Annotated in this window: 54 protein-coding genes (1 of these 54 running past the window's edge); 30 read left to right on the top strand and 24 right to left on the bottom strand. The window is 63.0% G+C overall.

Going from position 1 to position 56,294, the window contains the following annotated elements:
* A protein-coding gene (locus CO656_RS20455) for a substrate-binding domain-containing protein (RefSeq protein WP_097526923.1) crosses the window boundary here: on the bottom strand, window positions 1–640 show its 5' portion. 413 nt of this gene lie to the left of the window's left edge; 640 of the gene's 1,053 nt are visible here — the first part of the coding sequence; it begins with the start codon at window positions 638–640; the stop codon falls past the left edge of the window.
* A gap of 188 nt (window positions 641–828) precedes the next feature.
* Between CO656_RS20455 and CO656_RS20450 the strand changes: the two genes are divergently transcribed.
* The 4 genes from CO656_RS20450 (at window position 829) to CO656_RS20435 (ending at window position 4,726) form a co-directional block, all read left to right on the top strand.
* Window positions 829–1,380: a TRAP transporter small permease gene (locus CO656_RS20450; protein WP_037421252.1), complete on the top strand. Its 552-nt coding sequence runs from the start codon at window positions 829–831 to the stop codon at window positions 1,378–1,380.
* A gap of 112 nt (window positions 1,381–1,492) precedes the next feature.
* On the top strand, window positions 1,493–2,773 hold the full coding sequence (locus CO656_RS20445; RefSeq protein WP_037421249.1) for a TRAP transporter large permease subunit: 1,281 nt from the start codon (window positions 1,493–1,495) through the stop codon (window positions 2,771–2,773).
* A gap of 38 nt (window positions 2,774–2,811) precedes the next feature.
* Window positions 2,812–3,825, top strand: coding sequence for a TRAP transporter substrate-binding protein (locus tag CO656_RS20440; protein WP_097526922.1), 1,014 nt, complete (start codon window positions 2,812–2,814; stop codon window positions 3,823–3,825).
* A 73-nt stretch (window positions 3,826–3,898) separates the two neighbouring features.
* A complete protein-coding gene (locus CO656_RS20435; protein ID WP_097526921.1) occupies window positions 3,899–4,726 on the top strand; it encodes an aldolase/citrate lyase family protein in 828 nt (275 codons plus the stop codon).
* Here the strand turns inward: CO656_RS20435 and CO656_RS20430 are convergent.
* Window positions 4,720–5,943 carry a glycosyltransferase family 4 protein gene (locus tag CO656_RS20430; RefSeq protein ID WP_097526920.1) on the bottom strand — a complete coding sequence of 408 codons (1,224 nt, stop codon included), beginning with the start codon at window positions 5,941–5,943 and terminating at the stop codon, window positions 4,720–4,722. The genes CO656_RS20435 and CO656_RS20430 overlap by 7 nt on opposite strands.
* Before the next feature lie 313 nt (window positions 5,944–6,256).
* Between CO656_RS20430 and CO656_RS20425 the strand changes: the two genes are divergently transcribed.
* Window positions 6,257–8,800 carry an NAD-dependent epimerase/dehydratase family protein gene (locus tag CO656_RS20425; protein WP_097526919.1) on the top strand — a complete coding sequence of 848 codons (2,544 nt, stop codon included), beginning with the start codon at window positions 6,257–6,259 and terminating at the stop codon, window positions 8,798–8,800.
* A gap of 320 nt (window positions 8,801–9,120) precedes the next feature.
* Here CO656_RS20425 and CO656_RS20420 read toward each other — a convergent pair whose 3' ends face one another.
* From CO656_RS20420 to CO656_RS20405, 4 genes are all read right to left on the bottom strand, one after another.
* Window positions 9,121–10,011, bottom strand: a complete 891-nt coding sequence (locus CO656_RS20420; protein ID WP_037421234.1) for a hypothetical protein — start codon at window positions 10,009–10,011, stop codon at window positions 9,121–9,123.
* Between the two features lie 100 nt (window positions 10,012–10,111).
* Window positions 10,112–10,312, bottom strand: a complete 201-nt coding sequence (locus tag CO656_RS20415) for a DUF2905 domain-containing protein (RefSeq protein ID WP_097527030.1) — start codon at window positions 10,310–10,312, stop codon at window positions 10,112–10,114.
* A 248-nt stretch (window positions 10,313–10,560) separates the two neighbouring features.
* Window positions 10,561–11,283: a transporter substrate-binding domain-containing protein gene (locus tag CO656_RS20410; RefSeq protein WP_037421232.1), complete on the bottom strand. Its 723-nt coding sequence runs from the start codon at window positions 11,281–11,283 to the stop codon at window positions 10,561–10,563.
* A 2-nt stretch (window positions 11,284–11,285) separates the two neighbouring features.
* Window positions 11,286–13,664, bottom strand: a complete 2,379-nt coding sequence (locus CO656_RS20405; RefSeq protein ID WP_097527029.1) for a bifunctional diguanylate cyclase/phosphodiesterase — start codon at window positions 13,662–13,664, stop codon at window positions 11,286–11,288.
* Between the two features lie 395 nt (window positions 13,665–14,059).
* On the opposite strand from CO656_RS20405, the gene CO656_RS20400 reads away from it, so the two are divergent.
* Window positions 14,060–14,764 carry an SDR family oxidoreductase gene (locus CO656_RS20400; RefSeq protein ID WP_097526918.1) on the top strand — a complete coding sequence of 235 codons (705 nt, stop codon included), beginning with the start codon at window positions 14,060–14,062 and terminating at the stop codon, window positions 14,762–14,764.
* A gap of 71 nt (window positions 14,765–14,835) precedes the next feature.
* Window positions 14,836–15,240 (top strand): GFA family protein, encoded by a 405-nt coding sequence (locus CO656_RS30870; protein WP_141471739.1) that lies wholly within the window; start codon window positions 14,836–14,838, stop codon window positions 15,238–15,240.
* Between the two features lie 111 nt (window positions 15,241–15,351).
* On the opposite strand, the gene CO656_RS20390 is transcribed toward CO656_RS30870, so the two are convergent.
* Entirely contained in the window at window positions 15,352–16,179 is an 828-nt protein-coding gene (locus CO656_RS20390) for an SIR2 family protein (protein ID WP_097526916.1), read from the bottom strand.
* Window positions 16,180–16,447: 268 nt separating this feature from the next.
* On the opposite strand from CO656_RS20390, the gene CO656_RS20385 reads away from it, so the two are divergent.
* From CO656_RS20385 to CO656_RS20365, 5 genes are all read left to right on the top strand, one after another.
* Window positions 16,448–17,200 (top strand): DUF1236 domain-containing protein, encoded by a 753-nt coding sequence (locus tag CO656_RS20385; RefSeq protein WP_097526915.1) that lies wholly within the window; start codon window positions 16,448–16,450, stop codon window positions 17,198–17,200.
* A 72-nt stretch (window positions 17,201–17,272) separates the two neighbouring features.
* Window positions 17,273–17,866, top strand: a complete 594-nt coding sequence (locus CO656_RS20380; protein ID WP_097526914.1) for a BON domain-containing protein — start codon at window positions 17,273–17,275, stop codon at window positions 17,864–17,866.
* A 100-nt stretch (window positions 17,867–17,966) separates the two neighbouring features.
* Window positions 17,967–19,463, top strand: a complete 1,497-nt coding sequence (locus CO656_RS20375; protein ID WP_097526913.1) for a sugar ABC transporter ATP-binding protein — start codon at window positions 17,967–17,969, stop codon at window positions 19,461–19,463.
* Between the two features lie 16 nt (window positions 19,464–19,479).
* Entirely contained in the window at window positions 19,480–20,541 is a 1,062-nt protein-coding gene (locus CO656_RS20370; protein WP_097526912.1) for an ABC transporter permease, read from the top strand.
* A gap of 46 nt (window positions 20,542–20,587) precedes the next feature.
* Window positions 20,588–21,688 (top strand): substrate-binding domain-containing protein, encoded by a 1,101-nt coding sequence (locus CO656_RS20365; protein WP_097526911.1) that lies wholly within the window; start codon window positions 20,588–20,590, stop codon window positions 21,686–21,688.
* A gap of 42 nt (window positions 21,689–21,730) precedes the next feature.
* Here CO656_RS20365 and CO656_RS20360 read toward each other — a convergent pair whose 3' ends face one another.
* Window positions 21,731–22,750, bottom strand: coding sequence for a LacI family DNA-binding transcriptional regulator (locus tag CO656_RS20360; protein ID WP_097527028.1), 1,020 nt, complete (start codon window positions 22,748–22,750; stop codon window positions 21,731–21,733).
* Window positions 22,751–23,028: 278 nt separating this feature from the next.
* Here CO656_RS20360 and CO656_RS20355 point away from each other — a divergent pair, with 278 nt between their 5' ends.
* From CO656_RS20355 to CO656_RS20340, 4 genes are all read left to right on the top strand, one after another.
* Entirely contained in the window at window positions 23,029–23,832 is an 804-nt protein-coding gene (locus CO656_RS20355; RefSeq protein ID WP_097526910.1) for a transporter substrate-binding domain-containing protein, read from the top strand.
* Window positions 23,833–23,896: 64 nt separating this feature from the next.
* On the top strand, window positions 23,897–24,601 hold the full coding sequence (locus CO656_RS20350) for an amino acid ABC transporter permease (RefSeq protein WP_037421206.1): 705 nt from the start codon (window positions 23,897–23,899) through the stop codon (window positions 24,599–24,601).
* Entirely contained in the window at window positions 24,598–25,257 is a 660-nt protein-coding gene (locus tag CO656_RS20345) for an amino acid ABC transporter permease (protein ID WP_097526909.1), read from the top strand. Before CO656_RS20350 ends, CO656_RS20345 begins: the two co-directional genes overlap by 4 nt.
* Window positions 25,238–25,969 carry an amino acid ABC transporter ATP-binding protein gene (locus CO656_RS20340; RefSeq protein WP_037421200.1) on the top strand — a complete coding sequence of 244 codons (732 nt, stop codon included), beginning with the start codon at window positions 25,238–25,240 and terminating at the stop codon, window positions 25,967–25,969. The genes CO656_RS20345 and CO656_RS20340 overlap by 20 nt, the downstream gene beginning before the upstream one ends.
* A 64-nt stretch (window positions 25,970–26,033) precedes the next feature.
* Here CO656_RS20340 and CO656_RS20335 read toward each other — a convergent pair whose 3' ends face one another.
* From CO656_RS20335 to CO656_RS20325, 3 genes are all read right to left on the bottom strand, one after another.
* On the bottom strand, window positions 26,034–26,984 hold the full coding sequence (locus CO656_RS20335) for a DUF2950 domain-containing protein (protein WP_037421198.1): 951 nt from the start codon (window positions 26,982–26,984) through the stop codon (window positions 26,034–26,036).
* A gap of 20 nt (window positions 26,985–27,004) precedes the next feature.
* The gene (locus CO656_RS20330) at window positions 27,005–28,402 is read right to left on the bottom strand and encodes a DUF3300 domain-containing protein (protein WP_097526908.1); all 1,398 of its coding nucleotides are present in this window, start codon (window positions 28,400–28,402) and stop codon (window positions 27,005–27,007) included.
* A gap of 77 nt (window positions 28,403–28,479) precedes the next feature.
* Window positions 28,480–28,740: a hypothetical protein gene (locus CO656_RS20325; RefSeq protein ID WP_037421181.1), complete on the bottom strand. Its 261-nt coding sequence runs from the start codon at window positions 28,738–28,740 to the stop codon at window positions 28,480–28,482.
* A gap of 237 nt (window positions 28,741–28,977) precedes the next feature.
* Between CO656_RS20325 and arcD the strand changes: the two genes are divergently transcribed.
* From arcD to CO656_RS20295, 6 genes are all read left to right on the top strand, one after another.
* On the top strand, window positions 28,978–30,507 hold the full coding sequence (gene arcD / locus CO656_RS20320) for an arginine-ornithine antiporter (RefSeq protein WP_234819532.1): 1,530 nt from the start codon (window positions 28,978–28,980) through the stop codon (window positions 30,505–30,507).
* A gap of 48 nt (window positions 30,508–30,555) precedes the next feature.
* The gene (gene arcA / locus CO656_RS20315; protein ID WP_037421179.1) at window positions 30,556–31,785 is read left to right on the top strand and encodes an arginine deiminase; all 1,230 of its coding nucleotides are present in this window, start codon (window positions 30,556–30,558) and stop codon (window positions 31,783–31,785) included.
* Window positions 31,786–31,822: 37 nt separating this feature from the next.
* Entirely contained in the window at window positions 31,823–32,827 is a 1,005-nt protein-coding gene (locus tag CO656_RS20310) for an ornithine carbamoyltransferase (protein ID WP_097526907.1), read from the top strand.
* A 2-nt stretch (window positions 32,828–32,829) separates the two neighbouring features.
* A complete protein-coding gene (gene arcC / locus CO656_RS20305; RefSeq protein ID WP_097526906.1) occupies window positions 32,830–33,792 on the top strand; it encodes a carbamate kinase in 963 nt (320 codons plus the stop codon).
* Between the two features lie 2 nt (window positions 33,793–33,794).
* A complete protein-coding gene (locus CO656_RS20300; protein ID WP_097526905.1) occupies window positions 33,795–35,270 on the top strand; it encodes a Na+/H+ antiporter NhaC family protein in 1,476 nt (491 codons plus the stop codon).
* A gap of 128 nt (window positions 35,271–35,398) precedes the next feature.
* Entirely contained in the window at window positions 35,399–35,869 is a 471-nt protein-coding gene (locus CO656_RS20295) for a hypothetical protein (RefSeq protein WP_037421167.1), read from the top strand.
* Between the two features lie 96 nt (window positions 35,870–35,965).
* On the opposite strand, the gene ppk2 is transcribed toward CO656_RS20295, so the two are convergent.
* The 4 genes from ppk2 to CO656_RS20275 form a co-directional block, all read right to left on the bottom strand.
* Window positions 35,966–36,820, bottom strand: a complete 855-nt coding sequence (ppk2, locus tag CO656_RS20290; RefSeq protein ID WP_037421164.1) for a polyphosphate kinase 2 — start codon at window positions 36,818–36,820, stop codon at window positions 35,966–35,968.
* 71 nt (window positions 36,821–36,891) lie between these two features.
* Entirely contained in the window at window positions 36,892–38,592 is a 1,701-nt protein-coding gene (locus CO656_RS20285; protein ID WP_097526904.1) for a SulP family inorganic anion transporter, read from the bottom strand.
* A 16-nt stretch (window positions 38,593–38,608) separates the two neighbouring features.
* Entirely contained in the window at window positions 38,609–39,838 is a 1,230-nt protein-coding gene (locus tag CO656_RS20280) for an HlyD family secretion protein (protein WP_037421158.1), read from the bottom strand.
* 3 nt (window positions 39,839–39,841) lie between these two features.
* Window positions 39,842–40,339, bottom strand: a complete 498-nt coding sequence (locus CO656_RS20275; protein WP_037421155.1) for a hypothetical protein — start codon at window positions 40,337–40,339, stop codon at window positions 39,842–39,844.
* A 336-nt stretch (window positions 40,340–40,675) separates the two neighbouring features.
* On the opposite strand from CO656_RS20275, the gene CO656_RS20270 reads away from it, so the two are divergent.
* Window positions 40,676–41,821, top strand: a complete 1,146-nt coding sequence (locus CO656_RS20270) for an AI-2E family transporter (RefSeq protein WP_097526903.1) — start codon at window positions 40,676–40,678, stop codon at window positions 41,819–41,821.
* Here CO656_RS20270 and CO656_RS20265 read toward each other — a convergent pair.
* Window positions 41,804–43,561, bottom strand: coding sequence for a hypothetical protein (locus CO656_RS20265; protein ID WP_097526902.1), 1,758 nt, complete (start codon window positions 43,559–43,561; stop codon window positions 41,804–41,806). The genes CO656_RS20270 and CO656_RS20265 overlap by 18 nt on opposite strands.
* Before the next feature lie 147 nt (window positions 43,562–43,708).
* Between CO656_RS20265 and CO656_RS20260 the strand changes: the two genes are divergently transcribed.
* Together CO656_RS20260 and CO656_RS20255 are read left to right on the top strand one after the other, a co-directional pair.
* A complete protein-coding gene (locus CO656_RS20260) occupies window positions 43,709–43,987 on the top strand; it encodes a hypothetical protein (RefSeq protein ID WP_097526901.1) in 279 nt (92 codons plus the stop codon).
* A gap of 141 nt (window positions 43,988–44,128) precedes the next feature.
* Complete coding sequence (locus CO656_RS20255; protein WP_037421146.1) at window positions 44,129–44,773, top strand: helix-turn-helix domain-containing protein; 645 nt, start codon at window positions 44,129–44,131, stop codon at window positions 44,771–44,773.
* A gap of 119 nt (window positions 44,774–44,892) precedes the next feature.
* On the opposite strand, the gene CO656_RS20250 is transcribed toward CO656_RS20255, so the two are convergent.
* A complete protein-coding gene (locus CO656_RS20250; RefSeq protein ID WP_037421187.1) occupies window positions 44,893–45,909 on the bottom strand; it encodes a LacI family DNA-binding transcriptional regulator in 1,017 nt (338 codons plus the stop codon).
* Window positions 45,910–46,141: 232 nt separating this feature from the next.
* Window positions 46,142–46,573, bottom strand: coding sequence for a helix-turn-helix domain-containing protein (locus CO656_RS20245; protein ID WP_037421143.1), 432 nt, complete (start codon window positions 46,571–46,573; stop codon window positions 46,142–46,144).
* Window positions 46,574–46,662: 89 nt separating this feature from the next.
* On the opposite strand from CO656_RS20245, the gene CO656_RS20240 reads away from it, so the two are divergent.
* Both CO656_RS20240 and CO656_RS20235 read left to right on the top strand, forming a co-directional pair.
* Window positions 46,663–47,475, top strand: coding sequence for an oxidoreductase (locus CO656_RS20240; RefSeq protein ID WP_097526900.1), 813 nt, complete (start codon window positions 46,663–46,665; stop codon window positions 47,473–47,475).
* A gap of 52 nt (window positions 47,476–47,527) precedes the next feature.
* The gene (locus tag CO656_RS20235) at window positions 47,528–48,529 is read left to right on the top strand and encodes an NADP-dependent oxidoreductase (protein WP_037421137.1); all 1,002 of its coding nucleotides are present in this window, start codon (window positions 47,528–47,530) and stop codon (window positions 48,527–48,529) included.
* 152 nt (window positions 48,530–48,681) lie between these two features.
* Here CO656_RS20235 and CO656_RS20230 read toward each other — a convergent pair whose 3' ends face one another.
* The 4 genes from CO656_RS20230 to CO656_RS20215 are packed head-to-tail and all read right to left on the bottom strand — an operon-like array spanning window position 48,682 to window position 51,155.
* On the bottom strand, window positions 48,682–49,014 hold the full coding sequence (locus tag CO656_RS20230; RefSeq protein ID WP_037421134.1) for a hypothetical protein: 333 nt from the start codon (window positions 49,012–49,014) through the stop codon (window positions 48,682–48,684).
* Window positions 49,011–49,898, bottom strand: a complete 888-nt coding sequence (locus tag CO656_RS20225) for an NAD(P)-dependent oxidoreductase (RefSeq protein WP_097526899.1) — start codon at window positions 49,896–49,898, stop codon at window positions 49,011–49,013. The genes CO656_RS20230 and CO656_RS20225 overlap by 4 nt, the downstream gene beginning before the upstream one ends.
* Window positions 49,895–50,431: a gluconokinase gene (locus tag CO656_RS20220; protein ID WP_097526898.1), complete on the bottom strand. Its 537-nt coding sequence runs from the start codon at window positions 50,429–50,431 to the stop codon at window positions 49,895–49,897. The genes CO656_RS20225 and CO656_RS20220 overlap by 4 nt, the downstream gene beginning before the upstream one ends.
* Window positions 50,400–51,155 (bottom strand): SDR family oxidoreductase, encoded by a 756-nt coding sequence (locus CO656_RS20215; protein WP_097526897.1) that lies wholly within the window; start codon window positions 51,153–51,155, stop codon window positions 50,400–50,402. Before CO656_RS20215 ends, CO656_RS20220 begins: the two co-directional genes overlap by 32 nt.
* 87 nt (window positions 51,156–51,242) lie before the next feature.
* Between CO656_RS20215 and CO656_RS20210 the strand changes: the two genes are divergently transcribed.
* From CO656_RS20210 to CO656_RS20200, 3 genes are all read left to right on the top strand, one after another.
* Entirely contained in the window at window positions 51,243–52,190 is a 948-nt protein-coding gene (locus tag CO656_RS20210; RefSeq protein ID WP_179864805.1) for a 2-hydroxyacid dehydrogenase, read from the top strand.
* 10 nt (window positions 52,191–52,200) lie between these two features.
* Window positions 52,201–53,232, top strand: a complete 1,032-nt coding sequence (locus tag CO656_RS20205) for an L-idonate 5-dehydrogenase (protein WP_097526895.1) — start codon at window positions 52,201–52,203, stop codon at window positions 53,230–53,232.
* A 336-nt stretch (window positions 53,233–53,568) separates the two neighbouring features.
* Window positions 53,569–54,465 (top strand): SMP-30/gluconolactonase/LRE family protein, encoded by an 897-nt coding sequence (locus tag CO656_RS20200; protein WP_097526894.1) that lies wholly within the window; start codon window positions 53,569–53,571, stop codon window positions 54,463–54,465.
* A gap of 22 nt (window positions 54,466–54,487) precedes the next feature.
* Here the strand turns inward: CO656_RS20200 and CO656_RS20195 are convergent, their stop codons facing one another.
* Together CO656_RS20195 and CO656_RS20190 are read right to left on the bottom strand one after the other, a co-directional pair.
* Complete coding sequence (locus CO656_RS20195; RefSeq protein WP_097526893.1) at window positions 54,488–55,540, bottom strand: GH25 family lysozyme; 1,053 nt, start codon at window positions 55,538–55,540, stop codon at window positions 54,488–54,490.
* A 328-nt stretch (window positions 55,541–55,868) separates the two neighbouring features.
* Window positions 55,869–56,294 (bottom strand): helix-turn-helix transcriptional regulator (locus CO656_RS20190; protein WP_272938870.1); only part of this gene is annotated, 426 nt, incomplete at its 5' end.

Below are 56,294 nucleotides of genomic sequence, written 5' to 3'. Positions count from 1 at the left end.
CCGCGCGCAGGCCTTCGACGCGCGCCACGACCCGGTCGTTGTCGATCGACGGCTGATGGATCAGCGCGAAATCGCGATGGCCGAGCTCGAGCAGGTGGCGGGCGATCCGCCGGAAGGCGGCGGCGTTGTCGAAGCCGACGCTCGGGTGAGGGGAGCCGGGCCGATGTGAATAGGTGACCACATAGGGGACGCCGCGCGCCGCGATCGTTTCGAACAGGCCGGGGCGGTGTGACTCGCCGACGACGGCCAGCGCCTCCACGCCGCGCGCCAGCATGGTGCGGACCTGGTTGGCGGCCTGGTCGGCGTTGTAGTTCGAACAGCCGATCAGCACCGTAACGCCGTCTGCGGACAGGCGCGTCTGCAGGGCGCCGACCTGCGAAGCAAAGACGTCGTTGTCGAGGGTCGGAATGAGCACCCCGGCGAGCCAGGTGCGGCGGCTGGCGAGCGCCGCGCCGGCCGGATGCGGCATCCAGCCAAGCTCGGCCGCGGCCTTCAGCACCTTTTCGCGGATGTCCGGCGCGACCTTTTCCGGCGCATTGAAGGCGCGGGACACCGTGGCGGTTGAAACGCCCGCCAGCGCCGCAACGTCGAGAGCCCGGGCGCCCGTGTGTCCGTTCCGCTCTCTTCCTCCACGTCCCATGGGAATCGATCTCTCCTCAATCGATTAGCTATGTATACGGTTACATGCCCTTTTCCAACCCATTTACTTTCCATTTGACAGGCCGTCTGAAAGTGCTATGTAAGCGCTTACATTCTGATCGGCTGTCCGGAGGCGGTGATGTGCGGAGGCGCATGGCCGGGAGAGCCTTCATCGGAGGAGGAGCCATCTTGTTCGCGATCCGCAAATTCCTGCTGAACCCCGTGGAGTTCCTGCTGGCCCTTTGTCTGGCGGCGATGCTGGTTCTCGTCTTCGGCAATGTCGTGCTGCGCTATGCCTTCAACACCGGTATTTCCGTGTCGGAAGAGCTGTCGCGCCTGCTGTTTGTCTGGGTGGTCTTTCTCGGCGCCGCGGTGACGCTGTTCGAGCAGGCGCATCTCGGCGTCGATACGCTCATCCGCCGGCTCTCCCGCAAGGGCCGGCTCCTCTGCTTCGTCCTCTCCAACCTGCTGATGCTCTATACGACCTGGCTGGTCTTCTCCGGCACCTGGCAGCAGTTCGGCATCAATCTCGGCATGACGACGCCCGTCATGGGCATCTCGCAAGCCTGGTTCTTCGTGCCGGTGCTGATCTTCACGGGTTTCGCGGCCGCCTGGTTCTGCCTCTCGCTGCTGCGTTCGCTCACCGGCCGGATCAGCGACGAGGAACTGATCGGCGTCAAGGAATCGGAAGAGGATTTCGACATCGCGCAATTGCCGCCCGGCAGCGTGCCGCCGCGCTGAGGGTTCGCCCGTAGCCGTTTCAACACGCGCCGGCGCTGGCGCTTCCGAAGGTCTGTAGCCGCAATCGGAGGGACGTGATCCCCGAGCAATAGGCGGTAAAGGTTGGTCCGCGATGACAATTCTGGTCTTCATCACCGCCCTTCTCGCCGCCATGGCGATCGGGATGCCGATTGCCTATGCGCTACTGATCTGCGGCGTGGCGCTGATGGTGCAGCTCGCCATGTTTGATCCGCAGATCCTCGCGCAGAACCTCGTCGGCGGCACGGACAGCTTCACGCTGCTCGCCGTGCCCTTCTTCATGCTGGCGGGAGAGGTGATGAATGCCGGCGGGCTGTCGAAGCGAATCGTGGCGCTGGCGCTGGCGCTGGTCGGGCATGTGCGCGGCGGGCTCGGCTATGTGGCGATCATCGCCGCTTGCGTGCTCTCGGCGCTCTCCGGCTCGGCGGTCGCCGATGCGGCTGCGCTCGGCGCGCTGCTCGTGCCGATGATGGTCAAGGCCGGTCACGACAAGGCGCGCTCCGCCGGCCTTGTCGCCTCGGCCTCGGTCATCGGACCGATCATCCCGCCGTCGATCGCCTTCATCCTGTTCGGCGTCACCGCCAACCTGTCGATCTCGAAGCTCTTCATGGCCGGCATCGCGCCGGGCCTGATGATCGGCGTCGGGCTTGCGGTCGCCTGGTGGCTTATGGTGCGCAAGGAGGAGATCGAACTCCGGCCGCGCGCCAGCGGTGCGGAGCGGCTGAAGGCGCTGCGCGAAAGCCTCTGGGCGCTGGGCCTGCCGGTGATCATCATCTTCGGCCTGAAATTCGGCCTCTTCACCCCGACCGAGGCCGCCGTCGTCGCTGCCGTCTATTCGATCCTGGTCGCCACCTGCATCTACCGCGAGCTCAGCCTCTCCCAGCTCTATGCCGTCTTCGTCTCCTCCGCCAAGGTCACGAGCGTCGTCATCTTCCTCGTAGCGGCCGCCCTCGTCTCGGCCTGGCTCATCACCATCGCCGACCTGCCGGGGCAGGTAATCGAGCTCCTGTCGCCCTTGATGGACAGCCCGAAGCTGCTGATGCTGGCGATCATGATCCTCGTCGTCATCGTCGGCACGGCGATGGACATGGCTCCGACCATCCTGATCCTCGCGCCGGTGCTGGTGCCGGTGGTGCAGGCAGCCGGCATCGACCCGATCTATTTCGGCGTGCTGTTCATCATCAACAATTCCATCGGCCTCGTCACCCCGCCGGTCGGCACGGTGCTGAACGTCGTCGCCGGCGTCTCCCGTCTCAACATGGAAACGGTGATCCGCGGCGTCACGCCCTTCATGGTCGCCCAGCTCGTCGTGCTGGGGCTGATGATCGCCTTCCCCGAACTCGTCACTTGGCCCGCCGCCTGGCTGGGACGCTGAATTCCAGAAAATCGCATTTTATTCAAGGAGGAAACGACATGCGTAAGACTTTGATGGCCTTGATGACCGGCCTGATGCTGGCATCCGTCGCGCCGCTCTCGGCAAGCGCCGAGATCAACGAGCAGACCATCCGCTTCGCCAGCGCCGGCGCCGAAGGCTCGCCGCTCGTCATCGGCCAGCGCAAGTTCGCCGAGATCGTCAAGGAAAAGAGCGGCGGCAAGATCGACGTCAAGGTCTTCCCGGCCGGCATGCTCGGCGGGGACCTCCAGTCGGTGACGGCGCTGCAAGGCGGGCTCCTGCAGATGTCCGTGATGAATGCCGGCCTGATGGCAAGCCTTGCGCCCGACTTCGCCATCCTCGACCTGCCCTTCCTGTTCGAATCGACCAAGGAAGCCGACGCGGTGATGGACGGCGAGGTTGGCAAGACCTTCGCCAAGGAACTCGACGACAAGAACCTCGTCGTGCTCGCCTATTGGGAGCTCGGCTTCCGCAACCTCACCAACAGCCGCCGCCCCGTCGAGAAGGTCGACGACATCGAGGGACTGAAGATCCGCGTCGTGCAGTCGCCGATCTACCTGGAAATGTTCCAGGCGCTCGGCGCCAATGCGGTGCCGATGCCGTTCCCGGAAGTCTATACGGCGCTCGAGACCGGCACGGTGGACGGCCAGGAAAACCCGGCGCCGAGCATTCTGACGGCCAAGCTTAACGAGGTGCAGAAGTACATCACGCTGACGCGCCACACCTATAATCCGATGGTGCTGCTGTTCTCGAAGCCGCTCTGGGAAAAGCTCGACCAGGAGGAGAAGGATCTGTTGCAGGCCGCCGCCACCGAGGCTGCCGCCTTCCAGCGCCAGCTCTCCCGCAATGCCGACCAGAAGGCGGTCGACGCGCTTGCCGCCTCGGGCATGACGGTCACCAAGCTGCCGCCACAGGAAATCGCCCGCTTCCGCGAGAAGACCAAGCCGGTCGCGGAGAAATTCGCCGCCTCCGCCAATCCGGACCTCGTCAAGGCGCTCAACGAGACGATCGAGCGGGTGCGCTCCGCCAATTGAACTCCTGCCATCGCATGGGGCGTGAAGGCGCGCCCCATGCTGTCCCTTCCGAATAATTCGAGGCTCTCTGTCCATGTACACACCAAACCGCCTGAAGGCCCACCTTTCCGCCGGTCACGTCGCGTTCGGATGCTGGGTCGGCGGCGGCTCGCCGACCAATGCGGAAATCCTCGGCCATGCCGGCTTCGACTTCCTTCTCGTCGATCATGAGCATGGCGTCGGCGAGACCAGCGAGATCATCGACACGCTCCGCGCCATCGAAACGACGCCCTCACCGGCGCTGGTGCGGGTCCCCTGGAACGATCATGTCTTTTTGAAGCGGGTGCTCGACGCCGGCGTGCAGTCGGTGATGATCCCCTCGGTCGACACGGCGGAAGCCGCACTTGCGGCGGTCCGCGCTTGCCGCTATCCGCCGCAAGGGATCCGCGGCTATGCGGCCGGTGTGGTGCGCGCCTCAACCTTCGGGCTGGAGCCCGGCTATATCCACAAGGCCAACGACAACATGCTGATCGCCGTGCAGATCGAGTCCTTCACGGCGGTCGACAACGCCGAGGCGATCGCGGCGACTGAGGGCGCCGACATCATCTTCATCGGCGTCAACGATCTCGCTGGCTCGATCGGCCGCCTCGAGCAGACCGGCCATCCGGAGGTGCGCGAACTGGTTGCCCGAGCCGAGATGGCGATCCTCGCCTCAGGCAAGATCATGGGCACGGTGCCGAACGCCGGTGCCTCCGTCGGCGAACTGATCGACCGCGGCTATCGCATCATCGCCGGGCCCCACGACGTGGCGCTGCTGCGCGATGCCGGTCTGGCGGCGGTTGCCGAGTACCAAGCGTTGCGGCAGGCGGAGAAGGGCGGCCAACAGGCGGCCGCATCCTCGCACCTCAAGAAATCTTACTGACCGGGCCGCCCGCCGCGGGGCTCTTCCGTTCCAAGGGTCTTGGGGCCATCGAGGACCACCGGGATCGCCCCTCGGCTCGTGCCGGCCTCGGCGAGCGGCGAAGCGCTTTCGACCGCGCTTCGCCAGGGTTGGTGGGCGACCTCGAGGCCGATCCGATCGCCCGCCGCCGCGCGCGGCGCGTCGCTCCGGACGCCGGGAAGATTGCGGTAGATTTCCAGATAGTCGCGCGTCATCCGCTCCGCCGTGAAGCGGCGCTCGAACGCTCCCCGCACCCTCCGCCGGTCGAGGCTCAGGACCTCGTCCATCCTCGCGACGGCGTCCTCCACCCAGTCGACGAGAATTCCCGACAGGCCGTCTTCGATGACTTCCGGGGCGGAGCCGTAGCGGAAGCCGAGCACCGGCGTGCCGCAGGCCATGGCCTCAATCATCACCAAGCCGAAGGGCTCCGGCCAGTTGATCGGGAAGAGAAGGGCCGCGGCATTGCCCAGGAACTCCGGCTTCCGGCGTTCGTCGATCTCGCCGATGAACTCGACATTGGCATGGCTTGCCACCATCGGCTCGACCACACGTTCCCAGTAGGCGCGATCCGCCTTGTCGACCTTTGCCGCGATCTTCAGCGGCATGCCGGCCCGGGTGGCGATCTCGATGGCCCTCTCCGGGCCCTTCTCGGGTGAGATCCTGCCCAAAAAGGCCAGGTAGTTGCCGGCCGGCTTCTCGGTGAACGGCAGCACCGCGGCGTCGAGGCCATGATAGACGGTGCCCCTCCAGTTCACCGGCGGGATGGGCCGGCGTTGGTCGTCGGATATGGAGACGAGGGGTATATCGGTGAACAGCCGATAGAAGGGCTGGAGATCGGATAAATCGAGGCGCGTGTGCAGCGTCGTCACGGTGCGGTCGGCGAAATCCCTGACAAGGGGAAAATGCAGCAAATCGATATGGAAGTGCAGGACGTCGAACTCCTGCGCGCGGCGGCGCACCTCCTCGAGCATGACGACGTGATGGGGAAGGAAATCGGTCACGTCGGGGTTGAGCCTGAGGGCGACCTCCGAGCAGGGCACCAACTCGGCGGAGGTGAGCGAGTCGCCGCTCGCAAAGAGCGTGACGTCGTGGCCAAGCCTGACGAGTTCTTCGGTAAGGCAATGAACAATCCGCTCCGTTCCGCCGTAAAGCTTCGGCGGAACACGTTCTGCAAGCGGGGCGATCTGGGCAATTCTCATTGCTGAACTCCTGTAACGGAGCGAAGGCGGGGGTGGGGGCGTTCGCTCGAAAAGGGCAAGGTCAATCTCCTGCAACAATTGCCGAAAGCGGCTCTTGTTCCCGAAGGGCAGCCGCCGGCTGCCTGCGGCTGCAGACGCCGCCTTCGCCTCGCAGGTGAGTTGTGCCGAGCGCCCAGAGGACTGCGCGCCGCCCGCGGGCGATCGGCGATCGGCTTCAGGCATGTGAGGTACGTCGAGCGGCCCGGACCGCCGCAATCGGAACCTTCCCCATCGAAGGGACGTTTGCAACGAAACTCCCGCGAAGGTTTCAAGAATGCCGAACGAGACAGATCGACCGACCGTTCTCATCACTGGCTCGAGTGGCTTTCTCGGACAGGCGATCGCTCACGGCCTCAAGGATCGCTACCGCGTCATCGGCCTGGACGTGGCAGCCCCGAAAGGCGCGGCGGACCGTCTCGAGACGATCGAGATAGACCTCACCTCCGACGACAGCATCAGGAAGGCCGTACAGGAAATCGGCAAGCGGAGCGGCGGCCGCGTCGCCTCGGTGATCCACCTCGCCGCCTATTACGATACGACCGGCAAGACCGACCCGAAATATGACGCGGTCAACGTCCAGGGGACGCGCCGGCTGCTTGCGGCGCTGAAGGAACTGGAGACCGAGCAGTTCGTCTTTTCCAGCACGCTGCTGGTACACGCGCCGAGCCCGGCGAAGGGCGCAAGGATCAACGAGGATGCGCCTCTCGAGCCTTCCTGGGCCTATCCACAGTCGAAGGCCGAGACGGAAGCTGTGATCGCTGGGGAGCGCGGGCAGATCAAGACGGTGATCCTCAGGCTTGCCGGCGTTTATGACGAGGATTGCAGGGCCACCTTCATCGCCCAGCAGATCGCCCGCATCTTCGAGCGGCTGCCGACCGCCTATCTGTTCACCGGCGATCTTCGGGCGGGGCAGCCCTATCTCCACAAGGACGACTTGGTCGAGGCCGTCGTGCGCACCGTCGACCGGCGCTGCGAATTGCCCGCCGAAAGCGTGATGCTGATCGGCGAGGAGGAAACGCTTTCCTATGGGGAATTGCAGAAGAGCATCGGCCGGCTTCTCCACGGCGAGGACTGGCGCACCTTCGTGCTCCCCAAGGGGCTCGCCAAGACCGGGTCATGGGTGCAGACGGAGGTGCTCGATCAGGAGAGCGACATCAGGCCGTGGATGATCGAGAACTCCGACGACCATTTCGAGATCGACATATCCCGCGCCCGCAACCTCATCGGCTGGGAGCCGAAACACCGCCTCTCCCGCACGCTGCCGGAGATGATCCGGCGGCTCAAGCGTGACCCGACTGACTGGTACAAGAAAAACAAGCTCGAGCCCTCCACCGTCGCCGCGTCGGAGCCAGAGATCGAGCAGGCGAAACGAAGGCTCGATAGGCCGCTGGAGCGCAGTCACGCTGAGGTCGAGGCCGCCGTCGAGCGGCAGCGGCTTTTCACCCTCTGGGCGCCGATGGCGAATGTCGCGCTGGGTCTGTGGCTCGTCGCCTCGCCGATGACGCTCGGCCTTTTCGATCCCGTCACCGTTCCGTCACCGCCCGCCCTCGGGCACGAGATCGCGGCGGCAGCTATCCGCAATGCGCGGCTTGGCATCAGCGAGATAATGTCAGGACTGCTGGTCGTTTTCTTTGCGCTACTCGGGATGTATCGCCGCTGGTCCTGGACACAATGGATCACCGCCGCACTCGGCGTCTGGATCATGCTGGCGCCACTCGTCTTCTGGACCACCAGCGCTGCCGCCTATGGCATCGACACGCTGGTCGGGCTGCTGATCCCGGTCCTCGCCGTGATGATCCCGCCAACGCCCGGCATCAGCAGCCGGGCGCTGGCGGCGGATGACGACCGACCGCTCGGCTGGAGCTATTCGCCTTCCGCCTTCACGCAGCGCATTCCCATCGTCGCGCTTGCCTTCGTCGGCCTGTTCGTCTCACGCTACCTCGCCGCCTATCAGATGGGGCATATCGATGGCCTTTGGGACCCGTTTTTCGGCGCGGGCGGAGCTCCCGTCCGCAACGGCAGCGAAGCGGTGGTGACGTCCTGGGTCTCGAAGGGCTTCCCGATCGCCGACGCCGGCTTCGGCGCCTTTGCCTATGGGCTCGACATCCTCGCCGGCGCGATCGGCGACCGGCGCCGCTGGCGCACGATGCCATGGATGGTGCTGCTCTTCGGCCTGCTGATTATCCCGCTTGGCGTGGTCAGCGTCTCTTTCATCATCATCCAGCCGCCGCTGATCGGCGCGCTCTGCACGCTCTGCATCGTCCAAGCGGCGGTCACCGTGGTGCTGATCCCCTATTCGATCGACGAGGTGCTGGCGGCCGTTCAATATCTCTGGCGGGCGACAAAGGCTGGCGAGCCGTTCTGGCGCACCTTCTGGATGGGCGGCCCCGCCCTGTCAGAAAACCAGTCGCCGGCGCCCGATCTCGACCGACCGGCCTCCGAGCTCATCAAGGAGTTCATTACCGGCGGGGTGAACTTCCCGTGGACGCTGGTAGCAGGCGTGGGTCTCGGCGCGATGCTGATGACGACGCCGCTGATCTTCGGCAGCTCTCCGCCGCTCTATTACAGCGATCATGTGGTCGGCTGCCTCGTCATCCTGGTCGCCGTCACGGCAATGGCCGAGGTGGCGCGTCCGGTACGTTTCCTCAATGTCGCGCTCGGCGCCTGGGTGGCCGCCTCGCCGTTCGTGCTTTCGGGCGGCGGCATGGTTGCAAGCGTCGCGGATTTCTTGCTCGGCCTTGGCCTGATCGCCCTCAGCCTGCCGCGCGGAACGCGCAGCGAGGAACATTACGGAGGCTGGGATCGAGCGATCGTCTGAATGGCCTGTTAAAGCGGAATCTGGTGGGAACGGGAGATCTGGGGGAAGGTGTGACGGGGCATCTCCCCCACAAGGAGGGAGATTGGCTGGAAACGCCGCTAGCCCGCCTATGCCGAACTCAAGGCACCTGCAAGCGCATGCATTGGTTATCGATGGCGGGAGGTTCCCACTTGCTGATCTCCCCACCTTTGGGGGAGATGTCCGGCAGGGCAGAGGGGGGTGCCTGCGACCGCCGCAGCAATGATTAGCGTATCGGGCCTTGCTTCAGCCCGCCCCTCGGATCGATGCCGGGGGGCAAGCTGAGGACCGGCTTACCCCGATCACGAGACGTCCGTCAGCCCGTCCAGGCGACGCGTGCCGTACCAGCCACCGAGCCAGGCGGCGGCGGCGCCGAGCAGCAGCGAGAAGAAGCCGAGAAATGCGCCGCTGGAGACGACGGTCGCGGCCGTGTCCGCCGCATCGGAGGCCTTCCTCCGCGCATCCTCGACGGCCGAACGGTAGGTCTGCTCGTATTCCTGGACGCGGGCGCGGGCCTGATCCGGCGGGATGTTCTGGGCCCGCGCAAGGGCATCGGCAGCACGGTTGCGGGCTTCCTCCGCCTGTGTCTCGTCGCCGGTGACGAGGGCGCGGATCGACGCAACGGCCGCATCGCGCATGGCAGCCGGATCATCGCCGCCGATCGTCTCGCGGATCTGCCCCTCGATGTCGGCGAAGGGATCGTCCGCCCCTGAAAGCGCTGGTGCCGCCGTCGTGGCAACCGTCGCAACGGTGCGCCCGGCGCCGCCGACCACCGAGGAGAGGCCGCTCAGTGCGCCCCCAAGCAGCGCGCCGACCGAGGTCGTCAGCAGATAGACGACGATCAGGGTGGTCACCGCCCAGGTCGTCAGCCCGTGATAGGCCCCGGTCGTCGTGCCGGACCGCCCCGACAGCCGGCTGGCCAGATAGCCGCCGGCAAAGGCCGAAATGATGCCGGAAAGAGCGAACCAGATGCCGCTCGCGATCGAGAAGGTGCCGGGACCGGGATTGTCGCCGCTGCCGGGATCGAAGGCCGCCGCGCCGAGGCCGACGCCGAGCAGGTTGAGGAGAAGCTGGACTGCCAGTGCCAGGGCGACGCCGGCGAATATTGCCGCCCAATCGAGCTTGCTGGGCGCTATGGCAACCAAGGACTCGGCAGGCGCCGTTGCGGGACTCGTGTAGAGTGGGTCGCTCATGAAAAAGCTCCCTTGTGTTTCAGGGTGTTATCACTCCAGCAACTAACCTGTCGAAACCCAATTCGTTCCCTTCCGTTCACAGCCGATTGCCGGCAAGCGTCTAGCGGTTAGCCAGCCAGAGGATAGCGGTGAGCAGGATGCTGACGATGAGGCCGCTCGTGATCGGGATATAGATCGAGAAATTTTCGCGCACGATCAGAATGTCGCCCGGCAACCTGCTGAAGCCGATGCGCGTCAGCCAGGGCCAGAGGATGCCGACGGCCACGATGACGAGGCCGATGATGATCAGGACACGGGACATCTGTCCCTGCCTCTTTCCGAGTGTGTAGCCTTCGCGGATCATACAAGGCTAGCCGCCGGCGGACCACGTTTTTGCCGTCATCCCTGCTTGTCACAGGGATCCAGCAGTGCCGCGTCCGCGACGCGGAAGAGTCTTTCAGCCCAAAGGCATGGGCTGGGATTCCTGTGACGAGCACAGGAATGAGGGGAGAGGAGAGCCCTGCCTTACTGCAACCCACGCGCCTGTGTCAGTGGACGTGCAATAGCGGTCTACTTCTGCTCTTCGCTTGCCAGCCCGTATTTCTCGAACAGGCGCGCCTGGGTGCCGTCGGCGATGACCTTGTCGAGGCCCTTCTGCATGCGGCCGATCAGTTCGTCCGGTACGGAGGGATTGCAGGCGATGGAGTAGATGTCCTCGGCAAGGACGACCGTCGATTCGATCGGCGCTCCGTCGCGCTTCAGCTTATCGAAATATTTCTCCGAGATCGGCATCAGGTCGATGCGGCCGGTGAGCAGCTTCTTGAGCGTGAGTTCCAGGTCGGTGGCGAGATCAATGCGCGGGAAGCCGTTTTCCTCGAGGATCGTCTGGGTGAAGTCGTCGCGTTGGGTGCCGACCTTGAAGGCTTTCGCCTCGTCGAGCGTCTTCGGATCGACGGGCGAGCCGGACTTGCGGATCAGCACCGTGCGGCTTTTCAGGAGAGGCTCGACCCATTTGAAGCGGCCGTGGCGCTCCTTGTTGTGGACGGTGGTGAAGACGCAATGCATCTCCTGGCTCTCGGCCAGGAAGAGCGCCCGGGCCCAGGGCATCATCTCCATCGTGTATTTCAGGCCTGCATCGTCCATGAGAAGACGGACCTGCTCGACCGAAGCGCCCTTGTAGACCTCGCCTTCGCGGAAATTAAAGGGTGGGTAGGATTCGGTGACGAATTTCACGTCCGCCGACTGGGCGGCGAGCGGAAAGAGAAGGGTCATCAGGAAAAAGATCTGTTTCATCGTCAGTTCCCTGGCACGGCGAGCAGCAGCCGGTGCCCTGTTTGGTGTCCGGAAAGAATGTCGGCGACGGGCTGGGGACGCCCGAGGAAATATCCTTGCCCGCAGTTCACGTCCATGGAAAGGAGCGTGTTCAGCTGCTCGTCGGTCTCGATGCCTTCGGCGACGACCTGGCAATTCAGTTCCTTGGCGACCATTTGAATGCCGGCAATGAGCTTTCGCACCCGCCGGCGGACGGTGTCACTGTCATCGGTCAGCGAGCGGGTGAAGGCCTGGTCGATCTTGATGATGCTGACCGGGAAATGGACGAGATAGCTGAGCGAGGAATAGCCGGTACCGAAATCGTCGAGAGCGATTCTCATCCCGGCGCCGCTCAGCGCGCCGAGGACGTCGCGAATGTCGGGGCTGTGATGCATCAGCACCGCTTCGGTGATCTCGACGACGATGCGGGTGGGCGGAATCCCCCATTTCATCAGTATGGAACCTGCGGCGGCCGGCAGTCTCGGGGAGAATTGCAGCGGCGAGAAATTGACCGCCAGATAGCTGGTTTCCAGGCCCGGAATGGAGGAAAGGCGGGCGAGATGGGCCACGGCCTTTTCGAATATGCGCTCGCCGATCCGCAGAATCGCGCCGGTTTCTTCGGCGACCCGAATGATGTCCGCCGGCGGCAGGACGCCGTGTTCCGGATGGTTGAGGCGCATCAGCGCTTCGAAGCCGGCGACCTTCCCGAGTTTGAGGTCGACGATCGGCTGCAGATGGACGTCGAACCAGTCCTGCCTGAGCCCGTCCTCGATATAGGTCTCGATCTTCAGTCTTTCCTGCGCAAGGCTCGCGATCAGCGGATCGAAGAGTTTCGCGCCGTTCTTGCCATTGTGCTTGCGGGCATACATCGCCATGTCCGACTTCTGCAGCAGCTCGGCGGCGCTCTTCGCCTGAGCCGGATAGAGCGCGATGCCGATGCTGGCACTCAGCGATAGCGCGTTGCCGTCGACGACGACCGGCTCAGCGCAGGCGGCGGCGATGCGCTCGGAGATCTGCAGCGCGGCGTTCTCAGCCTTCGGTGCGGAGATCAGCACGACGAATTCGTCGCCGCCGAGGCGCCCGACCTTGTCCTTGCCGCGCAGTTGCGCGCGGATGCGGCAGGCGATCTGGCGCAGCACCTCGTCGCCGGCGGCATGGCCGAGATTGTCGTTGATCGGCTTGAAGCGGTCGAGGTCGATCAGCAGGCAGGCGAGTTCTCCGCCGTCCGCGGCCGCCTGGCGGATCGCCGCGTCGAGCGCCGTCTCGAAGCCGGGGCGGTTGAGGAGGCCGGTCAGATGATCGGTGATCGCCTGCACATGGTTGCGCTGTTCGGCGGTTTTCAATTCCGTGACATCGGTCATGACGGCCAGCGACAGCGTGTCGCCCGCCTCAAGGGCCTGCACCTCCTTGATCAGCACGTCGATCAGCCGTCCGTCGGCGCATCTGAACTTGACGGTGACTGAGGCGCCTTGCACGTCTTCACTCGCCTGGCGTTTGCGGTTTTCGTAGGCGGGCCGCGTCGCCGGGTCGAGAAAATCGGCGAAGGTGTGGCCGATGACACTTTCGCGATCGTAGCCGGTGGCGAGCAGCCAATAGTCGCTGACCGCCGTCAGGCGATCGTCGTCGTCGATGGAATAGAGCTTCGCCGGCGTGAGGTTGTAGAGGCGTGTCGTCTTCTGATGGGCGCGTTTGAGATCGTTTTCCTCCTGGGCGAGGCGCGCCTGCATCTCGTTGAAGTTGGCGGCCAGCATGCCCATTTCGTCCGCCGATACCCAGTCGACCATATGGCGGGACCCGAGCCGGCGCGTCGCCTCGATGGCGTGCGTCAGGCGGAGCAGCGGCCGCGTCACCATCAGACGGTTGCCCAGGATGGCCGCCGCGGTGATGATCACGATCGCAAATAGAAAGATGCCGACATAGACGGCATCGTCGAACTCGAAATCGGAGCGCAGGTCGCGCTGGCGCAGCGCGATTTCCAGGCTGCCGACCGTCTTGGTGCCATCGACCGAGCGGTAATGGACGGCGGTGGACAGGATCTCACCGGGCGGATCCCTGTCGCGGGAGCGCTCCGGCAGCCTGACGTCGAGCCCGCCGGCGACCTCGTGGACCCGGACCGAGACCACGGAACGGTCCGCGAGGATCGTGCCGGCGATCTGCCGGACGCTTTCCTCGTCGAAATCCCAGAGCGGCTTGCCGAGCGCCAGCGAGTTGGCCTTGAGCAGGACCTGGCCATGGTCAATGACGTCGCGATAGGCGCGCTCGTTCGAGAGATAGAAGAAAAGCGCGAATAGCGGGGCGATCAACAGCAGGAGAGCGCTGGAAACGATCAGTATGAAGCGGCTCTCGACCGAATGCGTATTCATCTCAATGCCCAGGACCACACCGTATCGAAGGCCGACGCGAGGTGCACCGCGGCCTTGCCCATTCCCGGTCCGATCTCCGCTCTGCGGCAGGCGCCGAAGCGCTCCGTCGCCGACCCGTCAGCCCTGCAACCGAGAACGAACCGGGCCCATGGTCCATTGAAAACATTAGACTTCCGTAAATAATGCGCCTCGCCGCTAGCCCAATCGCGCTGGAATATCCGAATTGCGCAGATGTCGGGGGCGTATTATCGAAATCGTGCTGGATTCTCGACGCTGGATGGCGGCCGGGGCGGCTTTGTGCGGCGTCCGGCCCAGCATCGACTGGACATGCTCGGCTTTGCGCGCACCGCGCGCCATGTCAAACTCGGCCGAATCGACAGGCGAAAGGACAGCACATGGCACAGGAAAAAGTGGCGCTTGTAACGGCAGGCGGCAGCGGCATGGGGGCGGCGGCGGCGCGGCGACTGGCTGCGGACGGCTATAAGGTTGCAGTTCTGTCCTCCTCCGGCAAGGGTGAGGCGCTCGCCAATGAACTTGGCGGCGTCGGGGTAACCGGCTCGAACCAGTCGAACGAGGACCTGAAGACGCTCGTTGATCTTGCCTTCTCGACCTGGGGGCGGATCGATGTGCTCGTCAACAGCGCCGGTCACGGGCCGCGCGCGCCGATTATCGAAATCAGCGACGAGGATTGGCACAGGGGCCTCGACACGTACCTGATGAACGTCATCCGCGCCGTGCGGCTGGTGACGCCGATCATGCAGGGCCAGGGCTGCGGCTCGATCATCAACATCTCGACGGCTTGGGCCTTTGAGCCCTCGGAGATGTTTCCGACCTCCGCGGTCTTCCGCGCCGGGCTCGCCGCCTATACGAAGATCTATGCGGACAGCTATGCCAAGGACAATATCCGCATGAACAACATTCTGCCGGGGTGGATCGACAGCCTGCCGGCGACCGATGCCCGCCGCGACAGCGTGCCGATGAAGCGCTACGGCACGAGCGAAGAGATCGCCGCCACCGTCGCCTTCCTTGCTTCCGAGGGCGCCAGCTATATCACAGGCCAGAATATCCGGGTGGATGGCGGGCTTACCCGCTCGGTGTAGATCGAGTGATCCTGACGTAAGAGCCAGGATTGGGATTTCGGCTCTCGAGGGAGTCCGGCGTGATTCAGGAGATGGTGATGATAGCAGGTGGCTGTTTGTGCGGTGCGGTGCGCTACGAGTGCGAGGGTGATCCGGATTGTTCATTGGTCTGCTATTGTCGGGATTGCCAAAGGGCTTCCGGTTCGGGCCATGTCCCGGCAATGAGCATGCCACGCGAGAGGGTAACGATTAGCGGCGAGACAAGAGGCTACGCGGCTCCCGGAGGGAGCGGAAAGATGACGGTCCGCCACTTTTGCCCCACCTGTGGTAGTCTTCTCTTCAGCACGCCCGAGGTAATTCCCGACTTCGTAAACATCTACGCGGGCACGCTCGACGATCCCTCGGTGTTCAAGCCGACCTGGTCATTCTTTCCGCACAGCCATGCTCCTTGGGATCGGGTGCCGGACGCCTTGCCAGAGCTACCGGGTCCCACCTGACAGTGCGCTCGCGAGTCTAACGCGCGCCGAGTTTTTGGCCTTTGTCTGCCAACGGCGTCGGCACGCCCGTAATCATGCCCAAACATTGGCTCCATCCACAAGGTCGAGCGCCTAGTCTTCACGACAGCCCGCCTCCGAGCAAAGCGCGCGAATGAAAGCAAGCAGCGCCTCCTGCGGGTTTGACCCTTCTCCGTCGAGCACCGTTACGCCCCAATGGCTCAGGACCGCCTTCTGCACCGGATTGGGCTTATACATGAAGACGTACGATCGCGGCCGATCTCTCTCATAGCCGGATCCCCGCCAGGTGCTCCAGATTCGGTGCAGGAGCAGCCTGATATTGAGATCCGACACGCTGTATCCGATGAAGAGCACCGTCGCCCCGAGGGCATCACTGCGGAAGCGCACATCGAGCGGCGAGTCGAAGGACAGCCGGTCGAAATAGTCGGTCTCGGTCAGGACGAGCGTTTCGACATCGTCGAAGTCGCCGTGATATTTGATGATCTGAGTCACCCCCGCAGGAGCGGTGGCCATGTCTCTCGCGTGGCTGACCTTAGAATGGGGCTTGCCGTGGACCTCGTAGGCCACCTCGAGATTGCTGTCGTAGTTGGTGGTGTAGATGATCGGGAAATCGAGGCTGACAATCAGCCGATGCAAGTCGGATTTCCTGATGCTTTCTGGAGAGACGTGCCAATTCTCACGCATCCATGTGCAGAGTGCATCTATATTCCCATGGTCCAGCCGGTAACACTCGGCAATCGTTTGATAGGTGACGTCCTGATCGTTCATCACGGAGCAGTCGAGATGGAGGTCATCCAGCATATGGTCGATCAGCGTTCTCCAGGATGGCAAGCCGACGCTCATCGACACGCCGGCGCCCACGAACAACACCGCATGCCGCCCGTTCAACGCCGAGGCAATGGCCTCCAGATGCTCCTTCATTTTCACTCCCGCCTTCCGTCCGGCAGCCTTCAACCCGGTCCGCGGCAAGTTGTTCCATCGGGCGAAGCCGCGCTTCTACGCCGCCCGTCGCCTCCACAATCAATGGCTGAAGTAAGTACGAACAGCAGAGCAACGGTTCGGGAACGAAGTATCATGCCTTACTCCTTATGGATTAGGGCAAACGCCGGCCGGGCAAGAACCTCCAGGGAACAAACTTTTCGCCTCGCGGTTGGCCAGCGGAAGGGACTGTGAATCTGGAGAACAGTCGATGAAAGGCATTCTTATCAAGAGCGCTCTTGCCTTGAGCCTGGGCGTCGCCTACGGGCCGGCGCTCGCGCAGACAGAGCAGCCGGCGCAGGGGCAAACGACCGCGTGCCCGGAAGGCACGGAATGTCCGCAGGGCGGCGCCGAACAGGGCCAGCAACCCGATGCTGAGGGTGGAGCGACCCAACAGGGCGGCGAAGCGACCGGCGAGGGCCAGCAGGGCCAGTCGGGCGAGCAGCAGGCGCAGCCCGAGCAGGGCGGCACCGACCAGCAGCAACAACCGGATCAGCAGCAGCAAACGGAAACCGACACGCAGCAGCAACAACAGCAGCAGCAAGGCCAGGACAGCTCCGATCAGCAGCAAGAGACCGAGGGCGGCGCCTCCCAGTCCGGCACCGAGCAGAAGCCGGCCGAGGGCGAGACCGAGCAGCAGCAGCAGTCCGGCGAAGGTGAGCAGCAGAAAACCCAGGAGGGTCAGGCCTCCGGCTCGTCCACGGATGTCAACGTGACGGTGGAGCAGAAGACCGAGATCACCCAGATCATCAAGGAAGAAAAGGTCGAGCCCATCGACCTCGACTTCGACGTATCCGTCGGCGTCGCCGTTCCGGAAACCGTCAAGGTCAAGCTGAAGCCGGTTCCGGCGCGCATCGTCAAGATTGTGCCGAGATACGAGGGCTATCTGTTCTTCGTCCTGGCGGACGGCCGGATCGTCATCGTCGAACCCTCGTCGCTGAAGATCGTCATCATCCTGGCGTAGCAATCGGCACATATCGATGCTCGCCGGATCGACCAGCGGGCATCCCTTCCAGGGAAGGATGGAGGAGGGTGGATGAAAGACAATTGGCAGGACCAGAGGCGAATTCCGGCACGCCCCGAGCCGCGGCGCGACTATGCATGGCATGGCGGATCGTTCCGCGAGAGGGGATCTGACGAGGAGCGGCGGGGTCGCCGCGGCGACCGGCGCTACAACGGCGAATGGTTCGCGGACGCGTTGCGACGCTCGGACCGCGGCGGAGGCGATCCCTATGGCCTCTCGGGTCGAGATCTGGCGCACCGCATCGAGGAACTCGGTTCCTTCGACCCCTATGAGAACGTGCCGCCCTTCCGGGACCGTTCCGGTCAGGAGGGCTGGCCCGGCGGCCGCAGGACCCACTATGAAGTGGGGAGCTTCCGGGGAAAGGGCCCCCGCGGCTACAAGCGACCAGATGCGCGGATCGCGGAAGACGTCAACGACCGGCTGACCGAAGATCCATGGCTCGACGCTTCCGACATCGAAGTCTCGGTTTCGAGCGGCGAGGTGACCCTCGGCGGGTTCGTTTCCAGCCGAAAAGACAAATGGCAGGCGGAGGACTGCGCCGAAGCCGTTTCCGGCGTTTCTTATGTGCAGAACAACATAAGGGTGAGACGCGCCGGCGTGTCATGATCTCCGGCCCGCACCGCATGTCGCGTTCCCTCAATATCCCTCTTGACCATCATGTTATCGATAACATAAGCTCCGCCTCAATTGGCTTTGGGAGGAGCGCATGGATGGTCAAAAGCTGCTGGAGTTCCGCTCCATCACCAAGGAGTTCGGCGGCACCAAGGCGCTCACCCAGGTCTCGCTCGATCTCGAAGCTGGTGAAATCCTCGCGCTTCTCGGAGAGAACGGCGCCGGCAAGTCGACGCTGATCAAGACGCTCGCCGGCATCTACCGGCCGGATGGTGGCGAAATCCGGTTCCGCGGCGAGCCCTATGTCAACCAGCCGCCGAAGCCGAACAAGCGCCAGCCAGTAGCCTTCATCCATCAGGACCTCGGCCTCATCGAATGGATGACGGTCGCCGAGAATGTCGGTCTGGCGCAGGGCTTCTCGATGCGGACGCGGCTGATCGACTGGCGCCGAACGGAGGAGCGGGCACGCGAGGCGCTGCGTCTCGTCGGCTGCGATTTTGAACCCTCGACGCGCATCCAATCCCTGACCCGCACGGAAAAATCGCTGGTGGCGATCGCCCGCGCCTTGGCTGTGGAGGCGGACGTGCTGGTGCTCGACGAACCGACGGCGAGCCTTCCGGCCGACGAAGTCGAGCGGCTCTTCGATGCCATCCGGCCCCTGAAGGAGCGCGGCGTCGCGATGATCTACGTCTCGCATCGGCTCGACGAGATCTTCCGGATCGCCGACCGGGTCGCGGTGCTCCGCGACGGTCGACTCGTCGGCCAGAAGCCGGTTGCCCAGACGACGCCGGACGAGCTCATTGAGATGATCGTCGGACGCAAGGCCGACCAGCTCTTCGTCAAGGCGGAGAGCCGGCCGGGCGAAGCGGTGGTCAGCGTCCGGCAGCTCGCCTGCCAGGGTGTCGGGCCGGTCTCCTTCGATGTGTTGAAGGGCGAACTCATCGGCCTCGTCGGCCTGCGCGGCGCGGGCCAGGAACTGGTCGGCCGCGCGCTGTTCGGCTGCCAGCCCTTTTCGGGAACGGTGACGATCGGCGGCGAGACCCCCGATCTGACGAGCCCGGTGGCGGCTATGCGCTCCGGCGTCGGGCTGATCGCCCGCGACCGCACGGAGGAATCTGTCGCCATGTCGCTGTCGCTGCGCGAAAACACCTTTCTCAATCCTGGGGCCTCGGGCCGGGGGCTGCTTTCGGTTCTCGCCCCCGCCAAGGAGGCCGCCCTGGCGAAAGCGATCGGCGACAGCGTCGGGCTGAGGCCGAACGACCAAAGCTTGCCGATTGAGGCGCTGTCCGGCGGCAATCAGCAGAAGGTCGTGGTCGGGCGCTGGCTCGCGACCGGCCGCAAGCTGCTCGTCGCCGAAGATCCGACGGCGGGCGTAGATGTCGGCGCCAAGGCCGACATCTACCGGCTGATCGCTCGCGCCCTCGAGGCTGGGCTCGCGGTCGTCGTGGTTTCGACCGATTTCGAGGAAATCGCCCATATCTGCCATCGCGCCCTGGTCTTCTCGCGCGGACGCATCGTCCGGGAGCTGAAGGGCGAAGAACTGACGACCTCGGCGGTGATCGCCGCCGCCTCGGCCTCCGAAGCCGCCTGAGTTCAGGGAGAAGAAAATGCAGTCGATTGAATCCACCGCTCTTGAACCGACAAGAGGCGAGCTTGCCGGCATCAGCCTGGCGCAGAAGCTGATCCGCTTCCTGCCGGTCTATGGCCTCGTCATCTTGACGCTGCTGCTGATCGTGCTGTTCTCGCTGCTCCTGCCGCAGACCTTTCCGACGGTGCTCAATGTCCGCTCGATCATCTCCGACAAGGCGATCATCGCGATCCTGTCGCTGGCGGCGATGATCCCGATGGCCTCCGGCCGCATCGACCTGACGGTCGGCTACGGCATCGTCCTCTGGCACATCCTGGCAATCAGCCTGCAGACGATGTTCGGCGTGCCCTGGCCGGTCGCCGTCGTCATCGTGCTGCTGCTCGGCGCGCTGACCGGTTTCCTCAACGGCCTGCTCGTCGAGGTGGCGCGGATCGACTCCTTCATCGCCACGCTCGGCACCGGAACCATCCTCTATGCGCTGGCGCTCTGGCACACCGGCGGCCGACAGGTCGTCGGCGTCCTGCCGGAGGGCTTCTATTCCATGAACGGGACGATGCTGCTCGGCCTGCCGATCACCGGCTTCTATGTGCTCGTCCTGGCGCTGGCGCTGTGGCTGGTGCTCGAATATCTGCCGATCGGCCGCTATGTCTACGCGATCGGTGCGAACCCCAAGGCGGCGGCGCTGAACGGCATTCCGGTGCGCCGCTTCGTCATCGGCGCCTTCGTCTCCTCCGGCACGCTCGCCGCGCTTGCCGGCGTGCTGCTCGCCTCGAAGCTTAGGATCGGCCAAGCGAGCGTCGGCCTCGAATATCTGCTGCCGGCACTGGTCGGGGCCTTCCTCGGCTCGACCACCATCAAGCCCGGCCGTGTCAATGTCTGGGGCACGATGATCGGCGTGATCATCCTCGCCGTCGGCATCTCCGGCATCCAGCAATTCGGCGGCTCGTTCTTCGTCGAACCGCTCTTCAACGGCGTCACCTTGCTCGTCGCGATCGGCATCGCCGGCTACGCGCAGCGCAGGAGGGGAACGGTGACGCGCAAGCCGTCGGCGGCCGTCCCGGAGCCGGCTGGAACGAAGTGAACTCAAAAATCTGCATCGAATAACGAACCCAAGGGAGGACGGGTATATGAAACGCAGGACTTTCATGACAGGCACGGTGGTGGCAATCGCACTGATGGGCGCCAATGTCGCCTTTGCCGATCCGATGGCCGATGCTCAGGCAATCGTCACGAAATATGCCAACCAGGTGACCGTCTGGGACGGGCCGACGGCGGGGCCGAAGGCTCAGGAGGGCAAGACCATCGTCGTGCTCGCCGGCGACCTCAAAAACGGCGGCATCCTCGGCGTCACCACCGGCGTCGAGGAGGCTGCGGCCGCGATCGGCTGGGAGGTAAAGGTGATCGACGGCGCCGGCTCGATCGGCGGCCGCACGGCGGCTTTCGGCCAGGCCATGGCGCTGAAGCCGGCCGGCATCATCATCAACGGCTTCGACGCCGTCGAGCAGGCGCCGGCCCTCGAACAGGCCAAGGCCGCCGGCATTCCGCTCGTCGCCTGGCATGCCGGGCCGGTGATCGGGCCGGACGATAAGACCGGGCTCTTCGCCAATGTCAGCACCGACGCGATGGAAGTGTCGAAGGCTGCCGCCAACTGGGCCTTCGTCGACGCCAAGGGCAAGCCCGGCGTGGTGATCTTCACCGACTCGACCTATGCGATCGCCATTGCCAAGGCCGACAAGATGAAGACCGAAATCGAAGCGCTCGGCGGCAAGGTGCTCGAATATGTCGACACGCCGATCGCGGAGACGTCGCAGCGCATGCCGCAATTGACCACCTCGCTCCTGCAGAAATACGGCGACCAATGGACCCATTCGCTGGCGATCAACGACCTCTATTTCGATTTCATGGGACCGTCGCTTGCCGCCGCCGGCAAGGGCGGCACCGACGCGCCGATCAACGTCGCCGCCGGCGACGGTTCGGAATCCGCCTATCAGCGCATCCGCGCCGGCCAATTTCAGAAGGTCACGGTTGCCGAGCCGCTCAACCTGCAGGGCTGGCAGCTGGTCGACGAACTGAACCGCGCCTTCGCCGGCGAAAAATGGTCGAGCTACCTGTCGCCGCTGCATGTGGTGACCGCCGACAATGTCGAGTTCGACGGCGGCCCGAAGAACACCTTCGATCCCGACAACGGCTATCGCAACCATTACAAGAAGCTCTGGGGCAAGATGTGATCTCCCAGGACTGGGGCACCGCGAATGGTGCCCCTTTTTTTGCTATGCGGCTACGGTGGTATTGCCCTGCACCACCTTGAGCGTCGCCTGCCAGGCCCCCGGCACCTCCTTCGCCGCGATCATCTGCAGCAGCGCCTGTGCCGCCTTCTCGCCGATCTCCGTTCGCGCCATGTCGATCGTCGTGAGCCGTGTTCGGACGGCGTTGGCCAGCGATGTGCCGTTGAAGCCGACAACGGAAATCCGGTCGGGCACCGAAATCCCGGCCTGGTGCAGGTAGGAAAGACCGCCGAGCGCCATGGCGTCGTTGAGAAAGTGGATGGCATCGACGTCGGGGTGCGCCCGCATCAGCTCTTCCGTCAGAAAGCGTCCGGTGACGGCCTGGCGTGGCCGGTCGTCGCAAGTCACGCGCAGGAGATCGATGCCTGCCGCGGCAAGAGCCGACTTGAGAGAAAGATAGCGCCGGCGGGCGCAGAGATCCTTGTCGAGCTCGGCGCCCACATAGGCAATGCGGCGTAGGCCGCGCTCAAGGAAATGCTTTGCCACAAGCAGTCCGGCCTCCTCGTGCGACGGGCCGGCGCTGAAATCCAACGCCCCGGCGTCGCAATCCCAAAGCTGGATCGCCGGGCAGTTTCGCCGGGCTAGCAGCTTTTCCGCCTCCGCGCTCCGCGCCATGCCGCCGTTCAAGAGGAGGCCGGCCGGACGGAACGACAGCATGGCGCGGATGAGCTCGGTTTCGGTCTGCGGGTCGAACAGCGATTCGCCGATGAAGGTCTGAAAGCCCTCTGGCCGAAGCGCCGCATTGATGCCGCTCAGGACCTCCGAAAAGACGATGTCGCTGATCGACGGAATGATCACCGCCACCATTCGGCTCTTGCGGGAACTCAGCGTCCCGGCAAGATGGTTTGGCAGATAGCCGAGCTCGTCGGCGGCTTGCTTCACCCGCCGGCGCGTTTCCGCCGAAATGTTTCCGGCGCCGCGCAGCACCTTTGAGACGGTCATCCGGCTGACGCCGGCCCTGACCGCTACGTCGTGAAGCGTGATCACCTTTCCGCGCAGGTTCACTCGATCCTCCTTTTCGCCAAAATCGCTTCGCCGATTGACGAGCGGCCTTGTTATCGATAACATCAGCTTAAGTTAACGATAACCTTCGGCGCCTTTCAAGGGAAAACAGCCGGAAAGAATGAGTTGTTTGCCTGCGGGCGTCGCATCGGCGCTCGCGGCGAGATGGTGCCGCTGCGCCTGCGAAGGCCCGGCGGCAAGAGGGCGATGTCCGGACTTCGAGAGCCCGCGAGGAGCGGGCAGAGTCCGGCAATGACGATTTACCAAGTGGAGGAGAAACCATGACGATTTCGAATTTTCTGCGCACAATGGTGGCAGCCGTCGGCATAGCCGCGGTCGGTCTCGCTTCGGTCGCCGAGGCGCAAGCAGCCACGCTCAATGACATCATCTCACGCGGCACCGTCCGCATCGGCGTGCTGACGGGCGCGCCGCCGATGGGCATGGTCGACGAGCAGGGCAATCCCACCGGCTACGACGTCGACGTGGCGAATCTGATCGCCGGCTATTTGTCGCTTCCGGTCGAACTCGTCCCGCTGACGCCGCCGGCGCGAATCCCGGCGCTGCAGACCGGCAAGGTCGATTTCCTCGTCGCCACGCTGGCGCCGACCGGCGAGCGCGCCAAGACGGTGATGTTCACCCAGCCCTACAGCGCCTTCAACATGGACATCATCTCCGGTCCCGACCAGAAATTCGCCAAGTTGGCCGATCTCGAAGGCAAGCGCGTCGCCGTCAACCGCGGCTCGTCGCAGGAAACGGCGCTGCGCAAGGCGGCGGTCCCAAGCCTGGGAATCGTTGTCTACGAGGATGATTCCACCAGCGCCCAGGCGCTGATCGCCGGACAGGTCGATGCGGTCGCGCTGCCCTCGACGGTCGGCGAGGCGATCATCAAGCAGCGCCCGGATGCCGGCCTGCAGGTCGGCTTCACCTTCTTCCAGCAGGGCAATTCGATGGCGACCCGGATGGAGGACTATGAGATCCGCCAGTGGCTCAACACCGCCATCTACCTGATGAAGATCTCCGGCGATCTCGACAAGATCGCCACGAAGTGGACCGGCCGGCCGATGCCGGCGCTGCCGACCTTCTGATTGCGTCTCTCAAAGATTCGCCGGCGATACATCCGGCGAATCTTTCAACGTCGACGGAGTCTTCATGTCCTATACGTTTCAGTTCGGCGTGCTGGCCCAATACCACGACCAGCTCCTCAGCGGCATCTGGCTGACGATCAAAATTTCGGTGCTGTCGATCATCCTCGGCTGCGCCGCCGGCATCCTGCTTGCCTCTGTCCGATCCATCTGGGGCGGTGCGGTCCGCTTTCTCGTGGATGCTTATGTCGAGATCATCCGCAACACGCCCTTCCTGGTCCAGTTGTTCATCGTCTATTTCGGCCTGCCGGGGCTCGGCCTGCGCGTCGGGGCCGACACGGCCGCGCTGATCGGCATGACGATCAATCTTGCCGCCTATTCGACCGAGATCATCCGCGCCGGCATCGAGGCGGTGCACAAGTCTCAGATCGAGGCCGGCGAGGCGCTCGGGTTCACCCGCTTCCAGATCTACCGCCACGTCATCATCGTGCCGGCGATCGCCAAGGTCTATCCGGCGCTCTGCAGCCAATTCGTGCTGATGATGCTGGCCTCCAGCATCTGCTCGGCGATCTCGACCCAGGAACTCGCCGCCTCGGCCGCTTTCGTCGAATCGCAGACCTATAGGTCCTTCGAAATTTATATCGCCGTGACGCTGATCTATCTCGTCCTGGCGCTGGCGCTGCGCGCCGCCCTTGCGGCTGGCGGCATGTGGCTCTTCGGCCGCCGCATCGCCCGGCGAACGATGACGGCCCTCCCGGAGGTGCAGGCATGACCTTCAAGACCTTCGGCCTCGACCAGTTCGGCTTTCTGCTGTTTTCGCTGCAATGGACGCTCCTGCTGACGGTGATCGCGCTGATCGGCGGCGGTCTCCTCGGCTTCGCCATGGCGCTCGCCCGCACGTCGCAGCTGAAGCCGCTGCGGCTTGCCGCCGCCACCTATATCCAGGTGATCCAGGGCATCCCGGTGCTGATGATCCTGTTCCTCTCCTACTACGGCCTCAGTCTCGCCGGCTTCGAACTGCCGCCGCTCATTGCCGCAGGCGCCTCGATGACGATCTACGCCTCTGGCTATCTGGCGGAGATCTGGCGGGGCTGCATCCAGGCCGTGCCGAAGCAGCAATGGGAGGCATCGGAATCCCTCGCCATGACCCGGCTGCAGCAATATCGCTATGTGGTCCTGCCGCAGGCGATCCACATCTCTCTGCCGCCGACGGTCGGCTTTGCCGTCCAGGTGGTGAAGAACACCTCGATCACCTCGATCATCGGCTTTGTCGAACTCGCCCGGGCCGGGCAGCTCATCAACAATGCGACGTTCCAGCCGTTCCGCGTCTTCCTGGCGGTGGCCGCCCTCTATTTCGTCGTCTGTTACCCATTGTCCCAGCTCTCGCGCTTGCTGGAAAGGAGGCTTCATGCCGGAAGTAGTCGTTGAAAACGTCCACAAGAGCTTTGGCGCTCTCGAAGTCCTCAAGGGCGTGTCGCTGTCGGTGGGGCGCGGCGAAGTCTTTGCGCTGATCGGACGTTCGGGCTCGGGCAAGAGCACGCTGCTGCGCTGCATGAACGGGCTCGAGAAGATCAATTCGGGCAAGATCGAGATCGCCGGTCACGCGCTCGGGGGCGATGCCAAGGCGCTGCGCAAGCTGCGCACCGATGTCGGCATCGTCTTCCAGAGCTACAATCTCTTCCCGCATCTGACGGTCGGCGAGAACATCATGTTGGCGCCGCGGATCGTCAAGGACGTGGCGAAGGCGAAGGCGTGGGACGTTGCCCGCGAAGTGCTGCAACTCGTCGGGCTGTCGGAAAAGTTCGATTCCTATCCGGACCAGCTTTCCGGCGGTCAGCAGCAACGCGTCGCCATCGCCCGCTCGCTCGCCATGCGGCCGAAGGTGATGCTTTTCGACGAGGTGACCTCGGCGCTCGACCCGGAACTCACCGAAGAGGTGCTGATGGTGATGGAACAGCTCGCCCGCGACGGCATGACCATGATCCTGGTGACGCACGAAATGGGTTTCGCCCGCCGCGTCGCCACTCAGACCATCTTCATGCACAAGGGAAAGATCTGGGAACAGGGGCCGTCAGCGGCTCTCTTCGCCGATCCGCAAACGCCGGAACTGCGCCAGTTCGTCAAATCCGACGTCAAGTGAGGGTTGCCGCTTCGGTCGGGGCCCTCCGGAAGCGCATGTCGGCGCATTTCTCGCCGACATGCATTTAATCCGCCACGACGCTCCAAGTGTCGTCCGGGTTGAAACGGTCGATGAACGGCACGATCGCTTCGGTGCTGGCCCCCAGATCGCGCTCGTAGACAATGCCCTGCTGATTGACGAGGAAGGTCTTAACGCCCGTCTCGGCATAGCGGACCGGCCAGGCGATCAGCGCGAAGCCGGCGATCATGTTGTCGTTGATGACATAGTCGTACCGGCCGCCGGCGATGTTGTCGCCTTGTGACGTAAGGATGCGGTAGCGATAGCCGAAATAGCCTTCGCCGGCCTTGGCCTTTTCCAGCGCCGCCTCGCTGATGGCGTCACCGACCGGGCTCTCGCCATCGCCCTGCTCCGCCGGCCAGTAGAGGCCGTCGGTCTGGCCGGCGGTGCTGATCAGCTTCTGGGCGTATTCGAGGACGCCGTCAGCGTCGCGATCCCGACTGGCATAGTCCTTCTGCGCCTCGACATAGGCGCGCACCGTCTCGATCGCCTCGAGCTCGTTCTCGCCGACGCGTCGGTTGACGATCTCCTCAAGCCCGATATAGGTGTCGAAGGCCCATTTGCCGTCCTCGCCTTTGCTGACCGGGAAGGGCAGCGGCCAGAGCCGGTCGCCGATCTCGATGATCTTGCGGCCCTCGAGATCGCGCACTCGCATGTTGCGGGCCGCGCCCTCGCGAATCTGCGCGAAGGTGTCCATCGCCCCTTCGCCGGTCCTAAGCTTCGCCGCGTCGAGGCCGAGCAGCTTGGCGACCCCGTCGAAGTCATTGGCGGCAAGCGCCGATTTGAGCGCCTCCACCGCCTTGGCCGGATCGTCGAAGGCCGGCGGATCCTCCTGCGCGGCATAGTCTTCGATATTTTCCGGCGGCTTCACCTGCGCGAAGCTCAAATCGATGGATGCCACCGCGAGCGTGACCCCGATCGCCGTTCCGATAAGAAGAGAATGAAAGAGCTTGCTCATGATCGTTCTCCCTCGTCCGCTTAACGTCTGCCGCCGCGTCCGCCACCGCGGCCACCCCCGCCGCGGCCCATCGGCGGCCTGCCGCCTCCGCGGCTCATTTGCGGCCGCCCGCCGCCACGATGGCCGCCACCCATGCTATGGCCGCCGCGCCGCGACGAAGCCATCTCGCGCCGGCCGTGATTGACGTTGCCGAGGCCCGACGGCTTCCTTGGCCGGTTCTGCGCCTTCGAGGCCATCTTCTTCTTGCCGGCCGGCCGGTTGACCGAGGACTTCTTGCCCTTCGGCCGGTTGACGCTCGGCTTGCCGCCGTCGGCTCTCGCCTTCGCCACCGCCTGCCCGCCGACGGGGCGTGTTGAGGGCCGCGCGGACGCTTCCCGTCTCGGCTGCGCCTTAAGTCCCTCGAGCGTGCTCTTGCGCACATCCTTGAGCCCACCGCCGCTGCCGCCCGGTCGCGCCTGCGGCCGGTTTCGGTTGATCTCGGCGGCGCGGTTGCGCAGGTTGTTGTCGCCCCTGGCCTTGATGTTGTTCTTGATGTTCGTCCGGTCGAACTTGTTTAGCTGGTCGCGGTCGAAGCTGAGCTTACTGCGGTCGACATTCTTCCAGTCGATGTCGTTGAAGTTGAGCTTGCCGTCGAAGTCGATGTTGTTGAAGCACTTGTTGCAGTCGACGTCGATGTCGCCGTCCCAGTCGCCGCCCCAGACACCCCAATCGTCCCAATCGACGATGGCGCCGAAGATCGCTCCGGTGACGGCACCGGCGAAGAAGGCGGCGCCCGGATACCAGTAGGCCGGATAGGGCTCGTCATAATAGTCGATCGGCACCGGCGCATAGTCCGGCTCGTAGAGCATCTCCGGCGGGTACTGCGGCACATAAATGGTTTCCGGGCTCGCCGACTGGATGATGATGTTGTCACCCTCCTCGACCACCTTGATCTTGTCGTCGGTCTTGATGATGTCCTTGGCGACGGCCTCGTCGCGCAACTGCTGAACGGCGATCAGCACGTCCTTCTGCTGGTTGGCGATCGCCTCGCCGAAGCTCTGTGTCCATTCGAGATCCTCGCTCATCATCTTGACGATCTCGGGATAGTTGAGCAGCGAGATGACGCTGCCGTCCCAGCTTTCCTTCGGTTTCAGCTCGGGCTTCTTCTTGCGGGCCTCGAGGAACCGCTCGGCTTCGACGATCTGCAGCGGATAGAGCGAGGCGGCCGAGACCAGCGCCACCAGCTCGTCCGGATAGAGGGCGATCGGCGCGACCAGGACTTCGAGTTCGTCGTCGCTGAGCGGCTCGGGCGCCGCCTCGGCCGGCGCAGCCGGTGCAGGGGTTTCCTTCTGCTGGGCCAGAACGAGACCGCCGGGTGTCAGGAGCGCCAGAGCAACTGCCGTGGCGCGGCAAAGCACGAGAATCCGCTGTTTGTCCATTTTCCTACCCCCGGGGCAAGAGCTTTCGAACGGATGCGCGGTGCGACGGGTGGGTGCACCGTCGCGCCGGGCTTTGCTCATGGCTGAGCGTTGGTTGCAGGATTTTTCGGGGGCGGCTTTACTGGTCTGTTGATTGTACCCGTGGCGCCCGGATCCGGCCTTTGTGCCGCGTCTCTTCGTTTGAGGAGATACTTGTTGATGGGCTCTCGCTGACCGTCGATGATGCGCTGGTTTATGTCGATGCCATCGTAGTACTCGTCTGCGGCCGTGGGCGCCGCGGCACCTAGCACCAGCGAAAAGACAATCACCGCCGCTCGATTTGTCGGAGTCTTGTACATTGTCAAATCCCTCCTGCGTGCAGGCAATTCTTCCTTTTATTATGTAACCGGAGGGCCAGTCGTTGATCGCAATCAACAGGGGACAAAATTACCGCTGCGCCTTGGCAAACCGCCGAGGTTTGAAGGAAAACCGACGGGGTCAGCCGTCATTTGTCTCAAATCAATGACATGCCGACGGTCCATTCCTAAAGTTGACGGAGTGGAACGGGCGCGTCTCACCGAACGCCCAATGCCGCTATGCCCGACGAGCTGAATCGCATGGATGCAACGACCGCATGCGACTTGGAGGGAGACATGACGATAGCGCAAGAGGGCACCTTCAAATCCGAGGCGCATTCCGACAAGCTGACGCTCCTGCCGCTTACCGCGCTTGTGGTGGGGTCGATGATAGGGGGCGGCGTTTTCAATTTGCCGTCTGATATGTCGCGCGCCGCGTCCCCCGGGGCGATACTCATCGGGTGGATCATTACTGGTTTCGGCATGCTGATGCTCGCATTTGTCTATCAGACGCTGGCAAACCGCAAACCGGATCTCAACGCCGGCCCCTATGCATACGCCAAGGCTGGGTTTGGCCCGTTCGTGGGCTTCATCAGTGCTTGGGGATATTGGCTCAGCGCTTTCCTTGGAAATGTCGCCTATGCCGTGGCCATCTTTTCCGGACTGTCTTTCTTCATCCCGGTGTTCGAAGATGGCAACAATCTCGTTTCGATTGTCGGCGCCTCGTTCTGCCTCTGGGCCATTCATTGGCTCGTGCTGAAAGGTGTCAAGCAGGCTGCCTTCGTCAACATCGTGACGACCATCGCCAAGCTCGCGCCGCTCTTCCTTTTCGTCCTCATTGCAATCGTCGCGTTCAATTGGGACAGGTTCACGCTCGACTTCTGGGGCCGTGGTGGTGCCCTCGATGCCCCCGACCTCGGCAGCGTCATGGCGCAGGTGAAAAGCACTATGCTGGTCACCTTGTGGGTCTTCATTGGTATAGAAGGGGCGAGCGTCTACTCGGCGCGCGCGGCCCGGCGCTCCGACGTTGGCCGGGCGACGGTAATCGGTTTTATCGGAGCGCTTGGAATCTACGTCCTCGTGTCCTTGCTTTCGACGGGCATATTGAGCCAGCCTGAACTCGCCGGCCTCAAGGTGCCGTCAATGGCCGGGGTGCTGCAGCCGCTCGTCGGACAATGGGGAGCAGCCCTGATCAATGCAGGGTTGATCGTCTCCGTCGGCGGCGCATTCTTGTCATGGACGTTGCTTTGCTCGGAAATTCCGTACACCTGCGGCCGCGATGGAACATTCCCGAGATGGTTCGCCGCTGACAATGAAAACGGCTCGCCGGTAAACTCACTTTGGGCGACCAATATCCTGATTCAGCTTTTCCTCGTTCTGAGCTTCTTTTCCAAGAGCGCCTACCAGTTCTTCTATTTCATCGCGTCGGTCGCCATACTGCCGCCCTATGTATTTTCCGGAGCCTACGCGCTTAAGCTCGCATTGAGCGGAGAGACTTACCAACAGGCGGCGTCCGGCCGAAGCAAGGATATCGCCATAGGTGCCCTGGCAACGCTCTATGGCATCTGGTTGGTCTATGCTGCCGGGCTCAGCTATCTGTTGATGTGCTCGATCCTGTTCGCCCCCGGCCTCCTTGTCTATGCGAGGGCCAGGCAGGAGCGAGGTGAACGGGCCTTCGCCGGCTTCGAAATCTGGCTCGCCGGACTGGTCGTCCTGCTCGCGATCCTTGCTGCCTATCTGCTGTGGATCGGAAAGATAAGCCCGCTCTGAGCATGGTGGGTCAAGTTGCAAAGACTCCGGTTCAAGGAGGAAACGCGAATGCGCAACTTTGGTGTTCATTCGGAAGTCGGTAAGCTCAGAACTGTGATGGTGTGCAGGCCATCCTTGGCGCATCAACGACTGACCCCGGCCAATTGCCACGACCTGTTGTTCGATGATGTCATCTGGGTCCACGAGGCTCAAAAGGATCACTTCGACTTTGTCCTGAAGATGCAGGAAAGAGGGATCGAAGTACTCGAGCTCCATGATCTGCTGGCAGAAACGCTTGCGGATGCGGATGCCCGCACATTCGTCCTCGATCGCCGAATCACGCCGAACGTGTTGGGCTCTCAGATTGCCGAAGCCATGCGCCCTTGGCTCGACGAGATGGATTCGAAACAGCTCGCCGCTTACCTCATCGGTGGAATTGCCATTGAGGACCTCCCCGAGGGCAGGGGCAAGAAGCTGATGGTTGGCGCCTTCGGGGGGCTGGAATTCGTCATCCCCCCCATTCCGAACACGCTTTTTCAGCGTGATCCATCCTGCTGGATCTATAACGGTGTGACATGCAATCCGATGTTCTGGCCGGCGCGCCGTGCCGAAACACTGGTGCAGCGCGCGATCTACAAGTTCCATCCGACCTTCAAGGGAGGCGACTTCCACATCTGGTGGGGCGACTCGGACGAGCAATTTGCCAATGCGACGATGGAGGGCGGCGACGTCATGCCGATCGGCAACGGCACCGTGCTCGTCGGGATGGGGGAGCGGACGACCTATCAGGCCGTCGGGCAAATGGCGAAGACCTTGTTCAGGAACAAGGCAGCGACCCAGGTCATCGGCTGCCTGATGCCGAAGAGCCGGGCCGCGATGCATCTCGATACGGTGTTCAGTTTCTGCGACCGTGACGTCGTGACGCTTTTCGCCGAAGTGGTGGACCAGATCCGCTGCTACAGCATGCACCCCGTCGATGACGACGGCAATTTCGAGGTGCGCGCCGAGGAGCGTCGGATGCTCGAAGTTGTCAGCGAAGCTCTGGGCCTGCGGAAGCTAAGAACCGTCGCCACCGGCGGCAACGCCTATGAGGCGGAGCGAGAGCAATGGGACGATGGCAACAATGTTGTTGCGCTCGAGCCCGGGGTGGTCGTTGCCTACGACCGCAATACGCACACGAATACGCTTCTCAGGAAGGCCGGCATCGAGGTCATCACGATCCGCGGCGCTGAATTGGGTCGGGGCCGAGGCGGCGGCCACTGCATGACATGCCCGATCTGGAGAGAGCCGGCTCACTGAAGAATTCCCCATCCTGATTGGCAAATGGAGCAGCATCATGAGTTTCAATCTCCGCAATCGCTCGCTTCTCACGGTGCAGGACTATACACCTCGCGAGTTTCGTTACCTGCTTGATCTCGCGCGCGATCTGAAACGCGCAAAATACGCGCGCACGGAACAGCAGCATCTGAAGGGCAAGGAAATCTGCCTGATCTTCGAGAAGACTTCGACGCGGACGCGCTGCGCCTTCGAAGTGGCCTGCTCGGATCAGGGGGCGCACGTGACCTATCTCGATCCGGCTGGCTCGCAGATTGGACACAAGGAGTCCTTCAAGGACACGGCCCGCGTACTGGGACGCATGTACGATGCAATTGAATATCGCGGTGCTTCCCAGCACGGCGTTGAGACCTTGGCCAAATATGCCGGTGTGCCCGTCTATAACGGCCTAACCGATGAGTATCATCCCACTCAGATGATCGCCGACGTCATGACGATGCGTGAGCAAAGCGACAAACCAATCAGCGACATCAAATACGCGTATGTCGGTGACACGCGGTCCAACATGGGACATTCGCTGTTGATCGTCGGTTGCCTGCTGGGCATGGACGTGCGGATCTGCGGGCCGAAGTCGCTCTGGCCGTCTGAAGAATTTCAGACCATCGCGAATAGGCTGGAGGATCGCTCGGGAGCGCGCCTGGCGATCACCGACGATCCGCAGGCGGCCGTGGAGGGCGTCGATTTCATCCATACCGATGTCTGGGTATCGATGGGGGAACCGAAGGAGGTCTGGAAGGAGCGAATCCAGCTCCTTACGCCATACCAGGTCAATGCAGGATTGATGCAGGCGAGCGGCAATCCCCAGGTCAAGTTCATGCATTGCCTTCCCGCCTTCCATGACACCGAGACGACCCTCGGAAAGCAGATCGCCAGCGAATACGGAATGGAAAATGGCCTCGAAGTCACCAACGACGTTTTCGAGTCCGAGGCGAACATCGCTTTCGAGCAGGCGGAAAATCGCATGCACACGATCAAGGCGCTGCTGGTCGCAACCTTGGGGGACTGAAGATGCGTGTCGTCATCGCATTGGGGGGCAATGCCCTCCTCAAACGCGGAGAGCCGATGACCGCGGAGGTGCAAAGGCGCAACATCAAGATTGCGGCCGAGGCAATAGCGCCGATCGCTGGCGAGCATCAGCTCGTGATCACGCATGGCAACGGCCCCCAGGTCGGACTGCTTGCACTTCAGGGCGCCGCCTACAAGGCGGACGAAGCCTATCCGCTCGACGTCCTTGGCGCGGAGACGGAGGGTATGATCGGCTATATGCTCGAGCAGGAGCTTGGCAACCTGCTTCCGTTTGAAGTGCCGTTCGCAACTTTGCTCACGATGGTGGAGGTGGACGGCAACGATCCGGCTTTCCAAAACCCCACCAAGTTCGTCGGGCCAGTGTATGAGGCTGACGAGGCGGCGGCGGTTCATCAGGAAAAGGGATGGATCTTCAAGCAGGACGGCAACAAATGGCGTCGCGTCGTCCCGTCTCCCGTTCCCAAGCGGATTTTCGAGATCCGGCCGATCCGCTGGCTTCTCGAAAAGGGGACCATCGTGACCTGCGCCGGCGGCGGCGGCATTCCAACCATGTACGTACCGGACAAGGAGCGGACGCTCGCCGGCGTCGAAGCGGTTATCGACAAGGATCTCTGCTCCGCGCTGCTTGCCCGGGAGCTTTCGGCGGACCTGCTCATCATGGCGACCGACGCCGACGCCGTGTTCACCGATTGGGGAACGGAGAATCAGAAGGCAATCTTCAAGGCCAATCCGGACAAGCTCGGCGCCTATTCGTTTCCGGCCGGTTCGATGGGGCCGAAGGTCGAAGCCGCCTGCGAGTTCGCCAGGCAGACCGGAAAGACCGCCGCGATCGGGGCACTGCAGGACATTGCTGCAATCCTGAATGGCAAACGGGGCACGATCATCAACCCGAATTTTCCGGATATGACCTGGCACGAGCGCGACCCAGCGCCAGTCAGGGGCTGACCATGAACGACATCGTCCGCGACGACACTGCAAGGCCGCCGTCGCTGGTCGACGCACTCATACCCTGTATCGCGCTGGTGATCCTTCTATCGCTTTCCTTCTCCCTTTTTGGCGACGACGCATCCTCCGGTCCGAACCAGATCGCCTTGCTTTTCTGCGGTATCATCGCGGCGTGCGTCGCCTACAAGAACGGCCTGCCCTGGGCAGGCATTCGCCAAGCGGTTGTCGACGGCATCGCAGCCGGTTTGCCGGCGATCCTCATCCTTCTCGCCGTCGGGGCACTGATCGGCACCTGGGCGATGAGCGGCACGATCATCGCGATGATCTATTACGGGCTGAAGCTGCTGAGCCCGACGTACTTCTACGCGACCACCGCGCTTGTATGCGCTGCGGTCGCCTTCAGCATCGGCAGTTCTTGGACGGTGGCAGGGACGATCGGCATCGGGCTTATGGGTGTCGCCGCCAATATGGGCCTGTCGCCCGCGATCACGGCCGGAGCGGTCATATCGGGCGCCTATTTCGGCGACAAGGCCTCGCCACTGTCGGACACGGTGAATCTGGCGACCGCTACGGCGGGATCGGACATCTACAGTCACATCCGCGAGTCGCTCTGGACGTCGGTACCGACGCTGTCGGTTTGTCTGCTCATCTTCGGGCTCCTTGGGCAGCCGGCCGATTTCGATGCGACGCAAGCCTTGGCAAAGATCGACAGCAAGCTCAGCGTCTCGCTCTGGTCGTTCCTTCCCCTGTTGCTGGTCCTGCTGTTTTCCCTATTCCGCCTGCCACCTTTCGTGGCGATTTTCATCGGCGCTCTTGCGGGTGCAGTCCTCGCGGTTTTGCATGATCCCGAGCGCGTCGCAGTATTTGCCTCAGTGCCGGATCTGCCCTTCGGTCTCGCACTGCTCAAGGGTGCTTGGGCAGCGCTAGCCAACGGCTACGTCTCCGCGACGGGGGAGAAATCCATCGACCTCATCCTGACCCGTGGGGGCATGTCTAGCATGATGAACACGGTCTGGCTCATCGTCGCGGCCCTTGCTTTTGGCGCGGTGGTCGAACATGCCGGTTTGCTGAAGCGGCTGATCGAGCCACTGGTGAGGCGGACCAAATCGGCCGCCGGCCTCATCTCGACGGTCGTCGGCACATCGATAATTTCGAACGTTGTCACGTCGGATCAATATATTTCCGTCGCATTGCCGGGCAGGTTGTTCGGGCCGTCATTCGCGAACCGCGGGATGGCACCTGTCATGCTCTCGCGAGTGGTGGGAGATTCGGCGACCGTGACATCGCCCCTTGTGCCGTGGAACAGTTGCGGCGCGTATATGGCAGCAGCTCTCGGAGTTCCGACTGCCGTCTATGCCGGGTTTTGCTTCTTCAACATTCTGAATCCTTTGGTCGCCATCGCATTTGGATTTCTCGGATGGCGAATGGTGCGGATGAGGGTGCCGGAGACGGGGCACACAAGCCCGGCTCCCGTTTGAGTAAGCATCGGGCGGAAATTCCATGGCTGCCAGAGGGCAAGACCGTGGGCCTGGTGCGAAGCATGGGACATTTTGTGCCTCGCGTGAGGCTGGCCTTTCTTCGTCCTGACTTGAAGTGGAGCAAAGCGATGACGGATCAGAAGGATCTCAATGCCGATAGAAGACCTCCAACCGCGGAAGAGCTTCGCAAACAGGTGCTCGAACGGGAAATGGAGGAAATGGACAGGGAAAGGAAGCTCAAGGCGATCGAGGAGCAGAAACACGCTGACTTCGCTGCCGATTTCTTGAAGAAACACGTGACGGAAGAAGAGATCGCCATGGTGCGCCGTCTCGTCGCCAATGCCGTCAAGGCAGGCAAGTTCGAGGCGATGGTCTACAGCTTTCCGTCCGAACTCTGCACCGACAGCGGTCGGGCGATCAACAGCGCCGATCCCGACTGGCCGCAAACTCTGCAGGGCAAGGCGAAGGAATTCTTCGAACGCTATCAGACCTTCGGCAAGCCGCAGGGCTACAAGTTGAAGGCGATGATCATCAACTTTCCTGGCGGCATGCCCGGTGACGTCGGGCTGTTTCTAAACTGGGCTCCGGACAAGGTCTGAGCCTCAACCTCAAAGTCCATTTGGCGCACGGCGGGTGTCAAAGACACCTGCCGTCTCTTGCTGCCAGCTGACGGGACGCGGTGTGCCCGTCTCCCCTCAGAACACGTTCGGCACGGTGCGGCGGATATGGTTGTCCGGGACGTAGTCGTCGGGCCGCTTCTGGCGCTTGCCGAGTTCAGGTTCGGCAAATTTCACCCGATCGTAGGGAATAGAGGACAGGAAATGCGAGATGCAGTTGATGCGCGCGCGCTTCTTGTCGTTGGACGGCACGATCCACCAGGGCGCATAGTCCGTATCGGTCATGCGGATCATTTCGTCATAGGCGCGCGTATAGTCCCACCAACGGCGATAGGATTCGACATCCATCGGACTGAGCTTCCACTGGCGCAGCGGGTCGTCGATGCGCTGCCGGAAGCGGCGTTCCTGCTCCTCCTCGCTGACATCGAGAAAGTACTTGAGCAGGACGATGCCGCTTTCGATCATGGCGGCCTCGAAGCGTGGCGCGAGCTCGAGGAAGCGGCGCGCCTTTTCCTCCGAACAGAACCCCATGACGCGCTCGACGCCGGGCCTGTTGTACCAGGAGCGGTCGAAGATCACGACTTCGCCGGCCGCCGGCAGATGCTGGATATAGCGCTGCATGTAGATCTGCGTCTTCTCCCGGTCGGTCGGCGCCGGAAGTGCGGCGACGCGAAAGACCCGCGGGCTGACACGTTCGGTGATCCGTTTGATCACCCCGCCTTTACCCGCCGCGTCGCGTCCTTCGAAGACGACGACGATACGGGCTCCGGTCTTCTTCACCCAGGCCTGCAAATGGGCGATTTCCTCCTGCAATCTCGCGAGCTCCTTCGCATAGTCGCCGCTCGGCCTCGTCTCGACCGCAGGCGCCTCGGCGAGCCTCCTGTCCTTGTTCTTTTCCTTGCCTTTCTTTCCGTTTTTCCCATTCTTGACCATGTTGCTCCTCCCAGGCTGACCACAGCCTCTTAAATTCACGGTCTGCCCTGCGGGCGCAGTAGAGGACAGCTCTACTGCGCGGCCGTTTCCGCACTGCTTTTCTCGAAGGCGTCAAGCGCGTCATCGAGATCCTCGAAGATCATCCCGGGCCCGATCTTGGCGATCACGCCGGCACGTTCGAGAATCGCGCGCGCTTCGAAATGCAGCTCAGCGATCGCTAGTGCTATGCCGCGCCTGTCGAGATCGTCATAAAGCTCATCGAGCATGGCGGCTGCGGAACTGTCGATCTGGGCGACGGCGCTCGCGTCCATGACGAACCAGCTTGTGTCCGCGGGCAGCGTATCGATCACCGCGCGCAGGCGCGCCTGGACGTAATCGGTGTTGAAGAACAGCAGGCTGCCCTGGACCATGAAGAGCGTTAAACCTGGCACCGGTCGCGCCGCCGGGTTGCGGTGGAGCTTGTAGAAGCCGTCATGGCCGGCAAGCCGGCCGAGCAGGGCGTCGCGCGGGAACATGGTTTTCTGCAAAACGTAGACCAGCGTCGCGGCGATCGCCGTCACCACGCCCTCCAAAACGCCGAAGCTGATCGGTCCGGACAAGGCGATCAGCGCGAAGACGAATTCGATGCGGCTGATGCGCCAGATCTCTTTCAAGGCGGAAATATCGATCAGGCTGAGTGCGGTTGCCACCAGCACTGCACCGAGCGTCGGGATCGGCAGGATGCGCAGGACATCGCCGAAATAGAGGAGCACCGCCAGCAATGCTGCCGCCGCGACGATGCTCGCGATCTGCGACCGGCCGCCGACGCTGAAGTTCACTGCGGTGCGCGAGTCCGAAGCGGTGACGGGAAAGGTCCCGAAAAGCCCGGCGGCGATGTTCGCCGCACCGAAGCCCTCGAGTTCGCGATTGGGATCGACCAGGTAGCCGCCCTTGGCCCCGAAGCTGCGGGCAGCGATGATGCCTGAGCCGAAGCTCACCAGAAAGATGGCCCCGGCGCCGAGCAGGAGCGCTTGGAAGGGGAGGCCGGAAACCGCCGGCAGCGTCAGCGACGGCAGCTCGCGCGGGATGTCTCCGACCACCTTGATGCCCTGCCCCTCGAAATCGAACAGGGCCGATGCCAATACTGCGAGCGCGACAACCAGCACCGGTCCGGGCATGCGCGATCGCATGAGGCGTGCCGCCTGCAGCAGCGCGAAAGACACGGCGGCAAGCAGCAGCGACGGCCAATGGATCGATCCGGCCTTGCCGAGCAGTTCGAGGACCGGAGCGATGAGGCCGTCAGCTTCGATATCGACGCCGGTGACCCGGTCGATCTGGCCGATCAGGATCGAAAGCGAGATGCCGGCAAAAAAGCCGATCAGGATCGGGCGCGACAGGAACGTCGCAAGCACGCCGAGCCGCACGACCCGTGCGATCAGGCACAAGGCGCCAACGGCAAGCGCCAGCAACGCGGCGACAGTCACCCGATCCTCGGTCACGCCGGGCGTGGCGTAGACCGTGGTGAGCACCGCGGCCAGCACTGTCATGGTCGCCGCGTCCGGCCCGACGATCAGGCGCTGCGACGGGCCGAAGAGGGCGTAGGCGACGAGCGGCGTGATGCTTGCGTAAAGGCCGGTCTCCGGCGGCAGGCCGGCGATGGCCGGATAGGCGATGGCGCTCGGCAGGCCGACCGCTGCGATCGCCAATCCGGCCGAGAGGTCGCTGCGCAGCCAGTTCGCCTGATAGCCAGCAAGGTTGGCAATGAGTGGCAGGCGAGGGAGGGTGAGTTGCATCCCCGTCACCTCCGCATCAATGTCCCGTCAGGACCAGCGTCTGGACGGGCAAGAGCAGCGCCTGCAGGCGGAGGATGGCCGCGTGCACAAGCCCCACCGCGTCAACGATATGCAAATACAGCCAGCGCGTCGTGCTGATCCCCGGCGCATGCAATTCGTCGTGATTGCTGGTGTAGGCGTTCGCGATGCAGCTGCTGCCCGGCGGGATTCCGGCAAGCTGGCCCCGATAAAGCGGCTCCAGATAGGTGGTCAGGGTGCCGGGGCGCGCCAGCTGCTGTACGTCGACGAGCTGGTCCGTCGGCCGATACTGTCCGGCGGCGATGACGTCCTGAACCTCGGTGACCACCATCGGAATGATAGTGAACGGCTTGCCGACGCAGGTCGCCTCGGCGATCATCCCGGCTTTCATCACCTGCGCCTCGATCTGACCGAAGCCGGCGATTAGCCCAATGCGCCGGTCCTCCGGCACGAGGATACCGGCCGAGCGGATCATCGGATTGACGATGTCGCCGGGCCTGAGCGTAAATTGCTGCACGGTGCCGGCTACGCCGGCACGTACAGTCGTCTTGTCCAGTTCCACCTGAGCCTGGGCAAGTGCCGCTTCCGCGCTCGCCTTCTGCGCCGGCAGAAGCGAGGCGATCTTCGTCTCCAGCGTCTGCTTGTTCGAGACGGCGGCGGCAAGCCCGCCCTTGCGGCCATCCGCGGCGACCTGCAGCCGCTCGATTTCCCGCCTAGCAACAATATTGGGATTGCGCGTGTTCAGTTCGACCTGCGTCTCGAGTTCGTTTAGCGCCTGGAGATAGGCGCCCTCGGCTTGAGCGATCAGGCCATCGGCCGAGGCAAGTTCGCTCTGCGCCACGGTCATCTCGGCGTCGATTTCCGCAACGCGGCGGCGTGCGGTCTCGAGCGCTGCCTGCTGCTCCTTGTTGTCGAGGCGGAAGAGCGGCGCGCCGGACGCCACCTTCTCGTTGGTGCCGACAAACACCTCCGCCACGCGGCCGTTGGATTCGGGTAGGATCGTAACGGTGCGGAACACCGCGGTGACGTTGGTGGTCGAAGGATGGAAGTAAAAGATCATCGTGATCAGCGAGACGGTCAGGATCACGCAGGCGGTAATGCCGTAACGCAGCTCGAACCACATCGAGTAAAGATTGATCTCCCGGCCGATGCGCTTGCCCTGGACATAGCGGCGAAACAGGAAGTCCGGAAAGATGGTGAGCAGCGAACAGATCAGGAATTCGAGCATGGTTCAGCCCCTCCGCTCCGCCTTTTCGTCGGCCGTGGCTGGCTTGATTTCGAGCGGCACCCATTGCGGCGGCTCCGATGGCGGGTTGTTCGGTCGGGGTTCGATCGGCGCCGCCTCGGAATAGGGTTGGCTTGCCTCCGCCTCTTCCAGTTCCCCGTCGCGACGGGCAATCCTCGCCAGCGAACGGGCCATCGATCTGACCGGGGACGAGAAATCCGGGAACTCGATCATGGCGAGCAGCAGGGCCGCGATCCAGAAGAGATGATTGTGGGTGAAGAGCGCGATCAGGCCCAAGGCGCCGACGATCTGCAACTGCGCTTTGCTGGCACCATGCGCCATGTGCTCCGGAAGCGCGTGCAGGCGGAGGTACAGAATGCCGACAAGGAAGATCATCAGCAGGACGAAGACGGCCATCACGTTGAAGAGGACGTCGGTCTGCCCCGGCGCGGTGATGAAAGGCGGCAAATGGTCAGCCGCGGCCGGATGCAAAGATTCTTCCATCTATGCGCTCCTCCTGAAGAAAGGCCATGTATTCGGTTGCTGCGCGAAAGCGGTACGCTCGAATACGAATAGAGAAAGCTCGGGACGGATGGCCTTGATTATTCAAGCATAATGATACGCGAGATGTGCCCGCTGGGCATTGATCGCAGTCAATATTCCCCCGTGGCCAGCCTTCTCCATCAGCATCGATGCGGAGCCGGCTCTTCTCATTGCTATCTGTAAGAGCAGAGACTCGGATGGGGAACGTCGAATGGCGTATGCTACGGTATGTTACTGCCATGGCGCCCTAGTCGGCGTAGCATCTCCCGGAGTGCGTTGGAGCCGTGAGAAGCGAAAATGGATGTCGATCCATCCCGAGTGAATCCGGTCAGCGACGACATGGTCGGACGATCATCCGTCGAGGCTAAGATCACGGAGATCGCCAGGATCGGCATCATCGGGCTGTTCGCCTATTGGTCCCTAACGTTGATCGCGCCGTTCGCGGTTATTCTCGTCTGGGCGGCGATCCTGTGCGTGGCACTGTATCCGGCCTACTCCACCATTTCGGCCATGCTCGGTGACTGGCCGCGGCTGGCGGCGGGCCTGATCACGATGGTCTGTCTGGTCATCATCGTCGGTCCGCTCGCGGCCATTGCCCTCAGCTTTGCGGAAGGAGTCCAGGCGCTGCTCGCAAGGCTCGACGATGGTGCGTTGCAACTGCCAGTACCACCCGAGAGTGTCCGCAACTGGCCGCTCGTCGGCGAGCGCATCCATGCTGCCTGGAGCATGACGGCCGGCAACCTCGAAACCGTTTTGAGACAGTTCGAGCCGTCGCTGCTGCACGCGGGGAGCAAAGTTCTCGGTAAGATCGCCAGCCTGGGCGTGGACTTGCTCGGCTTCGTGATTTCAGTGCTTGTCGCCGGCCTTCTTTTCCGGTCCGGAGAGCGTCTTGCCGAAATGGCGGAGGGTTTCGCCAGCAGGATGGGTGGCGACAGGGGCATCGGCTTCGTGCGCCTGGCGGCGGCGACGATCCGCAACGTCGCCCGCGGCGTCATCGGCGTTGCGCTGCTACAGGCCTTTCTCTGCGCCTTGGTGCTGAGTCTGTTCGATGTTCCGGCACCCGGCGCAATAGCCTTCGTCGTCCTCATCCTCTGTATCGTTCAAATCGGGCCCGCACTGGTCTTGCTGCCGGTAATGACCTGGGCCTGGCTGGAGATGGATTTCGGCCGGGCCATCCTGCTCACACTCTTGCTGATGCCGCTTCTCATCATCGACAACGTCATGAAGCCGATCCTGGTGGCGCGCGGACTGTCGACCCCAACGCTTGTCATTCTACTCGGGGTGCTCGGTGGCACACTCTCTTACGGGCTGATCGGCCTCTTCCTTGGGCCGATCATTCTCAGTGTGTTCTACGACCTGGTGATGATGTGGATGCATCCGGATTCAGCGGCAGGAAAGCCTCTGCCCGAGTCTTCACGGCTTTCGTCAGTTACTCGGAACTGACACGCCGGCCTCGCGCAAGCCTTCGATGAAGTGCTGCTGGTCCTCCGGGCGACGAATCCGCAAGGCGACCTCCTTTCGGATATTGTCGAGGAAGCCCGGAACGTTTGCTTCGAGCCATTTTCGTTCTTCGTGTGCCTGGTCCGTCTTGCCGAGTTTCCCAAGAATTGCAAGCAAGATGACCCGATAAATCGGATTGGCACGAAGGTCGGCCAAGCGTGCCCAGCGCTCCGCGTCCGCGTAATCGCCCTCGATATAGGAGCAGACTGCCAGGGCTGCCTCGAAATATCCGACCGGGCCGGGATTTCTCGTGACTGTTTGCGACAGGTACGCGCAGCCGACCCGCCATTGGCCCGACAGGGCGAGCCGAAAACCGTACTCGCCGGCAAGCTCGGTGTCGTTGGGATTGATGGCAAAGGCGCGAGCTCCGACGGCCAGGGCAGCATCGAATTCGCCCCGGAAGTAGAGGGTGAGCATCTGCGCCTGCAGGGCGCGCACGTCCTGCGGATCGAGTTCCACGGCGCGCACCGCTGCCTCGATCGCCCGCTCCAGCGAGACCGGCGACGTCCGATCGAGACGATAGCGGAACCGGAGCTCGTCGATGTAGGTCATCGACAAAAGCGCCCAGGCCGTAGCGTAGTTGGGGAATTCCCGGGTCGCCAGCTCCAGGCATTCTTGAACCGAGGCATGCGTTTGCGGGTTCAGATCGCTGCGATAGCCGTAATAGGCGAGCGTGCATGCATAGGCTTTCCAGTCGTCCGGAACGAACTGGGTGAACTGCGTGGCGTTTGCCTGGAAGACGACGCCATATGGTTGTGCCACTGCGGTCGCCACAGCAGCGGCGGCTTTCTCCTGCAGGTCGATGATCTTATGCGTCTCGAGGCTTTCGTCGTAATTGTTGGCCCACACCACCGACGCGTCGGAACGCTTCATGAGTCTGATCCCCAGCCGCAGCCTGTCGCCATCGAGCCGGACCCGCCCCTCCAGCGCATAAGCTGGACCACCGGTCGCTTGTCGCAGGTGATCCGGATTATCACGAGTGACGACGACGATCTCCTTGAACCGGGCGATCTTGTCGACGACCTCGTCGGCGAGACCCCGCGTGATCATTGCCGATTGCGGCGTCGCGGAGAGATCCTCAAATGGCAGAACGACCAATGTCGGGATGTTCGGCCTGACACGGGCCGTATTCGAGCCATTTCCTGTAGTAGTGCCGGGTTGAAGCAGGGGATATGCCGCAAGACCGCCGAGGGCAAAGGCGATGGCTGCTATCCCGACCCGGATCCATGGCTGCCGGGAGGGCTCTATTGAAGAAATCGGTCCGGCAAACGCAGAAGAGCGAAGAGAGGTTTCGGTATGCGCGTCGACGTGCCTTTCGAATGTCGGCACATAGGCGCCCTTCGGTATCTTGATAACGATGGAATCGTCGCGGCCTGCGACCAGATAATAGCGTTCGAGCGCGCGCCGTATACGGCCAGCTTCGATGCGGACGGCCGGGTCCGTCTGAGCGTCGAAGGAGGAGTCTCGGCCAAAGACTTCGGTTGCTATCGAATAGGCCTTAATGCGGTCGGAACGGCCTGCAACCGTTTCCTCGACGACATAGGCAAGGAATTTTCGAGCGCGATCCGGTGCATCGAACTCGGCGCTGAGCCGAATTCGATCGAGCTGTGCACGAATTTCCGCGTCAGTGGGTAGAGCAGTACTCGGTTCGACCCGGACGCGACCGTGGCCCGCGATTACCATGTCCGCCCCCCAAGTCGCTCACAACGTATGATTGTGTCGGCGGCGCTGTAAGCTCCTGTATTCTACGTCCTTACCCGGGCAAAGCGCAATATACTGAGAGGATAAATTAAAGTTGTATTTCATTTCGGACTCGAGGGGTGGAGCGAAATGATCAGGCGATCGGCGGAAGGCGACGACCAACACGGCCTGGCAGCGGCACTGCGCCGATTTCCGGCGCGCTCGCTGCAGATCAGGGAGTTGTCGATCCGTGACGAGAGCTTCAGAGGAATGTGCGAGGACTTCGCAGCTGCTGAAAGCGCGCTTGCTCACACCGATCAGCTTCCTTTCCATGTTCGTGAGGAACGCCGTGCGGAGTTCAAGAGCCTGGTAGAGAGCCTGGCGGCAGAGATCGAGCAAGCGCTCGGGCTGGCGAAGGGTCTCATCTAAGTTCCGGGTCGGCCCTTGGCCTCGATGTCAGAGCCGAAGCCGGGACAGTGTGTCCAGTGGTTCAGCGCTCGCGGAGCACAAGTAAGATTCGCCGTTCGCAGAGGTCGTCCTGCGCAGGGGCACATTGTTGGGAGTGGAACAATGCATAGTCCGGTATTGGCGCCGTCGGGGCGGCAAATAAGTGGCGTCGCCGTAAGGCTTCGTGATCAGGGCGAAGTGGAATCGCGGCCGCTAAGCAGTTTCCTGGACGGAGAGAGCATTTACTCTTCCGGGGAGACTGCCGGCCAAGCCTATCGGGTCGAATATGGGGCCGTCCGCGTGTACCGTGTACTTGCGAACGGCCGGCGACAGATTCTTGCATTCTATTTCGGGGGGAGCTGGTTTGGCCTGCAGAACGAGTGCCGGCACCGTTCCACCGCCGAAGCGATCGGCAGCACCGGTGTAAAGAGCATCAATCTCCAGAAAAATCCGCATGTTTGGCAGGGGCTTTTGCCCGCGGTGCTGGAGAATTTCCTATCTTCCCAGGAACACCAACTCGTCATCGGCCGCCAAAGTGCAGTCGAAAGGGTCGCCGCCTTCTTGCTCGAGATGTCGCAGCGTTCCGGTCCTTCGCATCGATTCGAATTGTTCATGCCGCGTGTCGACATCGCCGATTACCTCGGGTTGACGATCGAGACCGTTTCGCGTTCGCTTACAAAATTGAAGAACAAGGGCATTATTAAATTACACGGTGCCCGCGGCATCGAGATCGTGGAATATGGCATGCTTGAGCGCTTGTGCCTTTAGGTCCTGACGACTGCATGTGCCCTTAAATCGTACGCCATTTGAGGACACATCCAGCAATCCAAAGTGCTACAGCGTCTTTTGTGCGTCGGATAAGGCGCACGGCGCTGTAGGATTGTGCGCTACCGGCTGGTCTGGCGCAGGATCAGGTCGGGGCGGATCGTCACCCGGCCCGGCCGGTCGAGCTTGCCGTCGAGCACATCCAGGATCAGCTCAGCCGTCTTGGCGCCGATCTCGCTGGCAAAGGCGTTGATCGTGGTGAGGCTCGGCACGGAGATTGCGCCGATCTCGTAGTCACCGAATCCGCCGATTGCGACCTTGTCAGGCACGGCGATGCCGCGACGCTGGCATTCGGTGAGCGCCCCGAAGGCGGAAAGATCGGAGACGCAGATTACCGCCTCGGTATCCGGAAAGCGCTCGAGCAATTGCCCCATGGCGTTCGCGCCTTCGCGCATGGAGATCGGCGGCGGGCCGGCGGCAATCAGGCGCGGCGCCTCGAGCCCGTGATCCTTCATGGCAGCGATGAAGCCTGCGCGGCGATCGGTGCCACGCGTGTCTCGGTCGGCGTCGCCGCCGATAAAGGCGATCTTCCGATAGCCGACGCTGACGAAATGATCGACCATTTCGCGGACGGCAAGCGCGTTTGAGAAGCCGACGACATGGCCGATCGGTTCCTCGGGCAGGTCCCAGGTCTCGATCACCGGGATGCCGGCATTGGAGAGAAGCTTGCGGGCCCGCGGCGTATGCTTTCCGCCGGTCACCACGATCGCTTCGGGCTTGCGCCGCAGCAGCTGCTCGATCAGCCGCTCTTCCTCACTGACGTCGTAATTGGTGTAGCCGAGCAGGATCTGCAGGCCTCTTTCCGAGACCCCGTCGGAAAGCGCCCGCACCGTGTCGGCGAAGTTGGCGTTGTTGATCGACGGGATCGTCACCGCGATGAAATCGGTGCGCTGCGAACGCAGATTGGAAGCCGTGCTGTCGAACACATAGCCGAGCTCCTCCGCGGCGCGCAGCACCGCCTCGCGGGTCTCCTGGCTGACGGAACTGTCACGCTTGAAGGCGCGCGAAACGGTCATCGGCGAAACGCCGGTTCGCCGGGCCACGTCGGCCATCGTCGGGGGCTTGCGGATATTGTGCATCGACATCCATGTTATCGTTACCAATCCAACTACACCCGGATTTTCGACGGAATGCAAGCCTCTCGTGCATGCCATATTCTGTCGCATCACGCTCTAGGTTCAGGACCAATCAGTTTGGCATTAATTCGCCCGCAGCCGCCAGCTCGACAACGGCGCGTCAGGGGCAACTTTGCGCCGGAAGCGCGCCTTCAATAGGCGTTGTCGGTCGGCGCATCATCTGCTGCGGTGCGGCTCATTTGGGTGCGGCGATGCGAATGGGACGTGTTCCGACCGGAGCTCCGGTCGCGCGGTCGATCGTAATGGGATCGATCTCCGTGCCCGTCTCGGCGTCGAAGAAACGAGTCACGTCACCCCCGCCGCGGTGCTTGCGTCCCCAGGCGCCGATCGCAAACAGAACGGGCAAAAAGTCGCGGCCGGCTTCCGTCAGCACATATTCGTCCCGTGGCGGACGATCGGAATAGCGGCGTTTCTCCAACAGCCCCTCGTCGGTCAGTGCCGAAAGCCGCCCCGTTAGCATCGTCGGTGCGATGCCGAGGCTCTTGCGGAAGTCATCGAAGCGGGTCAGCCCGGCATGGGCATCGCGCATGATCAGCATGCTCCATGCATCCCCCACAAGCGCCAGGCTGCGAGCGATCAGACAAGGTTGGTCCGAAAAATTCTTCATGTCGATATCTTTTTAGTAGTGACTTGATACGAATTTGATAGTAACTGATCGCACATCGATCTTCCATGACAAAATGAAAGCGGACACCGATGAAGACAGAACGCGGCATCGCCCTGGTTACAGGTGCTTCCTCCGGCATCGGGCTGGTGACGGCACAGGCGCTGCGGCGCGATGGCTACCATGTCTTCGGGACCAGCCGAAAGCCGATGCCCGGTACCTCCGATGGCATTACGATGCTGGTTTGCGACGTGACCGACGATGCATCCGTAGAGCGGGTCGTCGACGAGGTTCTGAACCGCGCTGGGCGGATCGATCTTCTCGTCAACAATGCCGGGATTGGGCTACTTGGCGGTGCCGAGGAATCCACGACGACACAGGCGAAGGCCGTATTCGACGTGAATGTATTCGGGACCATGCGCATGACGAACGCGGTCTTGCCCCTGATGAGGCGGCAGCGCAGTGGCCGAATCGTCAATCTCAGTTCCATACTCGGCCTGATCCCCGCCCCCTATAACGCACTCTACGCATCGACTAAGCACGCCATCGAAGGCTATACGGAGTCTCTCGACCACGAAGTGCGAACGCAGGGAATCCGCGTCGTGCTGGTCGAGCCCGGCGTGACCCGCACGTCCTTCGAAGAGAACATCACGCGACCGGACCGGCCACTTGCCGTCTATGATAAGGCTCGCGCCGGCGCGGAGAGGCTGATGCGCGAGATCGTCGCGAAGGGCGATGAACCCGAGGTGGTAGCTAGAGCCGTCGTAAAGGCCGCTAATGCGGCATCGCCCAAACGACGCTACACCGCCGGAAAAGCGGCAGGACAGGTCCGCTTCATGCGCCGCTTCCTGCCCGAGTCCTTCGTCGACAAGAGCCTTCGGAAGTTCAACAGACTTCCCGATTGAGCTTTCAACTGCTGGCGCTGCCGGCTCACCTAAAGAAACGAAAGTTAGACTGATGAAATCATTCCTCATCGATCGCTACACGAAAGGCGGCGCACTGCGGTTCGGTGAAGGTCCCGAGCCGGAGTTGCGTGACAACGACGTCATGGTCGAGATTCATGCCGCCGGCGTGAACCCCTTGGACAACAAGATTAGGGACGGAGAGTTCAAGCTCATCCTGCCCTACCGCCTTCCACTCGCGTTGGGCAACGATGTAGCGGGCATCGTAGTCCGGGTCGGAGCCAAGGTCCGGCAATTCAAGGCCGGTGACGCGGTCTATGCACGTCCGGCCCAGGATCGCATCGGGACATTCGCAGAGTATATCGCCATCGACGAGGCCGATGTAGCAATGAAGCCGAACAATTTGACCATGGAAGAGGCCGCGTCCATTCCGCTTGTCGCGCTGACAGCATGGCAGGCGCTGGTCGAGCGGGCCAACGTGCAGAAGGGACACAAGGTCCTGATCCTTGCCGGCTCGGGTGGCGTGGGGACGATCGCGATCCAGCTTGCCAAGCATCTCGGAGCATATGTCGCCACCACCGCGAGCACAGCAAATATCGCCCTTGTGAAAAGTCTCGGCGCAGACGTCGTGATCGATTACAAGAACGACGACTTCGAGAGAGTGCTGCAGGGCTACGACGTCGTGCTGAACAGCCTCGAGAAGGAGACGCTGGAAAAATCCCTCCGCGTGCTGAAGCCGGGCGGGAAGCTGATCTCGATTTCCGGTCCACCCGATCCGGATTTCGCGAGGCAGAACGGCTCTGGCTGGCTGCTTCAACTGGTCATGCGCCTGCTGAGCTTTGGCATCAGGAGACAATCGAAGCGCCGGAGGATCAGCTATTCGTTTCTCTTCATGACAGCGAACGGCGGGCAGCTCGGAAAGATCACTTCCCTGATCGAGGCGGGTGTCATACGTCCCGTGCTGGACCGGGTCTTCCCGTTCGAGAGAACCAACGAGGCACTGGACTATGTCGACACGGGTCGTGCGAAGGGGAAGGTCGTCGTCACTGTGAAATGACGTCTGGACCGCTGCGCACACACCTTCCTCTCAAGCATAATGCGCAGCGGCCGTCGTCATTTTCTGGCCTTGATTGGTGTGTCCGAAGATCAAGGCTGCAACTGGGAAGGCCAGCACGGAGCGGCACGTGGCGGGTGCCGCTCGCGGGTCGCTCAAAGGCGGTATTCGTTCGCCTGGGTGACGTGGTGGTGGATGCGGCCTTCGAAGAAGCGCGCCAGCACCTCTTCGGTCGCGGCTCTCGCCGCCGCCCGCGCCGGGCTCGCCAGCGCCTTCTCGACCGTTGCGAGATCCGGATAATTGATCGCCAGGATCATCGGGATCTCCGGCGCCCCTTCGTCGCGCGCCTCGGCGAAGGTGACGCGCACGTCGAGCGCACCCGGGAAGGCCTTCCACTTCGGCAGGATGTTTTCCAGCACCGCGGCCCGGAAGGCATCGGTCTCGCCCTCCTTCACCTTTCCCTCGAACAGCGCGTAGCGGGTGATCATTCGACAGTCTCCTTGTTGGGTCCCCTGAAATATTCCATCAGCGCAGCCTGGTCCTCGCCGCCGAGGCCGGCCGCCGTCAGCATCCGGTGCACTTCCGCGCAGGTTGCGGTGAGCGGCATGGCCGTGTTGGTGCGGCGGGCGAGGTCCTGCGCGCCGTTCAGATCCTTCACCATGTTGTCGATCCGGCCGGTGCGCCGGTAATCCCTGGCGACGAAGCGCGGCATGTATTCCTGCAGGATGGCGCTATCGGCCCTCCCGCCCTTCAGCGCCTGCGGGATCTTCGCCGCGTCGACGCCCGCGTCGAGCGCCAGTTGCGTCGCCTCGGCGACGGCGAGGAAATTCAGGCCGCAAAGGACCTGGTTGATCAGCTTGGTGGTCTGGCCGGCTCCGGACGGCCCCATATGGGTATAGCTGGAGGCGACGTGCTTCAGCACCTGATGGGCGTCCGCCACGTCCTCCTCCCTGCCGCCGGCCATCAGCGTCAGCTGCCCGACTAGCGCCTTCGGCGCGCCGCCGGAAAGAGGGCTGTCGACCCAGCGCAAGCCGTGTTCGGCGGCTTCCGCCGCCAGCGCCTTGGTGGCTTCCGGATCGATCGAGGACATGTCGATGATGAGGGTTCCGGCTTTGGCGCCCTTGGCGACGCCGGTCTCGCCGAAGACGGCGATATGGACGATCTTCGCCGAGTTGAGGCTGAGGATGACCGTATCGGATGCCGCCGCCGCTTCCGCCGTGCTCGCCGCCGCTCGTGCCCCCTTGTCGACCAGTTCCTGGACTTTGGCCCGGTCGAGGTCGAAGACCGTCAACTGATTGCCGGTTTCGACGAGCCTCGTCCCGATGGCGCCGCCCATGGCTCCGGCACCGATCAACGCAACCCTGTTCGTCATTCTCGCAGTCCTCCCAGTTGGGCAGCGATCGCCTCGACGACCGCCTCGAGCGGCTGGTCGATATCGACGCTGATGGCATTTTCGTCCGGTGCTGGCGGCTCGAGCGCCGCGAACTGGCTGGCAAGCAGCGCCGCTGGCATGAAATGGCCCTGCCGCTCCTTCATCCGCCTCTCGATCACCTCGACCGTTCCGGCGAGATGGATGAAGGTGACCGGCCCGCCGGCTGTATTTTCAATATGTTGCCGGTAGGCGCGCTTCAGCGCCGAACAGCCGATGATCGTGGGGCCCGTTCCGGCGGCAAGCGCCTCGCCGACACGGGTCAGCCATGGCCAGCGGTCCTCGTCCTGAAGCGGGATGCCCTGGCTCATCTTGGCGATGTTTGCCGCCGGATGCAGGTCGTCGCCGTCGAAATAGACGGCGCCGAGGCGCGTGGCGAGTGCGGCGCCGACCGAGGACTTGCCACAGCCGGCGACCCCCATCAGCACCATGCGCTGCGGGATATCAGAGAGATGCGGTGATGCCGCCGTCGACATAGAGCACGTGTCCGTTCACGAAAGAGGAAGCATCCGAGGCGAGGAAGATGCAGGCGCCGACCAGCTCCTCCACCTTGCCCCAGCGGCCGGCGGGCGTACGCTTTTCGAGCCAGGCCGAGAAGTCTGGATCGGCGACCAGGGCGGCGTTGAGCGGCGTATCGAAATAGCCCGGCGCGATCGCGTTACACTGCAACCCGTATTTCGCCCAGTCGGTCGCCATCCCCTTGGTGAGATTGCCGACCGCGCCCTTGGTGGCGGTGTAAGGGGCAATGCTCGGGCGGGCAAGGGCAGTCTGGACGCTGGCGATGTTGATGATCTTGCCGGCGCCGCGCTTGATCATGTGCCGCGCCACCGCCTGGCCGACATTGAAAACCGTCGAAATATTAGTCCTGAGCAGCTTCTCGAAGGCGTCGGCGGGAAAGTCCTCGAGCGGCGTGCGGTGCTGCATGCCGGCATTGTTGACGAGAATGTCGATCGGCCCGACCTCGGCCTCGAAACCGTCGACGGCACTTCGCGCGGCTCCGTGGTCGGTGGCGTCGAAGGCGAGTTTTTTAGCGCCGGCAATGCAGGCGGTGGCTTCGGCGAGCTTTGTCTCATCCCGCCCGTTGAGGACGACTTCTGCCCCCGCAGCGGCGAGGCCGCGGGCGAGCGCAAAGCCGATGCCCTGCGAAGAGCCGGTGACAAGCGCCCGCCGGCCTTTCAGATCGAACAGTTCAAGGGCCATTTTTCCTCCGGCATTTCGTCTCGACAACTGGAATTCATCTGTTTATGTTATCGATAACATTCAATGTCAAGGGACGGAGTTTCTGAATTGAGCAAGCCGCATATTCTCCAGGTCGGCCCCTATCCGGAGTGGGACGAGGTGCCGCTGAACGACGCCTTCACCGTGCACCGCTATTTCGATGCCGTCGACAAGACGCGCTTCCTGGCCGAGGTCGGGCCGAGCGTGAAGGCGATCGCCACCCGTGGCGAACTCGGCGCAACCCGTGCGATGATCGAGGCCTGCCCGGGGCTCGAAGTGATATCCGTCTATGGCGTCGGCTTCGATGCCGTCGACCTTGCCGCCTGCCGCGAGCGCGGTGTGCGCGTCACCAACACGCCTGACGTGCTCACCAACGACGTCGCCGATCTCGGCGTCGCGATGATGCTCTGCCTGTCGCGCGGAATGATCGGCGCGGAAAGCTGGGTGAAGGACGGCAGCTGGGCGACACAGGGCCTCTATCCGCTGAAGCGTCGCGTCTGGGGCCGGCGCGCCGGCGTGCTCGGCCTCGGCCGGATCGGTTACGAGGTCGCCAAGCGCCTCAAGGGCTTCGACATGGATATTGCCTATTCCGACGTCGAGGCGAAGTCCTACGCATCCGAATGGGAATTTGTCGCCGACCCGGTGGCGCTTGCCGCCCGCTCGGACTTCCTGTTCGTGACGCTCGCCGCCTCGGCCGCGACCCGCCATATCGTCGGCCGAGAGGTAATCGCCGCGCTCGGCCCCGAGGGCATGCTGGTCAATATTTCCCGCGCCTCCAACATCGACGAGGAGGCGCTTGTGGAAGCGCTGGAAAACCGCACGCTCGGTTCGGCGGCGCTCGATGTCTTCGAAGGCGAGCCGGCGCTGAACCCCCGTTTTCTAACCCTCGACAACGTCCTGCTTCAGCCGCACCATGCCTCCGGTACGATCGAGACGCGGAAGGCCATGGGTAAGCTGGTGCGCGACAATCTCGCCGCACATTTCGCCGGCCAGCCGCTGCTGACGCCTGTATTGTAAGGAGCCTCCGATGAAAGCGATCGTCGTTCTCGGCGCAAAGGACCTGCGCATCGAGGAGCGGGCCGTCGAGGCGCCCGGCGCGGGCGAAGTCCAGCTTCGCCTTGCCGTCGGCGGCGTCTGCGGCAGCGACCTGCATTATTACAATCATGGCGGTTTCGGCACCGTGCGGCTGCGCGAGCCGATGATCCTCGGCCACGAGGTCTCGGCTTATGTGGAAGCGCTGGGACCTGGCGTCGACGGTCTGAAGACAGGCCAGCTCGTCGCCGTATCGCCGTCGCGGCCCTGCCGGACCTGCCGCTATTGCCAGGAGGGGCTTCACAACCAGTGCCTCAACATGCGCTTCTACGGCAGCGCCATGCCGTTCCCGCATATCCAGGGCGCCTTCCGCGAGGTGCTTGTCGCCGATGCAATCCAATGCGTGCCAGCCGAGGGCCTGACGCCGGGCGAGGCGGCGCTCGCCGAACCGTTGGCGGTGGCGCTGCATGCGACGCGGCGGGTAGGAGAAGTGCTCGGCAAGCGGGTTCTCGTCACCGGCTGCGGACCGATCGGGGTGCTTGCGATCCTCGCGGCGCGCCGCGCCGGCGCGGCCGAGATCGTCGCCACCGACCTGTCCGACTTCACCCTGGCGCTCGCGAAGAAAGCCGGCGCCGATCGGGTCATCAACATGAAGAGCGAGCCGGATGCGCTCGCTCCCTACGGCGCTGACAAGGGCCGTTTCGATGTCCTTTATGAGTGCTCCGGTGCAGCACCAGCGCTTGCCGCCGGCATCGCCGCGCTTCGCCCGCGCGGCATCATCATCCAGCTCGGGCTCGGCGGCGACATGAGCCTGCCGATGATGGCGATCACCGCCAAGGAGCTCGATCTGCGCGGCTCCTTCCGCTTCCACGAGGAGTTCGCGACCGGCGTCGGGCTGATGCAGAAGGGACTGATCGACGTCAAGTCGCTGATCACCCACACGGTGCCGCTTGCGGACGCAGTCAGCGCCTTCGAACTGGCGAGCGACCGCAGCCAGGCGATGAAGGCGCAGATCGCCTTTTCCTGACGGACGCTTGCCGTCGCCGCGACGGCGAGTCAATCTGCGGGCAACCGGAAGATGCGCCGCCGCCAGATGTCGTGGCACACGATCAAGGGAATGGAGCTTGGCTGATTCCCTCCGCCCTCATCCCTGTGCTTGTCACAGGGATCCAGCAGCGCCGCGTCTGCGGCGCGGCTGACTCTTTCAGCCAAGGACTTGGCTGGCTGGCACCTGTGACAAGCACAGGAACGAGGATTGAAGTGAAGCGCCGTACCCTGGCCGACCCAGGTGCTATAGCACTCTGTATCGATGCAACACTCGGCTGCGAGGAAACCGCAGGCGAAAATCGGGAGGAAAATCGGAATGTCGTTCTTCGAGGCGGTCGACCCCAGCTTCAAGTCCTTTGTCATGGGCAATGCCCCTCTCAAGCAGATCGCGACAGGCTTCGACTGGGTCGAAGGGCCGGTCTGGTTCGGCGACGCCGGCTGCCTGCTCTTCTCCGACATCCCCAATAACCGCATCCTCCGCTTTTTTCCGGGGGTCGGCATCTCGACGTTCCGCAGCCCCTCGAACTATGCCAACGGCCATACGCGCGACCGCGAGGGGCGGCTCGTCAGCTGCGAGCACGGCACGCGGCGCGTGACGCGGACGGAGCTCGACGGATCGATCACGGTCATTGCCGACAGCTACCAGGGCAAGCGGTTGAATTCGCCCAATGATGTCGTGGTGACGTCGGACGGTTCGATCTGGTTCACCGATCCGCATTACGGGATCATGACCGACTACGAGGGCTTCCGCGCCGAGCAGGAACTGCCTTGCCAGGTTTACCGGGTGCGCCCATCCGGTTCGATCGAGGCGGTCCTGACGGATTTCAACTGCCCGAACGGCCTCGCCTTCAGCCCGGACGAGACCCGGCTCTACGTCGCCGACACGGGCCGCATGTTCTCCTCGGACCCGCAGCATATCCGCGCCTTCGACGTCGGCGCCGATGGCGCGCTTTCGGGCGGCGAGGTGTTCCACGCGATCACGCCCGGCGCCGCAGACGGGATTCGCGTCGACAGCGACGGGAACCTCTGGTCCTCGGCCGGCGACGGCGTGCATTGCATCGCCCCGGACGGACATCTGATGGGCAAGATCCTCGTGCCGGAACGGGTCTCGAACATCTGCTTCGGCGGCCGCGCCAAGCATCAGCTGTTCATCACGGCGACGACCAGCGTCTATACGATCGCGCTCAACCGCAAAGGCGTGCAGCATCCCTGATACGGGATGCTGCCCGCGCCCGTCAGGTCGAACTCCCCGCCGTCCAGCGGTGCCATTCGGCCTCGCTGCCGTGGAAAACATTGAGGTCGATGCGGCCGTCGACGCCGTGCGACAGGCCGGAGCCGGAATATTGCCAGAACAGCCACTTGCGGCCCGGATAGACCTTCGACGGATGGGCGGCGACAGAGCGCAGCCAGAAGGGATGGTTGGGGAACGCGTTCCTCAGATTGTCGCGATAGAAATCCGGCGCGGTGTAGATGACCGGACGCTGGCCGTAATGCCGCTCCAACTTGTCCATGAAGACCTGCATCTTCTCCCGCACCCGCTCGGGTGAAAGGCGCCGCTTGCAGCTCGATTCGCCGTTGTATTCGACGTCGATGACCGGCGGCAGGGCATTGGCCTCGCGCGGCACGTTGCGGATGAACCAGTCGGCCTGTTCGCCGGCCGTCCGGCACCAGTAGAAGAAATGGTAGGCGCCGCGCTTGATCCCGGCTTGCTCGGCCCGGCGCCAGTTTTTCTTGAACATCGGGTCGAGATGGTCGCCGCCGTCGGTCGCCTTGATATAGGCGAAGTTCGCGCCTTGAGTCCGGAGCTTCTCCCAGTCGATATTCCCCTGCCAGCGCGACACGTCGACGCCGTGCACGGCCATCTTCCTCGGCGACCGCTTGCCAAAATTGATCGGCTTGGCGTCGCGGAAACGATGGCTGTAGACGCGCGACCGGGTGCGCGGCGCCTCCTCCATGGCGGGATTGTCGGGAACGACCATTGCGATTGGCCGCTCCATCGGAACGGGCATGCCGGCTTCGCTCTCCATCGTCGTGAAGGCTTCCGGCTGCGGCACCTGGCCGGCCCAGGCGAGCTCTTCCGGCGGCTCGCTTGCCGCTTCGGCCAGGCCGACATCGCCGGACGGAACCGGGCCGGGCACCGAAACCACAGGCGCGGCAGGCGGAGCGACCGAACTCGTCACTTCCCGCGACGGCCGTGGCGACAAGACCGCTTCCGGACCGGAACTGGAAGCGCAGCCCGAAAGAACAAGGCAGGTGAGGACAATTGCTGGCGCAGCCGACAAACGCATTGGAGACCCGTACGCAGAACATTGTCGACGGCGGGAGCATGGTGCCGTCGCGACTGATCGGAAGTGCTAACGGGAAATTACCAACAAAGATTGAATCCGAACTTAACGGGGCGGTTCAAAGCGCGCCTCTATATTCGGCAGTGAACATCCAACGCTCGATACATGACGTTCACTCCCGCTTCGGGTGGAGAGCCGAAATTCATTGGGATGGCATTGATGACCGCTGAATGCCACAATGCGGAAGTCGGCGCGGGCACGATCGTGACAACGCAGAGACGGTGACCCGCGGCCGTTCAGGGTAGCATGCAACAAACGGCGAAAATCGCGATCACCTTTGCGATAGACAACATCGCCCGATCTTATTCGCTGCTCCGCGTGCGTGTTGGTCACTGGGTGCGGGTAAATCTTGCACCTCGTCCCGATCAGCAACTCGTTCAACCATGTTGAGGAACGCGATCCTCACCCTCTCGTCGCCGATTCGATGAAAGGACCTGTAGAGTGTAATGCCCATTGGGCTAGTGACAAACTGGGCCAACGCTCGGCCCGGCTGGCGATCTGGGGTGCTCCTGTCATCTTCTGCGAGAGCTACTTCGAAGAAGTATGACAGCGGGGCATCGAGAGCATGGGCAATTGCCTGAAGTCGACCTGCGCCGATCTTGCTGCGGCCGTTTTCGTATTTCTGTATCTGTTGATATGTCACGCTAACGGCCATCGCGAGCGCGCTCTGTGTCATGCCCGTCAAGAGACGCCGCGC

It is taken from the genome of Sinorhizobium sp. FG01, from assembly GCF_002531875.1.
Classification (GTDB): Bacteria; Pseudomonadota; Alphaproteobacteria; order Rhizobiales; family Rhizobiaceae; genus Sinorhizobium; species Sinorhizobium fredii_C.
This window is presented reverse-complemented; position numbering and strand designations above follow the sequence as displayed.

Bases quoted from the DNA above. Each gene is read 5' to 3' on its own strand.
- CO656_RS20445 (WP_037421249.1), top strand. From the start codon at position 1,493: ATGACAATTCTGGTCTTCATCACCGCCCTTCTCGCCGCCATGGCGATC.
- CO656_RS20440 (WP_097526922.1), top strand. From the start codon at position 2,812: ATGCGTAAGACTTTGATGGCCTTGATGACCGGCCTGATGCTGGCATCC.
- CO656_RS20435 (WP_097526921.1), top strand. From the start codon at position 3,899: ATGTACACACCAAACCGCCTGAAGGCCCACCTTTCCGCCGGTCACGTC.
- CO656_RS20430 (WP_097526920.1), bottom strand. From the start codon at position 5,943: ATGAGAATTGCCCAGATCGCCCCGCTTGCAGAACGTGTTCCGCCGAAG.
- CO656_RS20425 (WP_097526919.1), top strand. From the start codon at position 6,257: ATGCCGAACGAGACAGATCGACCGACCGTTCTCATCACTGGCTCGAGT.
- CO656_RS20420 (WP_037421234.1), bottom strand. From the start codon at position 10,011: ATGAGCGACCCACTCTACACGAGTCCCGCAACGGCGCCTGCCGAGTCC.
- CO656_RS20415 (WP_097527030.1), bottom strand. From the start codon at position 10,312: ATGTCCCGTGTCCTGATCATCATCGGCCTCGTCATCGTGGCCGTCGGC.
- CO656_RS20410 (WP_037421232.1), bottom strand. From the start codon at position 11,283: ATGAAACAGATCTTTTTCCTGATGACCCTTCTCTTTCCGCTCGCCGCC.
- CO656_RS20405 (WP_097527029.1), bottom strand. From the start codon at position 13,664: ATGAATACGCATTCGGTCGAGAGCCGCTTCATACTGATCGTTTCCAGC.
- CO656_RS20400 (WP_097526918.1), top strand. From the start codon at position 14,060: ATGGCACAGGAAAAAGTGGCGCTTGTAACGGCAGGCGGCAGCGGCATG.
- CO656_RS30870 (WP_141471739.1), top strand. From the start codon at position 14,836: ATGGTGATGATAGCAGGTGGCTGTTTGTGCGGTGCGGTGCGCTACGAG.
- CO656_RS20390 (WP_097526916.1), bottom strand. From the start codon at position 16,179: ATGAAGGAGCATCTGGAGGCCATTGCCTCGGCGTTGAACGGGCGGCAT.
- CO656_RS20385 (WP_097526915.1), top strand. From the start codon at position 16,448: ATGAAAGGCATTCTTATCAAGAGCGCTCTTGCCTTGAGCCTGGGCGTC.
- CO656_RS20380 (WP_097526914.1), top strand. From the start codon at position 17,273: ATGAAAGACAATTGGCAGGACCAGAGGCGAATTCCGGCACGCCCCGAG.
- CO656_RS20375 (WP_097526913.1), top strand. From the start codon at position 17,967: ATGGATGGTCAAAAGCTGCTGGAGTTCCGCTCCATCACCAAGGAGTTC.
- CO656_RS20370 (WP_097526912.1), top strand. From the start codon at position 19,480: ATGCAGTCGATTGAATCCACCGCTCTTGAACCGACAAGAGGCGAGCTT.
- CO656_RS20365 (WP_097526911.1), top strand. From the start codon at position 20,588: ATGAAACGCAGGACTTTCATGACAGGCACGGTGGTGGCAATCGCACTG.
- CO656_RS20355 (WP_097526910.1), top strand. From the start codon at position 23,029: ATGACGATTTCGAATTTTCTGCGCACAATGGTGGCAGCCGTCGGCATA.
- CO656_RS20350 (WP_037421206.1), top strand. From the start codon at position 23,897: ATGTCCTATACGTTTCAGTTCGGCGTGCTGGCCCAATACCACGACCAG.
- CO656_RS20345 (WP_097526909.1), top strand. From the start codon at position 24,598: ATGACCTTCAAGACCTTCGGCCTCGACCAGTTCGGCTTTCTGCTGTTT.
- CO656_RS20340 (WP_037421200.1), top strand. From the start codon at position 25,238: ATGCCGGAAGTAGTCGTTGAAAACGTCCACAAGAGCTTTGGCGCTCTC.
- CO656_RS20335 (WP_037421198.1), bottom strand. From the start codon at position 26,984: ATGAGCAAGCTCTTTCATTCTCTTCTTATCGGAACGGCGATCGGGGTC.
- CO656_RS20330 (WP_097526908.1), bottom strand. From the start codon at position 28,402: ATGGACAAACAGCGGATTCTCGTGCTTTGCCGCGCCACGGCAGTTGCT.
- CO656_RS20325 (WP_037421181.1), bottom strand. From the start codon at position 28,740: ATGTACAAGACTCCGACAAATCGAGCGGCGGTGATTGTCTTTTCGCTG.
- arcD (WP_234819532.1), top strand. From the start codon at position 28,978: ATGCCCGACGAGCTGAATCGCATGGATGCAACGACCGCATGCGACTTG.
- arcA (WP_037421179.1), top strand. From the start codon at position 30,556: ATGCGCAACTTTGGTGTTCATTCGGAAGTCGGTAAGCTCAGAACTGTG.
- CO656_RS20310 (WP_097526907.1), top strand. From the start codon at position 31,823: ATGAGTTTCAATCTCCGCAATCGCTCGCTTCTCACGGTGCAGGACTAT.
- arcC (WP_097526906.1), top strand. From the start codon at position 32,830: ATGCGTGTCGTCATCGCATTGGGGGGCAATGCCCTCCTCAAACGCGGA.
- CO656_RS20300 (WP_097526905.1), top strand. From the start codon at position 33,795: ATGAACGACATCGTCCGCGACGACACTGCAAGGCCGCCGTCGCTGGTC.
- CO656_RS20295 (WP_037421167.1), top strand. From the start codon at position 35,399: ATGACGGATCAGAAGGATCTCAATGCCGATAGAAGACCTCCAACCGCG.
- ppk2 (WP_037421164.1), bottom strand. From the start codon at position 36,820: ATGGTCAAGAATGGGAAAAACGGAAAGAAAGGCAAGGAAAAGAACAAG.
- CO656_RS20285 (WP_097526904.1), bottom strand. From the start codon at position 38,592: ATGCAACTCACCCTCCCTCGCCTGCCACTCATTGCCAACCTTGCTGGC.
- CO656_RS20280 (WP_037421158.1), bottom strand. From the start codon at position 39,838: ATGCTCGAATTCCTGATCTGTTCGCTGCTCACCATCTTTCCGGACTTC.
- CO656_RS20275 (WP_037421155.1), bottom strand. From the start codon at position 40,339: ATGGAAGAATCTTTGCATCCGGCCGCGGCTGACCATTTGCCGCCTTTC.
- CO656_RS20270 (WP_097526903.1), top strand. From the start codon at position 40,676: ATGGATGTCGATCCATCCCGAGTGAATCCGGTCAGCGACGACATGGTC.
- CO656_RS20265 (WP_097526902.1), bottom strand. From the start codon at position 43,561: ATGGTAATCGCGGGCCACGGTCGCGTCCGGGTCGAACCGAGTACTGCT.
- CO656_RS20260 (WP_097526901.1), top strand. From the start codon at position 43,709: ATGATCAGGCGATCGGCGGAAGGCGACGACCAACACGGCCTGGCAGCG.
- CO656_RS20255 (WP_037421146.1), top strand. From the start codon at position 44,129: ATGCATAGTCCGGTATTGGCGCCGTCGGGGCGGCAAATAAGTGGCGTC.
- CO656_RS20250 (WP_037421187.1), bottom strand. From the start codon at position 45,909: ATGCACAATATCCGCAAGCCCCCGACGATGGCCGACGTGGCCCGGCGA.
- CO656_RS20245 (WP_037421143.1), bottom strand. From the start codon at position 46,573: ATGAAGAATTTTTCGGACCAACCTTGTCTGATCGCTCGCAGCCTGGCG.
- CO656_RS20240 (WP_097526900.1), top strand. From the start codon at position 46,663: ATGAAGACAGAACGCGGCATCGCCCTGGTTACAGGTGCTTCCTCCGGC.
- CO656_RS20235 (WP_037421137.1), top strand. From the start codon at position 47,528: ATGAAATCATTCCTCATCGATCGCTACACGAAAGGCGGCGCACTGCGG.
- CO656_RS20230 (WP_037421134.1), bottom strand. From the start codon at position 49,014: ATGATCACCCGCTACGCGCTGTTCGAGGGAAAGGTGAAGGAGGGCGAG.
- CO656_RS20225 (WP_097526899.1), bottom strand. From the start codon at position 49,898: ATGACGAACAGGGTTGCGTTGATCGGTGCCGGAGCCATGGGCGGCGCC.
- CO656_RS20220 (WP_097526898.1), bottom strand. From the start codon at position 50,431: ATGTCGACGGCGGCATCACCGCATCTCTCTGATATCCCGCAGCGCATG.
- CO656_RS20215 (WP_097526897.1), bottom strand. From the start codon at position 51,155: ATGGCCCTTGAACTGTTCGATCTGAAAGGCCGGCGGGCGCTTGTCACC.
- CO656_RS20205 (WP_097526895.1), top strand. From the start codon at position 52,201: ATGAAAGCGATCGTCGTTCTCGGCGCAAAGGACCTGCGCATCGAGGAG.
- CO656_RS20200 (WP_097526894.1), top strand. From the start codon at position 53,569: ATGTCGTTCTTCGAGGCGGTCGACCCCAGCTTCAAGTCCTTTGTCATG.
- CO656_RS20195 (WP_097526893.1), bottom strand. From the start codon at position 55,540: ATGCGTTTGTCGGCTGCGCCAGCAATTGTCCTCACCTGCCTTGTTCTT.